This window comes from Ochrobactrum sp. A-1, assembly GCF_022488005.1.
GTDB lineage: Bacteria > Pseudomonadota > Alphaproteobacteria > Rhizobiales > Rhizobiaceae > Brucella.
On sequence record NZ_JAKVQC010000003.1, the window covers coordinates 850,709 to 907,512 of the forward strand.

Below are 56,804 nucleotides of genomic sequence, written 5' to 3' on the forward strand. Positions count from 1 at the left end.
CAAGGCCAAAACCGGCGACGATCATCAAAATGAATAGCGGACGCATTAGGGCCTGTTGAGAGTTAGGTTTCGGGCGTGGCGTGAGCTGGATTTTGTTCCTGAACAGGAGAACAGACCGCCGTGGAGTAATTCTCCACAAGGGCTGTGCGCCGCATTCAGGGGGAAAATCCGCCACGTCGCTTCGCGATATGATGAAAATAGCCCAGCTTTGCGTCGCAAAACCTCGATGGAGAACCACTCCACCTTCGGTTTTGCTCCTAAACCTGTACAATTTTCATCCATACCACGCTCCAAAACTAATTCTCAACAAGCCCTAAGCCTTGCGCTCCCAGCGGCGATCTGGCGTTTGCTGCCAATAGGTCAAGTCGTGGTTTCCTGCCTTGAAATTCTTCCACTGCCCCCGGGCAATATCGAGCTGCTCCTGATCATGCCCGTCGAACATGACGACAAGCCGCTCATAGGCATCCGCCTGCTCAATCCCCGCACCCTCTACGAGAAAGCGTACCGTCGCACCGTTCGGATTGGCTTCACTTGTGGTCAGCAAGACCGGCTGGTGTTCGGGGTGAGGCTCCTTATCGGTGCCATGGGCTACGAAAGAGGTGTCGGAGAAGGTCCAGAGCAAACCATCCAGCGCATCGCGTCTTTCTTCGCTGACGGTCTGGATCGTGACGCGCCAGCCGCGCCCGAGCGAGCGCTCGACCAGACCGGGCAAGGCCTCATCGAGTGTCGATTCCGTCAGATGGTAGAAGAGAATTTCCGCCATGCATTATCCGTTTCGGAAATGGGTGAAGAAACTGATTCCGCTTCTCCACCCATCCTGTTGTTTGGAAAAGATTTTAGCTTTCGAAATGATCCCGGACAAGACGGTCCAGCAGACGCACGCCATAGCCGGAAGCCCATGTCTGGCTATACTCGTTTGCTGGCGACCCCATGGCCGTTCCGGCAACATCGAGATGCGCCCAAGGCGTCTCACCGACAAAGCGCTTCAGGAACTGTGCTGCCGTGATCGATCCACCGTAACGGCCTGCACTGTTCTTCATGTCAGCAAACTTCGAATCGATCATCTTGTCGTATTCAGTGCCAAGTGGCAGGCGCCACAGCTTTTCGCCGGTCGACTGGCCCGCATCATAAAGCTGGTCAGCAAGCTCATCGTCATTGGAGAAGAGACCGGCATGATACTGGCCGAGTGCGACCATGACCGCGCCCGTAAGGGTGGCCAGATTGATGATGAAGCGCGGCTTGAAACGATCATTCGTATAGTGCAGCGCATCGGCGAGAACGAGACGGCCTTCAGCATCAGTATTGATGACTTCAATCGTCTGCCCCGACATGGATGTCACGATGTCGCCCGGACGCTGTGCATTGCCGTCCGGCATGTTCTCGACAAGGCCGATAATGCCGATGGCGTTGACCTTTGCCTTGCGACCGGCCAGAGCGCGCATCAGCCCCGTTACGGCTGCAGCACCGCCCATGTCACCCTTCATGTCTTCCATGCCACCAGCAGGCTTGATGGAAATACCGCCCGTATCGAACACGACGCCCTTGCCGACGAAAGCAACCGGCTTTTCCTTGCTCTTCGCGCCCTGCCATTCCATGACAACCAGTCGCGGCGGGCGAACGGAACCCTGTGCTACGCCCAGAAGCGCCCCCATGCCGAGCTTCTTCATTTCCTTCTCGCCGAGGATCTCGACCTTCACGCCAAGCTTTCCGAGCTCTTCAGCTTCTTGTGCGAACTCGACCGGACCGAGAATATTCGCAGGCTCGTTGACGAGATTACGCGCCTGGAGAACACCGTCCGCGACCGCTTCTGCAACTTCAAAAGCACGCTTTGCCGTATGCGGGTCCGCGACGCAGATGCTGATCTTGGCGGCGTGTTTCGGATCGCCATTTTCCTCATTGTTCTTGCGCGTCTTGTAGCGCTCGAACTTGTAGGAGCGCAGAATCATGCCGAGCGCCAGGTCTGCCGCTTCGTCACCGGCGATGGTGGTTTCAGGCAAGGCCAGTGTCACGGTTGCCCGCTCGGCCTTGCCGATTCGTGAAAACGCTGCGCCACCAATCTTGAGCCAGTCGTCATTGCCAAGCCTGCCGGTTTCGCCGACGCCGACCAGAACGATCTTATCGATGCCGCTGGAAGTTGTCTCAATCGCTTCCGCCGTCTTGCCCAATGCGCCGGTGAATCCGGAAATTTCGGCAATACGCTTGATCTTTTCCGCACCGCCGACGGCTTCAGCCGCTTCATCCGCAAAACCGCCGCCCTTCGCGACGAGGACGATAGACACGCCTTTTTCCGGTACTGCAAAATCGCTGAAAGAGATCGAAGGACGTTTAGACATGACAACTCCAAACTTGGTGTCGATTTGAGAATGACACGATTGTGTCGCGACTTTTTCCCACTCATGTGAGACGAATATGGCAAAACAGCAAGAGTAGATCCCAGATTGTTTCAGTTTTAGCCCGAGGAAAACCGTGCAGGACACAATTGCAAACTCGTCTTATCTGTTCTCTGCAAAAACTGGTTGCCTTGAGCCGACTCATCACCCATTAAGGGAAACAGCAGAGCTGGCATCTTCACGACGCTTTTAGTAATCTGTTAACCGCGTTTATTGGGCCAATCTTAGCCAAGCGTCATTAAGTTTAGTGATTATCGCGAGTACCGCAGCCAATTTCGGATGCGCGCTCCTTCAACGGAACCGGGATGTAGACTCCACCTATGCGATTGATTGAGTTGTACATCTTGCGCCGGGTGGCGATCATGTTCCTCGCAGTGCTGGGGGCGGCAGTCGGCATTACCTGGACCGTGCAGGTGCTTCAGCGCATCGACTTTCTGACCACAAGCGGACAGACATTCCAGACAATCGTTCAATTCAGCTCGCTGTTGATTCCGTCAGCCATCCCGCTCGTGATGCCGTTTGCGCTGATCATTGCGATCACGCAGACGCTGTCCACCATGAACCAGGATTCCGAACTGGTGGTCATCAATGCATCGGGTGCTCCGCGCAGCGCGGTGATGCGCCCTATTCTGATTCTTGCGGCCGTGATTTCCGTCGTCTCGTTTCTCGTCGCCAATTATGTCGATCCCTATGCGCGCATGAACATGCGCGCGATGATCGCCAATGCCAGCGCCGATCTGATGAATGTCATCGTTCAGGAAGGCAACTTCCGGAAGCTCGCCGACAATCTCTATATTCAGGTCGCGGAACGACGCGCCGACGGCAGCATTGGCGGGCTTTTCATCGCCGATTCCCGCGATCCCGCGCTCGACCTCATCTATTATGCTGCCGATGGCGCGATTGCTTCGACGCCAAGCGGCGACATGCTGTTGATGCAGAATGGCGAAGTACAGCGGCGTGATGTGTCCGATGGCACTGTTTCGATCATCAAGTTCAATTCCTACGCATTCGATCTCAGCCAGTTTGCCTCAGCCGGTGACGATTTCGTCATCTATGCGAAGGATCGTCCGCTATCCTATCTTTTGAACCCGGACCCGAACGATCCGATCCTTCAGACCCGCCCATTGCGCTACAAGGCTGAATTGCACCGGCGCCTGACGCAATGGCTCTATCCGGTAGTCTTTGCGATGATTGCACTGGCTTTTGCGGGCGATTCCCGTTCGCATCGCGAAGCTCGTGTCTCAGCATCCTTCTCGGCGATCAGCACCGCTCTTCTCGTTTATTGGGCTGGTTATTTTGCATCAGATCGCGCAGACAAGGACGCTGGCTATATCGTCGTCATGTACCTCGTCCCGCTCGCCGTCATGCTCGTGACGGGCTTTGCGCTCGCCACCGGGCGAAGGATCGGCCTGCCAGACAAATGGAACGACCGTATTCTCGACAATTTCGACAGTCTGAGAAACCGTGCCTCGGAACTTTATGCCCGTTTCACCGGACGCTCGCGCAATAATGCCGGAGGACAGGTATGATCGGCTGGACGCTCGGGCGCTATTTCTTCATCCGCTACGTGCAGATTACACTCTATTTTCTGCTCGGGATTTTCGCATTGTCGCTGCTTCTCGACTTCACCGAGAATGCGAGCAAGCTTTCAAACCTGCCGGACTATTCGGTGTGGGCAGCGCTTGGTCTTTCTGCCATGCGCGTACCCTTCATCATGCAGCAGATGATCCCGTTCGTTGCCCTGTTCTCCGCAATGGCGACGCTCATTTCGCTCAACAGAAAATACGAACTTGTTGTCGCCCGTTCCGTTGGCGTGTCGGCCTGGCAGTTCCTTCTGCCTGCCTGCTTCGGCGCCTTCCTGTTTGGCCTGGCGACGATTTTCATCCTCAATCCGTTCGCTGCTTACGGGTTTGCGAAGGCTGATGAAATCGCATCGACGTGGAAGACCGGCAAAGTTACCGACGTTTCCGCCCTGCGCGATCCGTGGCTGCGCCAGAAGACCGATGAGGGTGAAACCATCATCGGCGCAAAAAGCATTCTGGATCAGGGTGCGACCCTTGCCGATGCGACATTCATTCAGTTCGATGAAAAGAAGAATATCAAGGTACGCTACGACGCACGGACCGCACAGCTGATGGACGGTCATTGGGAGCTAACCGACGTGACGCGATTCGCGCGCGGCGAAGAACCCCAGAAAATGGCGAGCCTCCAGATCGAGACGCAGCTTCGTCCGGAATATGTGGAAGAGAAGCTCGCGACACCGGACACAATTCCCTTCACGCAGTTGCGTCACAAGATCGAAGTCGCACGTTCCTTTGGTTATTCGGCAAACGCTTTTGACATGCAATACCAGTCACTTCTGGCCTTGCCGGCCTTGCTGATGGCGATGACTCTCATTGCTGCAACAGTGTCGTTGAAATTTGTGCGGTTTGGTCAGTCGGGAGCGATGATTCTGGGTGGCGTTATCGCAGGCTTCATGCTTTATGTCGTTTCGGTGCTAGTGAAGGCATTCGGGAATGCGGGATTCGTTCCGCCGTTCGTGGCTGCCTGGGTTCCGGTTGTTATCGCGACATTTTTTGGTGTCTCCTTTTTGTTGCATAAGGAGGATGGTTAGTGGGTTCGAGTAACGCCCGCATGGTATTGCCCCATTCGTTCTCGCGCCTGACGCGCGGGACGGCCTTGGCGTGCGTCCTTGCTTTGCCTTTCATTTCTGTCGCGGCCCTGCCCTCACCCGCATCGGCACAGGACACTCTTGCTGCCAATTACAAGAGCGATCCGAACGCACGCATGCTTCTGCAGGCTGACGAGCTTGTCTATGATCGCGACGTCAACACCGTCACGGCTCAGGGCAAGGTACGCATCGAGTATGACGGTAATCATCTCGTCGCCGACAAGGTAACTTATAACCAGCAGACGCGGCGCATGACTGCGACGGGTAATGTTGAGATCGTCGAACGCGACGGCAACAAGATCTATTCCGACCATATGGATGTCACCGACAGTTTCCGCGACGGCTTCGTAAACGGCCTTCGCGTCGAGACGACGGATAACACCCGCTTTGCAGCCGAAAGCGCTGAACGCAGCAACGGCGAGATCACGACATTCAACAACGGCGTCTATACGGCCTGCGAACCCTGCGCCAAGAATCCGGACAAGCCTGTTCTCTGGCAAATCAAGGCACGCAAGATCATCTGGAACAGCACGACAAAGACGGTCCGTTTCGAACATGGCCGCTTTGAGTTTCTCGGCATGCCGCTTGCCTGGTTCCCGGCATTCGAGATGGCCGACCCGACGGTGAAGCGCAAAAGCGGCTTCCTGTTTCCGGGCTTTTCCTACAAGGACGATCTCGGCTTCGGCATCAAGAATTCGTATTTCTGGGCACTCGCTCCGAATTACGATCTGACGCTTTCCACGACAGCCTATACCAAGCAGGGCTTCCTGACCGAGGCCGAATGGCGTCATCGTCTTGAAAATGGCACCTATAACCTTCGTATCGCTGGCATCCACCAGAACAAGCCCGAAGAATTCGATTTGAACACCGTTGACCGCGAAGAAGACAATCGCGGCATGGTCTCCTCAAAAGGCGATTTCGAGCTCAATTCGCGTTGGCGTTTTGGCTGGGATGTGATGGCACAGACCGACCGGAATTTCAGCCGAACGTATGATATTGAAGGGTATAATGCCGGAACTCAGGTTTCTAAAATATATCTCACGGGTATCAACAACCGTAACTATTTCGACCTGAATTTCTACCGCTTCAATGTGCAGGAATCCCTTCTCGCGGATAATCCGAGCGAAATGCATTCGAAGCAGCCTTGGGTTTTCCCAAGCCTCGACTATTCTTATACGATGCCAGAGCCGGTTTATGGCGGTGAACTGAATTTCACCACCAATCTGCAGGCGCTGTACCGCCAGAATGCAAACCATACGGTGAATCCAAACAATGGTTTGCCTTACTATGCTCGTATTCCGGGCTTTAGCGGCACGAATGTTCGTCTGACCACTGAAGCAGAATGGAAGCGCACCTTCATCACGCCGGCCGGTCTCGTCATCACCCCATTGCTGGCATTGCGCGGTGATGCAATCGGCACCAATACAAATTTCGATCCAGCCGCCGCTGGCTATACGGATGCACTTGTCCGTTCAGAAGCGCTTCGCGCCATGGCAACCGCCGGGCTTGAACTGCGCTGGCCGATCCTGTTCTCGACCACGAGCTCGACCCATATCATCGAGCCGATCGCACAGCTTTATGTTCGCAACAACGAACGCTATGCGGGCGAATTGCCAAATGAAGACGCCCAGAGCTTTGTCTTCGATGCGACGAACCTGTTCTCGCGCGACAAGTTCTCCGGTTATGACCGTGTCGAAGGCGGCACTCGCGCCAATCTTGGTCTGCGCTATTCAGGCAATTTCAACAACAGCGACTGGGCTCTTTATGCCCTCGGCGGTCAGTCGTTCCAGTTGGGTGGGGTAAATTCTTACGGTACCAGCGATTTCGTGAATGTCGGCGCAGATTCCGGCCTGCAGGATGCGCGCTCCGACTATGTGGCCATGATCGGTACGTCCAATTCGACAGGTCTTGCCCTGGCTGCTCGCGGACGCTTCGACAAGGAGAGTTTCTCGGTCCAACGTGGCGAACTTGAAGCCCAGCAGAGCTGGCAGAAGCTGACAGTTTCCGCGCAGTACGCCTATATCGCGCCACAACCTGCTTACGGATATAACGACCTCCGCCAGGAAGTTACAGGTTCGGCAACGGCTCGTATCAATACAAACTGGCGCGTTTTCGGTTCAGGTACCTATGATCTTGTCTCCGAAACATTGGTACGCGCATCGTCTGGCCTCGCCTATGACGATGAGTGTTTCACTTACTCTATGGCATATACCCAGACCCGCAATCCGGGTGAGGATAAAACCTCATATGGCATAGGCTTCAACATTTCGCTGCGCACGTTGGGTGACATAGGCAGCGGCACTCAGACTTTCTAAACTTGACGGACCGGAAGCACCAGAAATGCTTCCGGTCTTTTCATTTCATTCGACAAAGAAATTTGCACATCAAAGCCTGATTTGGCTTTCTTTCTGTAGTATTCACACGATACAACCTTCGCAAAATAGCTTTTGGGTCATTGTTTCGCCGCACTGGGTCATCTATACAGGCAGCTTATGATCAGCAGCTGATATGATTGATTGTTGGCTGACCGACGATAATGACCATAAAGGGATACGTCCGGTAAGGATTGTCGTTCATCGACCGGAAGGAATCGGGAAAGAAAGATGATGATTGCAAGACCTCTCTTCGCCTCCATGCTAAGCGCCGCTGTCTGCATGACGACGCTTGGAACGGTTGCGGTTCCAGCATTTGCTGCAGGTGCAGGTTCCGAGGTCAAAGTCATCGTTTCCGGCAACGCCATCACGAACAGCGACATTCAGCACCGCGTGGCCTTTTTGAAGCTGCAGCGCAAAGGCGGCAATCTCAGCCAGATTGCCAAGCAAGAACTGACTGATGAAATGCTGAAGCGCGTCGAGATGAAATCGCGCGGCATCAATATTTCCGAACAGCAGGTCGATGAGGCTTATGCCGGTTTTGCCAGCCGTAACAAGATGAGCCTGGCACAGCTCAATCAGTTGATGAACCAGTCTGGTGTTACGCCGGATCATTTCAAGAAATACATCATGGTCCAGATGGGCTGGGGCCGTCTCGTCAGTGCCCGCTTCCGTGCGACCGGCATGGTCAGCGAACAGGAAGCCGTTCAGCGCATGTTGAAGGATGGCGGCAAGAAGCCTGTGGCGACCGAATATCGCCTCCAGCAGGTGATTTTCGTGGTACCCGCCTCCAAGCGTTCTCCTGCCCTGCTCTCCAAGCGCAAGCAGGAAGCCAATGCACTTCGCTCGCGCTTCCAGAACTGCGATGCAACCCGTCAGCAAGCCAAGGGCATTCTTGACGTAACCGTTCGCGATCTTGGCCGTATCATCGAGCAGCAATTGCCGAACGAATGGTCGAAAGCGGTCAAGGCAACGTCAGTCGGCGGCACCACCCCGCCGCAGGAAACCGAAAAGGGCGTTGAATTCCTGGCCGTCTGCTCGACCAAGCAGGTATCAGATGACCGTGTTGCCCAGCTCGTCTTCTCCATGGAAGGCGCGGATTCCGCTGCCGGTCAGGAAAAGAAAGCCGAACAGCTCAGCGAGAAATATCTCAAGGAACTGCGCGAAAAGGCGACAATCGTCAATCGCTAAACTGACCTGACGGATTCATCCGTATTCATTGGACTATTGACGCGATGTCCGCAGCACCTGTTCCTCCCCTCGCCATCAGCATTGGCGATCCGTCCGGCATCGGCCCCGACGTTGCACTTGTCGCCTGGCTCCGGCGCGACGAGCTTGCGCTGCCGCCTTTCGCCTTGCTGGCAGATCCGCTTCAACTTGCAGAACGTACGCGACATCTCGGACTTGAAATCGAGATTGCGGTTGTTCCCGCCATTGCTGAGGCAAGCCGCGTGTTTTCTCATGCATTGCCGGTACTTCCGCTCGACAACAAGCTGACGGATAGCGTCGGCAAACCCTTGCCGGAGAACGCTGCTGGCATCATCGAAGCCATCGAGCGCGCCGTCGAACTCACGCTGAAAGGTGAAGCTTCGGCAGTTGTCACCTGTCCGATTTCAAAGAAGCCGCTTTATGAAGCCGGGTTTCATCATCCGGGCCACACGGAGTTTCTGGCAGAACTGGCCAGCAAATATCTGGGCAAGCCTGTCACGCCAGTCATGATGCTGGCCGGTCCGCAGCTTCGCGCCGTTCCAGTCACCATACACATTCCGCTTTCCGAAGTGCCGGTCCGTTTGAATACTGTCGATATCATCGAAGTTTCGCGGATCACTGCCACTGAGCTGCGGGAACGGTTCGGCATTCTGTCGCCGCGTCTCGCCATATCCGGGCTTAACCCGCATGCGGGAGAAGGTGGGGCCATGGGGAAAGAGGATGACGCCATCATCCTTCCCGCAATCGAGGCATTGCGCCGTGAAGGAATAAACGCTCGCGGGCCCCTGCCCGCCGATACGATGTTTCACGCGCCCGCCCGCGCGACCTATGATGCTGCGGTCTGCATGTATCACGATCAGGCCCTTATCCCGGCCAAGGCACTTGCATTCGATGAGACAGTGAATGTGACCTTGGGTCTTCCCTTCATTCGCACCTCGCCGGATCATGGCACGGCTTTCGATATTGCTGGCAAAGGCATTGCCCGCCCGGACAGCCTTGTCGCGGCCATTCGTCTTGCACAGGAACTGGCTGAAAACGCAGCCAACGCACATTAACGAGTACAATGGCATGAGTATTGATGGCCTTCCCCCGCTTCGCGAGGTAATTGAACGGCACGATCTGATGCCGAAGAAATCGCTCGGCCAGAACTTCCTTTTCGACCTCAATCTAACATCGAAAATCGCCCGTCAGGCGGGTAATTTGCAGGATCAGCCTGTTATTGAGGTTGGCCCAGGCCCCGGCGGTCTGACCCGAGCACTTCTTGCGCAAGGCGCTTATGTCACTGCAATCGAACGCGATGAACGTTGCCTGGATGCGCTTGCGGAGATCGAAGCGCATTATCCGGGTCGTCTGCGCATCATTTCCGGTGACGCCCTTGAGCAGGATTTTGCAGCACTGTTTCCAAACGGGCCGAAGCCGCGCATCGTTGCCAATCTGCCTTACAATGTCGGCACGCAGTTGCTGCTTAACTGGCTGCTGGTCGAGCCGTGGCCGCCCTTCTATTCATCCATGACTTTGATGTTCCAACGGGAGGTCGCCGAGCGTATCGTCGCGACACCGGACAGCGATCACTATGGACGTCTGGGTGTGCTTGCCGGATGGCGAACAGTTTCCAAGATCAGTTTCGATGTGCCGCCGCAGGCATTTACGCCGCCGCCGAAAGTCATGTCGTCGGTCGTTCATATTATTCCGCGTGAAAATCCGCTGCCTTGCAACACCAATGCGCTTGGGCAAATTACGCAAGCAGCCTTTGGACAACGCCGCAAGATGCTGCGCCAGAGCCTGAAACCTGTTGGCGGCGCCGAGCTTCTCGAAAAGACCGGCATCGACGGAACGCGCCGTGCAGAAACGCTCAGCGTCGAAGAGTTTGTCGCGCTGGCAAACGCCTTTCGCCCACTCAAATAGTTAGTGATGACGGCTGCTTTTCCCCGAAGCTGACTTCGTGGCTTCGGGTGCAGCGGGCATGACTGGCAGCTTCATTTCGTTGACGATCTGGCCCACATGGTCGATTTCTTCACGGAAGCTGTTCAGGGATGAGCCGGTCAGTTTTTCGCCAGCATTGAGACGCGCCGTCAACGGATCGACATATTGGTCGCCAACCTTGAGCTCGTAATAGAGGTGCGGGCCGGTCGAATAGCCCGTCGAACCGACATAGGCGATCACTTCTCCCTGCTTCACGCGATCACCGACCTTCAAGCCCTTCTTGGCCGATGAAAGATGCGCATATGTCGTGCTGTAGCCGCCCTGATGGCGTATGCGGACATACTTGCCATATCCCTTCTGATACGAGATCAGTTCCACCACACCGTCACCCGCCGCAACGATAGGCGAGCCGATCGGCGCATCATAATCGACACCATTGTGATGTTTGCGAACATGCAGAACGGGATGGATGCGCCAGCCGAAACCATCATTGAGACGGCCATTCGACAGCGGCTTCTGCATGAGATATTTCGTCATGGACGAACCGTCTTCATTGAAATAGTCGGCACCGTTATTGCCTTCATGACGGTACAGGCGGCGGCTCTTACCGTCTGTCGTGAACTCGACGAAAACCAGTTCCGGTTCGGTCTCTGCGCTTTTGCGGAATAGAAGGTCGATCAAATCGGGCTTTTTGCCGTCATTCAGCGAAATACCATTCTGCGAAGCCAGCTTCTCGACTTCACCAACGATTGTTTTCGGTGCACCTGCCTGCTCCAGCCGCGATGAAATGGAGCCGCTATTGCTGACCGCATTTTGCGGATGATAGGCTGTCAGCATCGCGTCGCGCGACAGGCGTGCAAAAAGGCGCTCATTGCCGGTGGCTCGGAAAACGCCATCGTCGGCGCGTCCATAGATCGCCTTGTCGATATCGCCATGCTCGAAGCGTGCAAGCGCGATATGCTGCTCTCCATCGGCGTGTTGCCTCGATTTGTCGACCAGTAGTTCAAGATTGTCTCCGGGCACCAGTTCTGTGCGTGCCAGGGCCTCCTCAAGCCGGTTGCTGTCTTCGACCGCAATCCCCGCCGCCTGCAACAATGCGCCCAGTCGCTCACGCGACTGCGGTGCGACAATAATCTCGTGAACCTTTGCGCCCGAAGCGACAGCCGGTTTGGCGAGGCTGACATTCACAGGAACACCCCGTTCCAGCTCTTCCTCTGGCCGTTTCGGCAAGGATTTCGGTACGGAAATCCCTCCGCGCAGCGTGTCGTCCAAGGCAGCACGGCTGGAACCTTTGAGATCGAGCACCACATGCTGATAGGTGTATAGACGCGCATCACCGTCCTCGACGCCTTCAGCGATGTCAATACGCCGCGATATGCGGCTGGTCGGATCGCCATTCACCGCTGGCGTCAGACGCGCCTCTTTCGTCGCGGCATGATGCTGAGCCAAGGTCGCCGGATTGACCATGACAGGTTGCGCAGCGTGACCATGGCCTACAAGTCGCCCGGTCGTAAACAGAAACCCACCTCCGGCTATGGCCGTTGCTGTGATCAGCGCCAGACAGAACCGTAGATGCGTATGCAGGGAAAACCGGACCTGCCGGAATGGTTTCAAACTGTGGGAAGAAAGCGGTTCGCCCTTCAGGGCCGACTTGAAGGCCGCAAAATCTGGCTCTGCCGTCGCAGCAACTTTTCTTTCGTTTGCTGGCGCTGACCAGAAGACCATTTTGAACAATTCTCCACCACTGGATTATCGGCGGATCAGTGGTAAAGACAGCGGCCAAAATAAGGCTTACGGCGGGATATCCACCGTAAGAGAATCACATTCTGTGAATTCTGAAGATCGGGTCTTCAGAGCGCCGTGCGTCCACTTGGACGCACAAAGGACGCTCTAACTTATTAATCTACGCATCGTTCTTTCCGAAAATCGATTACGATTTTCGAGCCGATGCCGTAGCCCGCCCCCGGCGATGTTCGACCAGCATCGACCACGTATAGAGCGCAAGCCCAGCCCAGATCAGCGCGAAAGCACCCAGCTGCGCATTTGAGAACGGCTCGTGGAAGATGAAGATCGCAAAGAAAAACAGCATCGTCGGCGTCATGTACTGCATGAGACCGAGTGTGGTATAACGCAGCAGCTTCGCACCACCCGCATAAAGGATCAGCGGAATAGCCGTGAAAGGTCCGGCCAACAACAACATCGTCACATTGAATGCCGGGCCCGTAGAGAAATGGTCCTGACCGTTTGCGGCGAGCCATAGCACATAGCCGAGCGCCGGAATACACAGGATGAGCACTTCGAGCGTGAAGCCCTGCAGAGGTGGCATGGGCAATGATTTGCGGAAGAAACCATAGAGGCCAAAAGTCAGCGGCAGCGCCAGCGATACCCATGGCAGACCGCCTGCATTGATGGTCAGCAAAAGCACAGCCGCAAAAGCGAACCCGACAGCGACATACTGAACCTTGGTCAGCCTCTCGCCGAGAAACAGACCGCCGAGAACGACATTGAACAGGGGATTGATGTAATAGCCAAGTGCTGCACCCATCACCTGATCGTGGGCAACAGCCCAGACATAGATCGACCAGTTAATGGTAATCAGTCCGGCGGTCAGGGCAGCCATGGCCAGCATGCGCGGCCGGCGCACGGCATTGAGAATATCCTTGAACTGCCCCAACACAAGAAGGAGCGCCAGCGCGACCGGAACCGACCAGATCACACGGTGCGACACAACTTCCATCGCCGGGATGTGACCGAGTGCCTTGAGATAGAACGGGAGAGCGCCCCAGAGCCCATAGGCTCCGATAGCCATCAAAAACCCGCGCGACCCGTCAGACAGGCGCGTATCGGTGATGGTTTGATCGGACATGCCTCTCTCCTCGGCGAACTAGAGCATTTCCAGCACAAGTGTGAAGCGGCTTTGCGTAGGATAATGCGACAAAACAAGTAGTTAGAGTGGTTCCGACGGTTCTGTTAAAAAACGGGGACAACTCTAAAGTTGCTCGCAAGCTGATTACGGCAGGCGAAGCATCGAACTTCACCTGCTATGCGCTCAACAATCCATAAAATCCATTCAATTAAACTGATCGAAGCATCAATCGTCGTGAACAGATGGATTTACTCGGCAGCAGCCAATCCGGCCATCGAACGGTTCTTCATCAGCTTGTAATTGACCGAATCCATCAGGGCCTGGAAGGACGCATCGATGATATTGTCCGACACGCCGACCGTGCGCCAGCGGGCGCCGGTCGCATCCCCGGATTCTATCAGAACGCGGGTGATGGCGGCTGTGCCGCCATTGAGGATACGCACCTTGAAGTCCACCAGTTCAAGATCCTCGATCTCGGCCTGAAAACGCCCAAGATCCTTACGCAACGCAATATCGAGCGCGTTGACCGGACCATGCCCTTCGGCGACCGACATGCGAACCTCGCCATCGACCTCCACCTTGACCACGGCTTCGGAAACGGTCTTCAACATGCCGTTGGCATCGAAACGACGCTCGACAAGGCAGCGGAAGGATTCGACCTTGAAGAATTCCGGCTGCGGCGTCAGCATGTTGCGCGCTAGAAGTTCGAAACTCGCATCCGCGCCTTCATAGGCATAGCCTTCCGCCTCACGCTCCTTGACCAGCGCGATCAACGTGTCGAGACGGACATCGTCCTTCGCAACGCGGATACCCCTGCGTTCCAGTTCGGCGATGAAGTTGGATTTTCCGCCCTGATCCGACACCATAACTCGCCGGCTGTTGCCGACTGTTTCCGGCGGTATATGCTCGTAGGTCTGTGGTTCCTTAAGCAGCGCCGAGGCATGAATTCCGGCTTTGGTCGCAAAAGCGGAAGTACCGGTATAGGGTGCCTGCTCCGTCGGCGGACGGTTCAAAATGTCATCGAAGGCACGCGAGATCCGCGTGATCCCCTTCAGCGCGGCAGGCTTGATACCCAATTCAAAACGCTCGGCCCAATATGGCTTCAACGCAAGTGTCGGGATCAGCGAAACGAGATTGGCGTTGCCGCAGCGTTCGCCGATACCGTTGAGCGTACCCTGCACGTGGCGAACACCCGCATCGATAGCCGCGAGCGAGACGGCAACCGCCTGCTCGGTATCGTTGTGCGCATGGATGCCAAGGCTCTCGCCAGGGACCACTGCCGTCACGGCAGTGACGATTTCGGCCACTTCAGATGGTTGTGTACCGCCATTCGTATCGCACAGCACAACCCAGCGCGCACCGGCTGAATAGGCCGCCTTGGCACAGGCCAGCGCATATTCAGGATTGGCTTTATATCCATCGAAGAAATGCTCACAGTCGACCAGCGCTTCCCGCCCTGCCATGCGTGCTGCGGTGACCGAAGCCGTAATTGACTCCAGATTTTCCTCATTGGTGCAGCCGAGTGCGAGACGGACATGATAGTCCCAGCTTTTGGCGACGAAGCAGACTGCATCGGCTGAAGCCTGCAGCAGACTGGAAAGACCAGGATCGTTGGATGCAGAGACGCCCGCGCGCTTCGTCATGCCGAAGGCCACGAACTTGGCGCGTGCAGTCTGGCGACGCTTGAAGAAGGCCGTGTCAGTCGGGTTGGCACCCGGATAACCACCCTCCACATAATCGACGCCCAGCTCTTCCAGCAACGCGACAATCGACTTCTTGTCTTCCACAGAGAAGTCAATGCCGGGCGTTTGCTGCCCGTCCCGCAGCGTGGTGTCGTAGATATAGATGCGTTCGCGTGCCATTGTGCCTGCCTGTCGGTGGGTCTGCGGTCCGGTCAACCTTGCTGTTGCGGCCAGCTTTCAGTGTCGTAGTCGGGATGCTGATAGGAAATCATGGTTCTTACAAATTCGATGCTCTCCGGATCACGCTCCGTTGCATAGCCGGGAAGGCTTGCAAGTTCCGGCACATAGGGAAGCTGCTTCTCGATGCCCCACTGGACTGTCGGCTCGATTTCCTCCGGCGCATCGAATGCGCCGATGGCGAGCGCGATCCCGTCGGGTGCCTCGTAAGTAAGCGGCGTGCCACACTCAGGACAAAAGCCCCGCTGCACATGATTGGACGAACGGAAGCGCTTAGGCTCGTTGCGCGTCCATTCCAGCTTCGCATCACTTACCGACACCAGAGGCGCATAGAAATTGCCGAACGCTTTCTGACACATGCGACAATGACAGATCGATGCGGAGCCCATCGCACCGTCAACGCGAAAGCGAACCGCACCGCACTGGCAACCGCCGGTATAGATCGGTTTGTTATCAAGCGTCATGTCATCCTCCCTATTCAACAGCCTGTTAGCCTACCACATCCCAACTGGTTGTGCGTTCGCCCGTTGCCGGGTCCTTGCCATCCTTGAGCTGAACACCTTCCTGAAGCAGTTCATCGCGAATGCGGTCAGCCTCGGCCCAGTTTCTCTCATTGATGAAGCGCAGGCGCTCCGCAATACGTGCTTCAATGGCCTCACTATCCACTTCGGCCTTTGCAAAGACCGGAATGTCTTCAGCCGAAACGAAATGCGGATCGAACAGGCCCAACAGAGCCATGCCCTCGCCCAATCCGGCAACATCGCGTGCCTTGAAAGCCTTGCGCAACGCCGTGATTGCCGTCCAGCTGTTCAGATCGTCAGACAGGGCCTCGACGACCTCACCAACTGCAGTCAGCGTTTGCGGCAATTCGAAACCCCTGTCGCGCAGCAAGCCATACCAGCGATGCAGTTCATCGGCAGATTCTGCCAGACGCTGCGCCGTCCAGTTGATCGGCTCGCGATAATGCGTCTGCAACATCGACAGGCGAGCCGCCAGACCGACCCAGCGATCGCGCGCATCGACGTCGTCCCAGACACCCAGTTGCGGCAGACCTTCGTTCAGCACATCGCGAATGGTGATGAAATTGCCGAGCGATTTCGACATCTTCTGCCCTTCGACCTGCAGGAAACCGTTATGCATCCAGATGCTTGCCATCCGCTCGGTGCCAAATGCGCAGCATGATTGCGCGATTTCGTTCTCGTGATGCGGGAAGACGAGATCAATGCCGCCGCCATGAATGTCGAACTGGTTCTTCAGCGGATCATCGCATTTCAGGCCACCGCCAAACGGCTCAAGCAGCTTGGCCATCGACATGGCCGAGCACTCGATATGCCAGCCCGGACGACCCAATACCGAGATCCCCGCTGGAGAGGACCAGCCCGGCTCGCCCTCCTTCGACGGTTTCCACAAGACAAAATCCATTTCGTCCCGCTTGTAGGATGCTACGTCGACGCGGGCGCCTGCCAGCATCTCATCCAGTGAGCGGCGAGCAAGCGCGCCGTAGCGCGGTCCCTTCCGTTCGTTCATTGCGGACGGCGAGAAGAGAACATGATCCTCGGCCACATAGGCCACACCGAGTTTCACCAAACGATCGATCATGGCGCGCATCTCGTCCATGTGCTCGGTTGCACGCGGCTGAACGCTCGGCTGTAGATTGCCGAGCGCGGTTACGTCAGCCTGAAACTGTGCGTTCGTGCTTTCCGTCACCCGACGAATGGCTTCATTGAAGGATAGATCAGGGTAATCGCGCGCGGCGCGTGCATTAATCTTGTCATCGACATCGGTAATGTTGCGCGCATAGGTGACGTGTTCCGCGCCATAGACATAACGCAGCAAACGGAACAACACGTCGAAAACGATCACCGGACGAGCGTTGCCTATATGCGCGAAGTCATAAACCGTCGGTCCGCAGACATACATGCGCACATTGTCGGCATCGATGGGAGAAAACTCCTCTTTCGTGCGGGTCAGCGTGTTGTACAGACGCAGTTGCGGCGCATAAGCCATTGTAAATATTCCCCAAAAAGACCTACTGGAACCGTTCCGCTCAAACAATATGCGGCACTGCTCCAGCTACTGTTTTCACGCATTATCCCACGCAAAACCGCTTCGCACTTTTGCTGGAAATGCTAAGCGCAACTGACCGCAGCCGACTGACCGGGGCGTTATCATCCAATTTTTATGAAAGGGAGACGAAAACGGCCGGGCCAGCAGGCTGCTAGCCAATAATAATCGCACAAATACAAATGATCGTGGTCGGCGTTTTCATGATTGCACTTATCCTCAGAGGGAGTGCCTCCGTCAAGAGCTTTCGCTAAGTGCCTGTTCCAAAAGTCACCCTGCCCTACCGCAAACACCCGGATCGCCGTGTTTGTTGTATTTTTGCAACCCGCGAGCGCCCTCTCCAGCGTTAACCGGAAAACCGCAAAACCGGCTCCAAACAGCCTTCATTCGGTCTCAATCAATCACAAAATGGTGAGCAGGCATTATCGAAAGGAAGGACCAATGTCTAAGAGTGAACTGCAACCTCGCCAAGACCGACTGGTTGATAAATACCGCGAAATCGGACCTGCCGTGCTTGTTGCAGCATTGCTGAACGCAACGCAGCGCAGCAGCGACGGTCGTAACGATAATCGCCGGCGTTCCATTCTCGCCGTCAAGAAGACAGGCTGAAGAAGCTGATATCGTTCAGCGCCTGGAGCATTTCCAGCAAAAGTGCGAAGCGGTTTTGCGTAGGATAATGCGACGAAAAAACCCTTGGAGCGCCGCAGGCTCGGCGATCAAAGTCGGTGGATGCGTAACACATAGCGCCAGTCCAGCAAGACTGGCGGTCACTGTCAGAACATCGAAAGCTGGCCGCCATTTCCGTCATCGGATTCGGGCTTGTTCTTTCGTTTCGGCACTGCACGCTCCGAAGAAGCCTGCTCCTCTACACGTTCCTGCAAATCGGGCGTCGTGTTGGCGACCTTGTTGACCTTGTCCGACACCGGTATCGCTTCAAACAAATCATCCTGCGCCGGACGCATGATATCCGCCACGTCTCGCGGCAGAAACCGCTTGCAATCAAGCCAGCGGGCAAAATCTTCCGGCTGCACGACGACCGGCATCCTTTCATGGATCGGCCGCAACAAGCCGTTTGCGCTTGTCGTCAATATGCCTCCGGTATCGATCTGCGATCCATCCACACTGCTCCATGTCTCGATCAAGCCGCCAAAAGCGACAATGCCGCCCTTGCGCGGCCGCACCCAATAGGCTTGAGCCTTATTCTTCCCTTCACGGCGCCACTCATAGAAGCCCGATGCCGGAATCAAGGCGCGCCGGTGGTTCAGCGCCGCGCGAAACGAATTCTTCTCCGCAGCCGTCTCGGAGCGGATATTGAACATGAGCGGCCAGTCGTTCGGGTCTTTGACCCAGGACGGAACAAACCCCCAGCGCACGAGCATACCGACGCGATCCGGCCTGTTGCTGCCCGGCGGCGGCGTTTCCCCGCCCAGAATGGTCAATATGGGCTGCGTTGGTGCGATATTATATCGTGGAGGAAAATCCTCTGCGATCAATGCGGCCACGAAGGCTTCCAGCTCTTCCCGGCTTGCAGTCAATGAAAAACGTCCACACATAGTGAGCATGTTCAAGCTTTTTGGTGAGCGGTCAAGGGGTGCTTTTCCATAGCCAACTGGTGTAGCTTGAGCATCATGAAAACAGTTCCCGTATTTCCGATTCCAGCCAAGGTTCATGGTGTTTCGCTGATCTGCAGACGCGAAGGGCGGTTTCTTCTGGTCGAGCGCGGGAAAGAGCCGTGGAAAGGCTGGCTTGCTTTTCCGGGTGGAAGTATCGAACTGGGCGAAACGTCCGAACAAGCCGCGATCCGTGAACTCAAGGAAGAAACAGCGCTTGATGCAAAGGCCCTGTCGCACGTCATAACCGTAGATCTGGCGCTTGAGGGGAAAGCGTATGACAAGAGCTATTACCTGTCCGTCTTCCGGGCCTGGCAGGTTTCTGGTCAGGAAGTCGCCGGAGACGATGCTGCATCGATTCACTGGCTGACGATAGAAGAAATGGCGTCTGCAAGGGTGACGGACAGTACCCTCGATGTCGCCCGCGCGGTGGCGGAAAATGAAGACAAGCGCTTGGATATTAATCCTGTTTAGCGATCTGCCTTGAAGAGGCCCCTATTTATAGCAATAGCTCATTTTCAGGTGAGAGGTTTTTGATTGAAAAGCATTCCGTTTTTTCGACCGGCTATCTGCTTCTCGATCGCTTTGTGGGTCGGGGCGGCATCTCCGGCTTTGGCTCAGGACGCGCCCTATGAAGGGAAGATGTCGCGGCTCGCAGAAATTCTCGGCTCGCTTCACTATCTGCGCAATCTTTGCGGCGAAGCTGGCAGCGAATGGCGCGATCGGATGGACGCGATTGTGTCGGCGGAAAAGCCTTCCGAAGCCGAACGGGTACGGCTCATTTCGAGCTTCAACCATGGGTATCGCGTGTTCAGCGACAATTACACCCGCTGCACCCCTTCGGCGCTTGCGGCGATAGATCGCTACATGAAGGAAGGCGAGGACTTGTCGAACGAGATCATCTCGCGCTATGGAAATTAACCAATCATTCACTCTTGTGCGGATTGACAGCATTAGTTCGTTCAAATCCGTGATAATCTGTTAACACTGTCTTAAGAAGGCAGTCACGTTGCAAGGTGGTAGAGCTCCCGCGAAACGGTGAGACACCGGCATTGCAACAGAAAGGCGAAAGCCAGGATGAAGTCTATGGAACATGCACCGGCCGATCTGGACGAAATGATTGCGCGCGAGAAGAAACTCGTCGCAATCGAATATCATAACGAGGCCTGGGCTGACGGTATCTCCGAAGGTATCGAACCGGAAATCCTTGCTGAAGCAGCCTTCACGACGGCGCTTACCGAACTGATCCGCGAAGCAGGCGACGACTGTGCGCTGGAGCTGATCGAGAAAATGCGTGAACAGATCGTAGCGGGAACCTTCCTGCCGCAGCGCATTCTTCAATAGCACTGGTAGAACGCCGGTCGCGGGACCAGACCGGCGCAGCAGTTCCCTCCCGGCGTCCCTCTTCTAGCGCCAAATGTCATTCCCGATCCGGAACTCCGCCTCTCCCCGAACTTTATTGGCCGGGATAATCCTTGCCTGCGGCATCGCCTTGCCTGCCGCTGCCGCCAGTTCATTTGACATTGCACTGGCCGATCAGTCAGATTTCCTGCCACGGCCAGGTGCCCGCGCGGTTGCGGATGAAGGCAACAACCCTTCCCCCATTCCAGCGCCCGGAGCACTTCCTCGCGCGGTGCCACGAGTATCGCCGGACAATGCGCCTGCCCCGGCTGCATCCTCCAAGCCCATGCCGGAAATCCACCGGGATTTCGACAAGCTGCCCGAACCCGTGCGGTTGACGCGTGAACGCATGCTGGAAGCAGCACGTTCCGGTGACATCGAGAAACTGCGACCGCTCCTTGGCGCCGAGGACAAGGCCACCCAACTCTCGCTCGAGGACCACGAGGAAGACGTTATCGATTTTCTCAAATCGCTCTCGGGTGACGAAGCGGGCCGTGAAGTTCTGGCTATCATCGTCGATCTGTTGGATACGGGCTATGTGCATCTGAATGCAGGCAAGGACGACGAGGTTTATGTCTGGCCCTATTTCTACGCCATGCCTCTCGACAAGCTGACGCCACCGCAGATCGTGGAGCTTTTCGAAATTGTCACAGCCGGTGATTTTGAGGATATGAAAAAGGCAGGCGGCTATATCTTCTACAGTATCGGCATCGGGCCGGACGGCAGCTGGCGCTTCTTCACGGCGGGCGAATAATCAGACGCCAAAACGTACGCGACTCGGCGGCTCCTTGTAGATGCGCTGCCAAACCCGGCGAAACTGCCGGGCAGAAGCAAAACCGGCCTGTGTCGCGACATTTTCGATATCAAGTCCGGAATGCAAAAGCATCTCGCGTGCGAGACTGATCTTGAGCCGATTGACATAGTCGGTCACTGTCATTCCGGCATATTCATTGAACAGGCGCGAGAAGTTGCGCGGGCTTGCCCCGCCTATATCCGCCAGTTTTTCCACCGACCATTCCGCCGCCGGATCGTGTGCGATGGCATCCTGTGCGCGATGCACGACCGGGTTCATATGGTTCCGTCCCTCGAGCCAAGGCGATAGCTGTGGGTCATTGCCGCTGCGCCGCAAATAAACGACCAGATAACGCGCAACCGCCAGCGCCGTGGCGTGATCGGTCAGTCCGGCAACAATGTGCAGCATCAGATCGATGCCTGCGGTGATGCCCGCGCTCGTCAGCCTTTCACCATCTTCAACGAAGAGCCTGTTTTCATGAACACGCGCGGCTGGGGCCAGCCGTTCAAGTTCGCCAAGCGTCAAATGGTGCGTGGTGCAGGAATAGCCGTCGAGTAATCCCGCGCGCGCTGCGAGCAGCGCACCGGAACAGATCGTCACCAGCCGCACACCGGGACGCACCGCCTGGCGAAGCCATAGAACGATTTCTTTTTCCAGAACGGCATCAGCAGATCGGTCGATCTCCGCATTTCCGAGCGGAATGTCAGCCGCACCCGAAACAATGACCAGTGCGTCATGTGGCAGGGCCTCCGGCAAAGGTTCCACCCCCGCCACCGGCAAGCCAATGGAGCTGAGCGCGGTTGGGGCAGGCCCAATATAATGAACCTCGAACCGCACCTTATGCTGTTCAAGATTTGCCTTGCGCAAAACCTCCAGCGGTCCCGCCACGTCGAGCAGAAGCACACGTGGCGGGATGACGACATAAACCGGAACTATCCGGGTAATGTCCGCATGGTCACTCATGCTGCCTTCCGCTCTCCCGGCGCAGCCAGCGCCTGTTCCACGGTTACAATACGGGCAAAACGATTGGCCAGAACAAGCTCGGTGCGAGCCTTGATATCGGCAGCGCTCCACTCGCGACCGCTTGCGTCCATCATGGGAAAGGTCAAGGTCGCTTCACTGACGAAATCGACATGATATCCAAAATCTGATGCCTGCCGCGTTGTCGTCTCGCAGCATTGCTCGGTGCGAATGCCGGAAACCAGCACGCGGCGGATACCGTTGGCAACTAGCCACACGTCAAGCCCGCTTCCAACCAGTGCGCTGTGACGACGTTTGCGGAAAACTGCATCGGGTTCAATCGACAGGGGCGAAATCGCCTTCACCAGACCCGACGCTTCCGAGAACGGGCCTTCACTCTCGACATGAAAAATCTGCACCACCGGAATACCGGCACGCTTGGCGCCATCGATCAGCGCCTGCTGGCGTTCAATATAGGCACCAACCTCTTCGTCCCGGTAGTAAGGCCGGTGGCGGAATGACTCCTGAGCGTCGATAACCAGCAAAGCTGTATCTTGAGCGGACATTTTTGTTCTCCCGATAAAAGACTATAGGGAGAGAGTACGCCTTGCAACCGGGATCAAAAGCCACCTGACGGACAATCAGGGGACAGATCACGCCAATATGTTACAAGCTCCGTATCTTAAAGAAGATCACCAAGCGGAGACGCATATTTCGCTGGCGTAAACTCGACGACATCATAGGTTGCCAGTCCGTGACGCCTGAAAGGGTCAAGCCTCAATATCGCGTCCAGTTCGCTCTTGCTGACCTTACCGCTTGCGAGGATCACGCCGCCGTCTCGTGGATTTTTCGGCCCGGAAGCCAGAAAAACGCCATCCGCATATTGCCGGTCCAGAAACTCCCGATGCGCTTCGAGGTGCCTCCCGATCTCCTCAAGAGGCTTGATGTAGGTCAGGTTGACAACGAACACGAGACGACCTTCAGCGATGCGGCAATGCTTCGAGGAATTCTACCGGCTCGCCCTTGTTGGCGTTCACGATTTCCGCTTCCCACATTACCTTGATGCCACGCACGAAAGTGCCAATCGGCCATCCTGTGACAGTCTTGCCGTGATAGGGCGTCCAGCCAGCCTTCGAACCCGCCTGCTCATGCGTGATCGTTTCGCGGCGCTTCATGTCCACGATGGTCAGATCGGCATCGTAGCCGACCGCGATACGACCCTTGCGGGCCATGCCGAAAATGCGGTTCGGGCCGTGGCTGGAAAGATCGACGAAGCGCTCCAGCGAAAGCCTTCCAGCATTAATATGGTCGAGCATGATCGGCACCAGCGTCTGCACGCCTGTCATGCCCGACGGGGAAGCCGGATAAGGCTTCTGCTTTTCCTCCAGCGTGTGCGGAGCGTGGTCGGAACCGAGCACATCGACGATACCCTGATCGATGCCCTTCCACACGCCGTCGCGGTGACGCTTGTCACGGACAGGCGGGTTCATCTGGATGAGGTTGCCGAGTGTCTTGTAATCGTCTGCCGACAAGGTGAGATGGTGCGGCGTTGCTTCGCAGGTCGCGACATCCTTATGATCTTTGAGGAAGTCGATTTCTTCGGCGGTGGAGATATGCAGCACGTGAATGCGTGCGCCGGTATCGCGGGCGATGCGCACAAGCCGTTCCGTGCACTGAAGTGCTGCAACTTCGTCGCGCCAGACCGGGTGGCTCGACGGATCGCCCTGCACGCGCAGGCCTTCGCGCTCCTTCAACCGGAACTCATCTTCTGAGTGAAAGGCCGCGCGACGGCGCGTATTCTTCAGGATCGAACGAACGCCATCATCGTCTTCAACAAGCAGATCACCGGTGGACGACCCCATGAAAACCTTGATCCCGGCAGCGCCCGGCAAGCGCTCCAGTTCGGCAACGTCGTTTGCATTGTCGCGCGTACCGCCAACCCAGAAAGCGAAATCGCAGTGCATGCGATGGCGGCCACGACGAATCTTGTCTTCCAGCGTCTCGGCGGAAGTGGTGAGCGGCTTGGTGTTCGGCATTTCGAAAACGGAGGTCACCCCACCCAGAACAGCGGCGAGTGAACCGGTCTCGAGATCTTCCTTGTGTTCAAGGCCGGGCTCGCGGAAATGGACCTGGCTATCCACCACGCCGGGCAGAATATGCAGGCCCGTGCAGTCGATCACCTCACCTGCCGTATGTGTGGAAAGAGAGCCTATGGCAGCGATGCGACCATTGCGAATACCGATGTCGCGTTGGCCTATACCGTCGTGATTGACGATGGTTGCACCCTTCAAAATCGTATCGAATGTTTCGGCCATAGTTGTCTCCTGCCAGATTGATAGGACTTGCGAGCCTTTCCATTGGGGCTTACGTAACGAGGGCGCGAAAGGCAAGGACGAAGCGATGACGACGGCAGTTGAAACGGTAAATCTTTCAAACAGGGCTTTGGTTCACATCACGGGCGACGACGCGGAAAAATTCCTGCAGGCCGTGATTACAACCGATCTCGACAAGCTTGGACCGGACGATTTGAAACCGGGAGCATTGCTCGCTCCGCAAGGAAAGATCTTGTTCGACTTTCTCATCTCACGCATTGATGGCGGCTTGCGTTTCGATCTCCCCGCAAGCATTGCCGCTGATTTTATCAAGCGTATCACCCTCTACAGGCTGCGCGCAAAAGCCGAAATAACGCAACTGCCAGAATCGCTTGTCAGTGTTTCCTGGCAAACTGAATCACATCCTTCACAGAGTGATTCAATCAAGCGCGACAGCCGCTTTCCAGACGAACTGAATGTTCACCGGATTTACGGTCCGGCCGATGGCACGACCGATAAAAGCGCGTGGACGAAGCTGCGGGCGGAACATGGCATAGCCGAAGGCGAAGCGGATTTCGCTTATAATGACGTCTTCCCGCATGACGTCAATTTCGACCAGACCGGCGGCGTTTCCTTCCCGAAAGGCTGTTTCATCGGGCAGGAAGTCGTGTCGCGCATGCAGCATCGCGGTACGGCTCGGCGGCGCGTTCTGGTGGCACACTCCGATGGAAATCTGCCTCCGATGGGTACGCCTATTACCGTTGATGGGCGCGAGATCGGCACGACAGGAAGCTCCGCTGACACTATCGGCATCGCGCTTGTGCGCATCGATCGCGCCAAGGATGCGATAGATGCGGGTAGTCCGATTCTGGCTGGCGAAACGCCCATAACACTCACCTTGCCGCCTCACGTGCGGTTCGGGTTTCCGGAAGCTGAAGCGGGTAACGCCTGATGGCAAGCGCCGACCGATCTTCCGGCAAGACACGTGCCTGGCAACGCATGTTGTCGGGACGCCGTCTCGACCTGCTTGACCCCTCGCCGCTCGATATTGAAATCGAAGATATTGCTCACGGCCTTGCCCGTGTTGCACGCTGGAACGGTCAGACTGTTGGTGAACATGCTTTTTCGGTCGCACAGCATTCGCTGCTCGTGGATCAGATATTCAACCGGCTGGTGCCCGATGCCAGCATCGAGTGGCAGCTGCTCTCGCTTCTGCACGACGCCCCGGAATATGTGATCGGCGACATGATCTCGCCCTTCAAGGCGGTAATGGGCGGCAATTACAAGATGATCGAAACGCGGTTGGAAAACGCCATTCACCTGCGCTTTTCGCTGCCGATAACTGTGCCTGCCCAACTCAAGACGCTGATCAAGCGTGCCGATCAGGTTGCAGCTTTTTTTGAGGCCACGCGACTTGCCGGGTTCACCGAGACCGAGGCAGTCAAATATTTCGGGCGTCCGCGCGGTTTCGATCCGGCAGGACTGGATATCGCACCGCGCCCCACACAAGACGTGCAGACGGATTTCCTCGCACGGTTTGCAGCATTGGAAAAAGCACGGCAGAACCGATGAGCCGGATCGTCGTGACACCCTTGTCGCAACTGGCAACACAACTCGCATTGCACCAGCCAAGCCATGTCGTGACGCTTGGAAGCGAAGTCCCGGCGGCTCTGCCCAATGGTTATGATGCCGTCCGTCTGTCGCTGACATTCAACGATATTATCGAATTGCGCGAAGGGTTGGTCGCCCCCGATGAAACCCATGTGCTGCGGCTTCTGGACTTCGCGAAGAGCTGGCCCATGGATGCGCCTTTGCTCATTCACTGTTATGCTGGTATTTCCCGTTCCACAGCTGCGGCTTATATCATCGCTTCGGCTTTAAACCTAGCGCTGGATGAAAGCGAGCTTGCCGGGATTGTTCGCAACCTGTCTCCATCGGCAACGCCGAATATCCGGCTTGTTGCGCTCGCAGACGAAATTTTGGGGCGACAGGGGCGAATGGTAGCAGCCATACGCGCAATCGGACGCGGAGCGGAGGCTTTCGAAGGCGAGGTTTTCAGCTTGCCTGTGAAAGCATGATCCCGAAAAGTGGGAACCGGTTTTCGGAAAAGATCATGCTTAAATGAATCTATGGGCTGATCGCTCGCCCGAGGGCGTTCAAAAACCCGCCACGCGCATCGGGCGGCGTGACGGCACGTGGCTCCCATACATGCCGCATCAGAAAATAGCCGGTCATCGTGAAGGCATGATCGATATCGTCATAGGACGTTGCGCGAACGGCAGTATTATTGACGAAGCCCGGCAGCAGCAGAAGCTTGTCAGCCCATGGTGCGCCCGCATCACGGCAGACCGCACGCCCCGATTTCGGCGACACATAGATCAGGTCTTCCTTGACGCCTGTTGCGGCACATTCCTTGAGATCAAGACCGAAGCCAAGTTCCTCAAGCATCATCACTTCAAAGCGCAATACCAGTTCGCCTGAGGCCAGCGGATCGTCAAAATGTTCGATGATAAGCCGCAATGTCTCGTAGAGGCCGCGATGCGGGTCGCGTTCGGGCAACAGGCGCAAATGGGAAGCCGCAAGCTGGATACCATATAACGCCACAGGTGTTTCGATGAGACGGGCGGCAGCAAATTCCAGCGGTTCGATGGTAAAGCTGCCCATATGCTCATCCAGCCGCGCCCACCATGTCACGTCCACATGGTTGCCCGGCTGCAGCAAAGGCTGCATGCGGCGGGAACGCCCGCCGCGCACCATACCCATATGGCGGCCATGCTCACGGGTCATCACTTCCACGATGGCGCTTGTCTCGCCATGGCGTCGTGTCCCGAGAATTATGCCTTCATCGCGCCATTCCATGGCCGCCAGCTTTATGAATTAGGTTGGAAAATCAAGGCCCATTTCGCGATAGCGTTCGGGGTCATTGCCCCAGTTCTCGCGCACTTTCACGAAAAGGAAGAGATGAACCGTCTGTTCCAGTATATCGGAGATTTCCTTGCGTGCTGATTGCCCGATTGCCTTGATCGTCTCACCCTTGTGGCCAAGCACGATCTTCTTCTGGCTTTCACGCTCCACATAGATCACCTGCTCAATGCGGACGGATCCATCCTTGCGCTCTTCCCAGCGTTCGGTTTCCACCGTGGACGAGTAAGGCAGCTCCTCATGCAGGCGCAGATAGAGCTTTTCGCGGGTGATTTCCGCTGCAAGCTGCCGCATCGGCATATCGGAAATCTGGTCTTCTGGATAATACCAAGGGCCGTTCGGCACATTCTCGGCGAGATATTTCGCGAGATCCTTGCAGCCCGATCCGTTCAGCGCCGAGATCATGAAAGTCTGGTCGAATGTGACCAGCTCATTGGCCTTGCGGGCAAGATCCAGCAAAACCGGCGGATCGACGCGGTCGACCTTGTTGAGCACCAGAACCTTCTTCTGTCGCACATCCTTCATGCTCGCAAGCAGCGCTTCGGCGTTCTCGTTCAGACCGCCTTGCGAATCGAGAAGAACGAGAATGATGTCGGCATCCTTCGCACCACCCCAGGCCGTCGTGACCATGGCGCGGTCGAGTCTGCGCTTCGGCCGGAAAATGCCGGGCGTGTCGACCAGAACGATCTGCGCCTGACCTTCGATGAATATGCCGCGCACAAGAGCGCGTGTCGTCTGCACCTTGTGCGTGACGATAGAAACCTTCGTTCCCACCAGCTGGTTGACCAGCGTCGATTTCCCCGCATTCGGCGCCCCGATCAGCGCCACGAAGCCGGACCGGGTCTGGCCTGCCTCGTTTTCGCCGTCAGCCGGCGTCGTCCGATTGTTCATTGTTTATCCTTCCAGACGATATTTCCTTGCAGAACGCCGCCGTCCCCTGCGCACGACATTCCCGGTACGACAAAACCGCCGATGAAAGCGACATATCGTATAAGACTAATTATAACCGATCTCGATTTAAAAAACGCCAATTCTTGCATCAAGCGGAATTGTCACGCTTCCAGACGCCTTCACGATAAAGCATCACTTCAGCGGCGTTTTGTTCGGCTATTCTTTTCGAACGCCCCTCGCCCGTTTCAGTGGCAAAACCCTTGACCGTAACCTCCACCGTAAACAGCGGATCATGGTCCGGGCCGGTACGGCTGATGATAGAGTATGAAGGATGGACATTGCCCTGCTGGTGCGCCCATTCCTGCAACTCGGTCTTGGCATCGCGGCGGGCGGCACCCGTTTGCAGTGACCGCTTTTCCCAGTAGCGCTTGACGAAAGGCCGTACAGCCTCCAGTCCGCCATCGAGATAGATCGTGGCGATCAGTGCCTCGACGACATCAGCGCGCACGTTCAAAAGGCGCTTGTCATTCAATGACTTGATATCTGAACCGGTATGAATGAGATCGGCGAGCCCGATCTCATCGGCAATCGCCGCACAGGTTTCCGCATTCACCAGCGCATTGAGCCGAACCGACAGTTCACCTTCGGAGGCATCGGGAAACTCGTCGAACAACATTTCCGCGACCGTCAGTCCCAGAACGCGGTCGCCGAGAAATTCGAGACGTTCATAATTTGCGCGCGATGGCGCCTGCACACTTGAGTGGGTGAGCGCACGATCCAGCCGTTTCAAATTGAGAAAACGGTGTCCGGTGCGCTCCTCCAGAATTGCTGCTGCCTGATTTGCCGAAGCCATTTCAGTTTCCGGTTACGGCTGTATGCGGCGCGGCATTGACTGAGCTGAACAGTCGGCCAAAGCGTACTTCGGTCGGCCATTTCCAGATTTCAAGCGGGCTTGCCTTGTCGGCAATGGAGAAGAAGATGATGTTTGCGCGACCGACCAGGTTCTCAAACGGCACATAGCCGACGCCGAAACGGCTATCGAGCGAGTTGTCGCGGTTGTCGCCCATCATGAAGTAATGACCGGCAGGAACCTCGAAGACGCGCGTATCGTCACCGATGGAATTCGGCGCGAGATCAAGTGTGTCATAGGTCACACCGTCTGGCAGGGTTTCGCGATAGACTTCGACGGGCCGGTTCACTTCCGTCACATCGGGATTGTCGATTGTGCCGACCCGGTCACGCTTGACCGCCTGATCGTTGATATAGAGCACGCCGCCGCGCATCTGCACGCGATCGCCCGGCAGGCCGATCACGCGCTTGATGTAATCGACGGAAGGATCACTCGGCAGTTTGAACACCACCACGTCACCGCGCTTCGGCTCCGCACTCCAGATGCGGCCTGAGAACAGATCCAGTCCAAACGGCAGCGAATAGCGCGAATAGCCATAGGCATATTTCGAAACAAACAGATAATCGCCCTCCAGAAGCGTGGGGCGCATGGAGCCCGACGGTATGCTGAAAGGCTGGAAAAGCAGGGTGCGGATGACCAGTGCCAGCAGCAGCGCCTGCACGATAACGCTGATGGTTTCGCCAAGGCCGCCGGATTTTTTTGTCTCACTCTTGCTGGACACGCTCATTGTATCTCCGCTTCCGATAACGCGATCTAATAACGACTATGAAAGCATGACGCAATCAGGCCGCCGGCAGAACGCCGGTTTATCGCACGATTATGAGCAGGAGTTTACCTGTCACAATCACAATTATTTCGTCTCAGGCAGGGCTTCGATGATAACGAACGCCTGTGCGAGAGGAAAATCATCGGTAATTGTCAGATGTATGGCGGCGCGCGTTCCTGCGGGCAGGAGTTTCTGCAACTGTTTCGCCGCACCGCCGGTCAAATGCATGGTGGGCTTTCCGGAAGGGGCATTGACCACGCCCATATCCCGCCAGAAAACGCCTTGGGCGATACCGGTTCCAAGCGCCTTCGCACAGGCTTCCTTCGCCGCGAAGCGCTTTGCATAAGATGCAGCACGCTGCTTGCGCCCGTCCGATTTTTTCTGCTCGATTTCGGTGAAGACCCGGTTGCGGAAACGGTCGCCATGCCGCTCAAGAGTACTTTCGACGCGGCGAATATCGATGAGGTCGCTACCTATACCGACAATCATACTTTCTGAAGCTCCTGCTCGCGGTGCAGGCGATGCTTTTCCGCAAGGCGTTCGATACGGCGACGACGGAAAGCCGAAACGGCAAACCGGGTAACGAAATAGACCACAACTGCGAATGCAGCGCCTAGAATCGTCGAGCCGAACAGCATCGGCTTCAAAAGCGGCGTCCAGATTTCATCGAAATGCATGGTTTCGAGCGCCCGGCCGAAATGGACCGGCGGAGCATTATCGATACTGCCATTCATGATGAAACGACCAAGCTCGAACGTGCTGCCCCAGATGAATGGCAAAGTCAGCGGATTGGCAAGGGTTGTGCCAAGCGCTGCGGCCGCAATATTTCCGGCAAGGAAATAAGCAAGCACGATTGCGATGATGAGATGGAAACCGAAGAAAGGCGTAAACGCCGAAAACACGCCGACGGCGAGACCCGCTGCGACGGCATGAGGCGAGGCAGTGATGCGCAGAATCCGCTTTCCACCGTACCGGAAGGAACGGGAGAAGGAGCGGCGCGGCCAGACCAGAAGCCTTAAACGCTCTTTTCTGGTCGGAGGATTACGGCGTTGAAACAGCATGCGCTTCTATTAATGCTCTCCCATCGCGGAGACAATTGTTATTATTCGGCCAAAACTGCGGCACTGTCGCTGCGTTCAAAAGGAACGGTGTCCAGCCTCGGCAAATAAAACCGCGGCGAAACACCAAGCATCCTGCGGAACATCGTCGTGAAAGCAGAAACGCTGTCATAACCCAGATCGAGTGCCACGCTCGTCACAGCCTCCCCTTCCGTAAGCCGGGGAACCGCAGCGAACAGACATGCCTGCTGGCGCCAGACTGAAAGGCTGACGCCGGTTTCCCGCTGGAAATGCCGGGTAAATGAACGCCGGCTCATTGCCATCCTGTCAGCCCAGTCATCAATTGTGGCGCGCGAAGAAGGCTTTTTCACGAATTCACGGCATAGTTTCTGCAAACGCGGATCGGACGGGAAAGGCAGGCCCAGAGAACGCTGCGGCAACGTATGAAGGTCACGCAGTATGAGCTCGATCACCAGCGCATCGCGACTATCCGGCTCCGGCGTGCTGTCCTGCGTAGTTGCGTCGATGATAAGGCATCGCATGAGATCGGTAAGCCCGACCACGTGGAGATAATCCGGCACGCCCGAAACGGCATCGACGCAGATATAGATCGACCGCATGTAGACTTCGCCGAGGATTTCGACCGAATGCTCCACACCTGCCGGTATCCACATGGCGTGGTCGCTCGGAATCATCCAGCGTCCGGCATCCGTCGTCACCAGAACCACGCCTTGCGAGGCACAGAGAAGCTGTGCCCGGCTGTGACAATGGCGCGGCACGAAATAGCCGTCTGGATAGCGTGTCGGCAGGGCAATCACCGGTCCACTCATGCCTTCCAGCATAGCGATACGTTGTTCGTGGAACTTCTGCAGTTCCTCGCTTCCCGGCAATAAAAGCCCCGGTGGAGACTTCGGTTTCATTGCAGTCCTGACCTCTGTTTTGGCCCACTCTCGAAACTATTGGACCAAAACACGAAAGCGGGCGAGAGGCAATAGTCCTATTAATGACTTGCTGAGAATGGGTCGCGACATTCGCTGGCGGAATGAATTTGACGTTTGAAGAGTGCAACTGCCTGTCCAGACGCCAAATTCGCAAATTTTCGCCAGTTTCTCATCAACAGCCCGCAATTTCCCTGAGTGTCCTATTTCCTGTAGTCAGATAATATCTGCAGGAAATGCGCCTGAAGACCGGCTTTCATCTTCGGAGTAGTAGTATGAGCATGAGTGCTGCACAGCAGCCATCAAACAGCGGCGCGGACAATACTGTCCTCGCCATCATTCTGGCCACAAGCATGGGCCATTTCCTGAACGACATGATGCAGTCGCTCCTTCCGGCCATCTATCCGATGCTGAAGGACAACTACAGCCTGTCATTCTGGCAGATCGGCCTTCTGACATTCACCTTCCAGATGACGGCATCGATCCTGCAGCCGCTCGTGGGTATCTATACCGACCGCAAGCCAATGCCTTATTCCCTGCCTTTTGGCATGGGGTGCACGCTCGTCGGACTCGTCTTTCTGGCGACAGCGCATCACTATTCGATCCTGCTTCTGGGTGCAGCCTTTGTTGGCTTCGGCTCGTCCGTCTTCCATCCGGAAGCCGCCCGTGTGGCACGCCTTGCCTCCGGCGGACGTCATGGTTTTGCGCAATCCCTGTTTCAGGTAGGCGGCAATTTCGGCTCGTCGATCGGCCCGCTTCTGGCAGCCTTCATCGTTCTGCCTTTCGGCCAGATCAGCGTGTCGTGGTTCTCTGTCGCCGCGCTCATCGGCATGATGCTGCTCTGGTATGTCAGCAACTGGTATAATCGCTACCGGATTGCCAATGCCAGCAAGGCGAAGCCCGACAAGACCCTTCCGCTTCCGCGCAACAAGGTTCTGGTGTCCGTTGGCGTTCTGGCGATGCTGGTTTTCACCAAGTACATCTACATGGCCAGCCTGACGAGCTACTACACCTTCTACACCATCAGCCATTTCGGCGTGACAGTGCAGGCATCGCAGCTTCTTCTATTCCTGTTCCTCGGTGCAGTAGCTGCGGGAACGATCATCGGTGGTCCGATCGGTGACAGGATCGGCGCGCGCAAGGTGATCTGGGCATCGATCCTCGGCGTCCTACCATTCACACTTGCCCTACCCTATGCAAACCTGGAAATGACGGCGATCCTGACGGTGATCATCGGCCTGATCCTCGCCTCGGCCTTCCCGGCAATCGTGGTGTTCGCTCAGGAGCTGCTGCCGGGACGTGTCGGCATGGTGTCGGGCCTGTTCTTCGGCTTCGCTTTCGGTATGGCCGGTATCGCTGCTGCTGTCCTCGGTATTGTGGCCGATAACAAGGGCATCGAGTATGTTTACAACATCTGCTCGTATCTGCCCCTGCTCGGCCTGCTGACGATTTTCCTGCCTAAGCTGGAAAAGAACCGTCAAGCCTAATCCATATGAAAAGCGCACAGCCCGAAAGCCATTTAAGCTTTCGGGCTGTGCTCAAAATAGTGGAGCACCGCACGTCCCCCAACGGCGGTGCTCCCATGCTACTGACCTTTTGACGGCCCGGTGCAGCAGCATTCTCTTGATAGAGCATCTTGGGCTCTATCTCTTTGTTCCAACGCAAGTTCAGACGGCGAAGCTGAAGCCGTGCATAGTCTCCCTGCGAAATTCATCGAAAGCAGCCGCGACCAGACGGATCAGCGGTTTGCCATCGCTTGTTGCGCTGATGACCCCATTGCGGACTTCCACCAGCCCGTCAGCCACCAGAGGGCGCAGCAAGGCCAGTTCGTCGGAGAACTCCACGCCCGGCGCCGTAGTATTCAGATCAACCCGAAAGTTGCACATCAGGGCCGTGATAATTCCGGCGCGGATACGGTCGCTTTCGCGCATCGCATAGCCGCGAACAGTTGCAAGGTCACCCGCTTCAACACGCTTGGAATATTGCTTCACGTCCGAGATATTCTGGGCATAGCCGCCGGGGAACTGCGAAATCGATGATGGTCCGAGACCGATCAATGTCTGGCAGCGATCATCCGTATAACCCTGGAAATTACGGTGCAGCGTTCCGTGGCGTGCAGCAATGGCCAGACTGTCATCCGGCAATGCATAGTGGTCGATCCCTACCGGCTCATAGCCGAAACCGATGAAACTATCCGCAACCACACGTGCCTGAGCGAAGCGTTCGTCAGCATCGGGCAGAAGGCTTGCGTCGATCAGCCGTTGATTGGCGCGCCGCTGGGGAAGATGCGCATAACCATAGCAGGCGACGCGGTCAGGCTTGAGGGCAGCGACCTTTTCGCAAGTCTCACGCAGTGTCTCAACGGTCTGCAACGGCAGGCCGTAGATGAGATCGAAGTTGAGACGGTCAATGCCGACTTCCCGCAGAAGGCTGGCAGCCTTGGCAACTGTCTCTATCGGTTGAATGCGACCGATGGCTTTTTGCACTTCACCGTCAACATCCTGTACGCCGAGGCTGGCACGATTGACACCCATGAGCGCAAGCGTGCGCGCCAATTGCGGCGTGACGGTGCGGGGATCAAGCTCAATGGCATGTTCCATCTCGGGCGCAAAATCGAACGCAACGCGTAAAGCAGCCAGAATGCTCGTAAACTGACGCGAGTTCAAAATGGAAGGCGTCCCCCCGCCCCAATGAAGATGGACCACGCTGGGCCGTGCAGTCAGGCTCTTGCTGACAGTTTCGATTTCGCTGAGCAAAGAAGTGCAGAAATTCTCGACCACATCGTTGCGAACTGCCATTTTTGCATGGCAACCGCAGTAGTGGCAAAGCTGCCGACAATAAGGCACGTGGATATAAAGTGAGACGCTTTCTTCCGGCTCTATCTGTCGCAGCCAACGATGCGTCGTCTCAGCGCCGACAGGAATAAAGTCTGCAGCCGTCGGGAAAGACGTATATCTAGGCACCGCCAATGCGGCGTAGCGTCTTATCGCTTCTTCATGCATAGCGCGTCCACCTTAAGCGTCGGGCGCTCCGGCGAGGCCCTGCCGGATATGCGCGCACCAGAACCGGGGCGACATTCCGCGGGGCAAGACGGCATGATGCGGCAAGGAAGCCCGCATGCATGACAGCCGATATTGCAATTCCCAGCCACAACAGCACCTGTTTTCCCCATTTTGAACGTACAATCCTAAAACGGATCGCATCAATCTCTATGGTCAGGAATAGGCTGTTCTGCCGGATGCCGCATTGATTTGAATCAACGGAAATACATCCGGATTTTAGGGATTGCGGCTTGAATTCAGAGGTTTTCCGGGTCCATCCCGGCAACGGCTGCCAGTGAACGGCGCGACAGGATTTCGACCGTATTGGCATCGGGCAATTGGATCAACCCTTGGGTTTTCAGCTTTGTAAAGCTGCGACTGACGGTTTCAATCGTCAGGCCGAGATAGTCGGCAATATCGGTGCGGTTCATCGACAGATGAACCGGGTTTGGCTTCTCCCCGCGCTTCTCGGCCCGTGCCGACAAAACCAGCAGAAAGCTCGCAAGCTTTTCCACCGGCGCAAGGCGCCCGAGAACAAGCTGATTATCACGTGCGGTTCTAAGCGCCGCCCGCGTCATTTGATGCAGACGTTCCTTCAACTTCGGAAAGCGCTCCATCAGATCGTCCATCTCTCTGGTGGAGAAGGCGCACAAAACCGATGGCACAACAGCTTCTGCCGACTGGGAATATGTCTCGTCATCGGCAAGACCGAGATAATCGCCGGGAAACAGGAAGCCAGCAATCTGCCGACGCCCATCTGGAAGCGATGTGTAAATACGAAGCATACCGGATGTCAGGCTAAAGACGCGGCGCTTCGGCTCTCCTTCTTCCACCAGCTGCTCATTGGCATCGAGACGCTTGGAGGTCATGATTGCTTCAAGAGCGCCGAGATCGCCAACATCGAGTGCCGCACAAACCGCAGTCCGTCGAACATCGCAATCCACGCATACCCCACATGGTGCACGGTAAGGCGATCTGGGATCGAATATAATGGGGGCTACACTCACGATGGAATCCTGTTTGTGGAAGCCGGAACAAGGTCTTTGCAGTTACCCTTTAAATAGGTAACTAGAACGCGTCCCGCAAAGCGGAATTTCGCCGCAGGGGTGTATCATCCCCCGCAGCGTATCAAAAGCCATCGGCTTGCTTCTTTAAATGTTGCGGCTACCAGGCTTCACAGCCGGAATTGCGGCAAGTTCGGGCGGCAATTTATCCGCTGGATAAGCTGGAACTTCATATTCAGCGAGAGAAATCAGCTTCGTGCCGACATCTGCCTTCCCGGCAGAGCGGTCCACGATGCAGGCTGCAGCCATGACTTCGATACCGAGATCCTTCATGCAATCGATCGTTTCACGAATGGAAAGCCCGGTCGTGACGATATCTTCCACGATAACGACACGTGCGCCTTTCGGCACATCGAAACGGCGTAGACGGAAAACGCCGTTCTCGCGCTCCACCCAGACCGACGGAACACCCAGATGGCGCGAAGTTTCATAGGAAGGAATCAGACCTCCAATCGCAGGCCCGACCACGTAATCGATAGGTCCAAGATTTGCCGCCTTGATCTTCTCTGCCAGAGCCTTGCAGAGCTTTTCCGTCTTGTCGGCATGCATGAAAACACGCGCCTTCTGAAGGAAAACCGGGCTGCGCAGGCCTGACGTGAGAATAAAGTGGCCTTCAAGGATCGCTCCCGCTTCGCGGAAGACGGCAAGCACATCTTCGGTATTCATCTTAGTCCTATCCGTTCACGCGTTTCGCGCCGCTGACGCTCGCGCTTTCTTTCAATTGGGAAATGATACGGTTGAGATGCTTGAGGTCCCAAACCTCAACATCGATAATCATCTCGGTGAAATCCGGTGCTGTGCGCACCATGGAAAGATTGTGAATATTGGCGTCGTTAGCCGCCACGATCTGCGTGATCTCCGCCAGAGAGCCAGGCGAATTGATAGCCGATACGCTGATGCGTGCCGGAAAACGCTCGCTCATTTGCTCGTCGATATCCCAACGCACATCAATCCAGCGTTCCGGCTGATCGTCATAGGCCGTCAGCGCAGGCGACTGGATCGGGTAGATTGTGATACCGGCGCCCGGCTGGAGAATGCCGACGATACGATCTCCGGGCACAGCACCTTCAGGAGCAAACCGAACCGGCAGGTCCGAATTGGTGCCGCGAATCGGCAGCGCCTTCTTTCCAGGCTTCGGCACTGCGTCAGCATCGGTCTTCGTCGCATCTTCGCTGCCCTCAGGCACCTTGAAGATCATGCCGGCTGCATTCTGGATATTAAACCAGCCCTTTTCGCCCGTCTTTACGGGGCTGTTCTGCGAGGTAACGCGTGTATCCTGATAATCAGGATACACCGCCTTGACCACGTCAGTTGACGGCAACTCACCACGCCCGACGGCGGCCAACACGTCCTCTACGTCCTTGCGCGCCAGACGCGGCAGGCCCGGCTTTAGAATATCCTTGCTGAAGGGCTTTCCGGCACGATCGAATGCGCGCTCCAGAATACGCATCCCAAGTCCGGAATATTGCTTGCGGACAGCAGAGCGGGTTGCGCGCCGAATGGCGGCACGCGCCTTGCCGGTCGCGACAAGCGACTCCCAGGCCGCGGGCGGCACCTGCGCCTTGGAGCGGATGATATCCACCTCATCGCCGTTCTTCAGTTCTGTCATCAGCGGCATGATGCGCCCGTTGACCTTCGCACCCACGCAACTATCGCCGATATCGGTGTGAACGGCATAGGCGAAATCGATCGGCGTTGCGCCACGAGGCAGAGCGATGAGACGCCCTTTCGGCGTGAAGCAGAAGACCTGATCCTGAAACAGCTCAAGCTTGGTGTGTTCGAGAAACTCTTCGGGATTATCGCCTTCGGAAAGTTGCTCGATCGTCTGGCGCAGCCATGCATAAGCATTGGTTTCGGTGGACATTTTGTGCGGGTTGTTGGCACTACCGCGATCCTTGTAGATCGAATGCGCGGCGACGCCGAATTCCGCAATCTCGTCCATCTCGCGCGTACGAATCTGCAGCTCGATACGTTGCCGCGATGGACCGATGATGGTGGTATGGATCGACCGGTAATCGTTCTGTTTGGGTGTGGAGATATAATCCTTGAACCGGCCTGGAACCATAGACCACGTCGTATGAATGAGACCAAGCGCCCGATAGCAATCCTGCGTCGTGTCGACCATGACACGAAAACCGAAAATGTCGGAAAGCTGCTCGAATGACAGTCCCTTGGTTTCCATCTTGCGGAAAACCGACCACGCCTTTTTCTGGCGGCTCTTCACACTGGCTTTGATGCCGTGCTTCTCGAAAATCTCGGAAAGATCCTTTTCGATCTTCTGCAGCAGCCCACGGTTTTTCTCAAGAAGCTCGGCCAGACGATCCGTTACTGCGCGCCATGCATCCGGATTGATATAACGGAAGGCCAGCTCCTCCAGCTCTTCGCGCATATCCTGCATACCCATGCGGCCAGCGAGCGGCGCATAGATATCCATCGTTTCCTCGGCAATACGCAGGCGCTTGTCTTCCCGCATTACGCCAAGCGTACGCATATTATGCAGGCGATCAGCCAGCTTCACCAGAAGCACGCGGACATCTTCAGAAATGGCAAGCAGAAGTTTGCGCAGGTTTTCCGCCTGCACTGCCTTCTTGGAAACGAGATCGAGCTTTTTGAGCTTGGTCAGCCCTTCAACGAGTTTGCCGATTTCAGGACCGAAGAGCTGATCGATTTCCTGTCGGGTGGCTGTCGTGTCTTCAATCGTATCATGCAGCAGCGCGATGGCAATCGTCGCTTCGTCGAGATGCATATCAGTGAGAATTGCAGCAACTTCGAGCGGATGGGAAAAGTATGGGTCGCCAGAAGCGCGCTTCTGACTGCCATGCTTTTGCATGGCATAGACATATGCCTTGTTAAGAAGCGCCTCGTTCACGTCAGGCTTGTATCGCTGTACACGCTCCACAAGCTCATATTGGCGCATCATTTACGAGAACTCCCTTTCGAAACCGATACTTGGAACCATATCGGGCCCAGCACACCGGATATTGTGACCCAAAATCGCCGAAAATCGAATAGTTCTCGACGTTTAGGCTTAATTTTCTGCCGACAATATTAATTTCTGGCAGAAATCGCTCGTCATCGATGCTTTTCGCACGCCATCCACGAGCATCAGAACCTTTGCGACAAGTCAGCCTGCACGACTATCAGCGCATAAAAACATGCGCCACGACCGGGAAGTCGCAGCGCATGCAAAAGAGAGTTGATTCAAACGATGATCAGAAGTCGTCGTTCTTCTCTGGTGCAACGAGGCCTTCGATACCGGCAAGCAGCTCTTCTTCCGACATACGGTCGAAAGCAACCACATCTTCTTCGGCGGCATCTGCAATGCCTTCCGCGACTTCTTCCGAAGAAGAGGTAATCTGTGCGGGCGCAGCAGCTTCCGGCTCGTCGACTTCCACATGCTTCTGCAGCGAATGGATGAGATCTTCCTTCAGGTCGTCCGGCGAGAGGGTTTCGTCGGCGATTTCGCGCAGGGCAACGACAGGGTTTTTGTCGTTGTCGCGGTCGATGGTGATCTGTGCACCCTGGGAAATTTGGCGAGCACGGTGACCAGCCAGCAGAACCAGTTCAAAACGGTTCTCGACCTTATCTACGCAGTCCTCAACAGTGACGCGGGCCATGCGCGGTCCCTTTCATTTCTCGAACTTTAATGGATTTTTCTCCACATAACGCTTGTGGAGCCAAATTACAAGCAAAAGCGGAATTGCTCATGCCTCGCCTCATGAAATCTGCCAAAAGAACGTCAAATTCATGGATTTGCCTCAAAAAACACGGTGGCGCGTCAAAACGGCACAATATTCTATAGCCTTACAAGGGAATAGTGGGACCGGACTCCCCTCTAGGTAATTTAGTGGGAGTAAATAACAACCAATGGTTGCTTGTTTTTCTGTGATATGTCCTTAGAAGGCAATAAACGCACTGGTAAAATTTGATACCACCCGCCGTTTAGAAAACAAACTGAATAAGCGGTCGTCGGTCCACTCCCGTCCGGCCGTAGAGTGGATATATTGCACGATGTTCGATTCTCGTGAAAAGATTGCGCTTTTTATTGACGGCGCCAATTTATACGCTGCCTCCAAGACCTTGGGGTTCGATATTGATTATCGGAAGCTTTTGAAGGCATTTCAGAAGCGCGGCTATCTGCTCCGCGCCTATTATTACACTGCTCTGGTTGAAGATCAGGAATATTCCTCGATCCGCCCCTTGATCGATTGGCTGGATTATAACGGCTACAAGGTCGTCACCAAGGCTGCCAAGGAATTCACGGATTCCACCGGACGCCGCAAGGTGAAGGGCAATATGGACATCGAACTGACGGTTGATGCCATGCAGCTCACCGATACAGTCGACCATTTTGTCATTTTCTCCGGCGATGGCGATTTCCGTTCGCTTGCTGAAGCTCTTCAACGCAAGGGTCGCAAGGTTTCGGTCGTTTCGACCCTCACCACGCAGCCAGCCATGATTTCCGATGAGTTGCGCCGTCAGGCCGATCATTTCATCGATCTGGTTTCGCTCAAGGCGGAGATTGGTCGCGACCCATCCGAACGTGCACCCCGCCGTCAGGACGATGAACTCGACGACAGCTATTGACGCCGTCGTCGAGCCGGTTCATGCAGAGGCATGATTTCCGAACCATCTCCCAATTGCGATATCTGTCCGAGGCTGCACGCATTCCTTCAGGAATGGCGGCGCAAAGAGCCTTCGTGGCATAATTCACCAGTTCCACCGTTTTTACCGGCACATGATACCGATGTCCGGCTCCTGATTGTGGGGCTGGCGCCGGGAGTACGTGGTGCCAACCGAACCGGGCGCCCCTTCACCGGCGATTATGCCGGCGATCTTCTCTACAGCACGCTGTGTGAATTTGGATTTGCAGCTGGCAAGTTCGAAGCGCGCCCCGATGACAGCCTGCACCTACTGGATGCCAGCATCGTCAATGCTGTGCGCTGCGTGCCGCCGGAAAACAAGCCCATCGGCTCCGAGATCAACAATTGCCGCCAGTTCCTGTCACCGATGTTCAGCCGGTTTCCGAACCTGCAGGCTGTCGTCACACTCGGGACGATTGCACATCAGTCGACGGTTCGAGCGCTTGGCGCGCCAGTTGCTCGACACCCCTTCGGTCACGACCGGGCGAGTGACATCGGCAGCTTGCGCATTTTTTCCAGCTATCATTGCTCGCGCTATAATACGAATACTGGGCGGTTGACGGATGCCATGTTCAGAACCGTATTCCGCAATGTACGCGATTACCTGAATCAAAAGAGCGCCTGAGGCGCTCTTTTACTTTGCCGGTCTTAACCGCGATCCCGCAACAAACGAGCCTTTTCACGATTCCAGTCGCGTTTCTTTTCGGTCTCGCGCTTGTCATGATTCTTTTTGCCTCGCGCCAGCGCCAGTTCCAGCTTCGCCCTGCCCCGATCGTTGAAGTAGAGCTTCAACGGCACCACAGTCATCCCATCGCGCGATACAGAGTTGAACAAGCGGGACATTTCGCGCTTGCTGATAAGCAGCTTGCGCAGACGCCGCGGCTCGTGATTGAAGCGATTGCCCTGCGTATATTCCGGAATATAGGAATTGATGAGCCAGAACTCGCCGTTCTCAAAACTCGCATAGCTTTCGGCTATATTGGATTGATTGGCGCGCAGCGATTTGACCTCGGTGCCTGTCAAGACGAGACCGGCTTCGAGCGTATCGAGAATTTCAAAATTGAAGCGCGCCTTGCGGTTTTCCGCGATGATCTTGCGCACGGGAGAATTCTTGGGCTTGTTCATGATGGCACCATATAATGTGCAATGCCTGAAATGAAAACGCTCCCGAAGCTACGGGAGCGTAAAAATCAGCGAAAGCGGTGAACTTGGCAGGTCAGTTGACCAGACCCGCATGCTTCATGGCCTGATCGATCTTCTCTGCTGTCGCGGCTTCCACTGCCACCATCGGCGAACGCAGTGCATTTTCTACGCGGCCAAGGCGCGACAGTGCATATTTCGGGCCTGACGGGTTCGGCTCGATGAAGAGTGCCTTGTGCAGCGGCATAAGGCGGTCCTGCAATTCGAGTGCCCTGCTGAAATCACCTGCCTGGCATGCATCCTGGAATTCGGCGCAAAGACGCGGCGCGATATTGGAGGTCACCGAGATGCACCCTACCCCGCCATGAGCGTTGAAACCGAGGGCGGTGGCGTCTTCGCCGGAAAGCTGGATGAAATCCTTGCCGCAGCTTGCACGCTGTTCCGATACGCGCTCGATCTTGCCGGTGGCATCCTTGACGCCAACGATGTTCTTGTGGTCGCGAACGAGAGCACCCATCGTTTCCGGCGTCATGTCTATGACCGAACGACCGGGAATATTGTAGATGATGAGCGGAATCGAGATGGAACGAGCCACACGGGAGAAATGTTCGTAAAGGCCACGCTGGTTCGGCTTGTTATAATAGGGCGTGACGACGAGAACTGCATCAGCACCAGCCTTTTCGGCATGCTGCGCCAGTTCGATCGCTTCCACCGTATTGTTGGAGCCCGCACCGGCAATGACGGGAACGCGACCAGCCGCGACCTCGATGCAAACTTCAATGACGCGCTTGTGCTCGTCATGCGACAAGGTCGGCGTTTCGCCGGTCGTTCCAACCGGAACCAGTCCTTTGGTGCCTTCTTCGATCTGCCAGTTTACAAATGCGCGAAAGGCTTTCTCGTCGAACGCTCCTTCGGAATCGAATGGCGTGACAAGCGCGGTAATTGAGCCCTTCAGCATTAGTGAACTCCTGAAAAAGAAAGACTGAACCTCTGTCCGCCAGTCATTTCGAAGGTGACCGAATGCGGCTGAGGCGTTGCACAATAGTCTTGCCACACGAGTGGGGCAAGCGGGGTATACAGGCAAAACAAGGGCAATACGGCAGTTTTGCGACAAAAAATAACGGGATTAAGCTGCACCGCCCGCTATTCATCCAACGGCCTTGCGAAATGTCACCTGCCGGAGACAATCAAATCACAGCCGGGCCTTGGTGATAACACTTTATTAAGGATGGATTCATTTCTTGAGCCTATCCTGCCAATTGAAATCGATGGTCAAGAACCGGGCTAAGAAAAGCCGGATTTCAACAACATATTGCCCATCAACCAAGTCTCTGTTCTAGTTAGCCAATGTCGAAAAAAGTCGCAGCGATATCCTTGAAAAGAAAAGCACTCCTCGCGAGCGGCTTTGTTGCGGTTGCCCTGCAGCCGGTGATTTCGCTCGCGCAATCTTCGCTGCCGACTGATGTGCCAACCCCGCTCGCGCGCCCCTTTGCGCCGACGACGACACAGCAGTCGCCGATGAATCTTGTGACACCGAAACCGCGTCCCTCTACGCCCGACCCGGTCGTGACGTCTGCGGTCAGCCGCATGGAAAACCCGGCAGCAATTGGTGGAACGCTGAAAAGCGGGCTTGATGCCCTTTCCTCTCGCGACGTTGCGAGTGCTATTGCATTCCGCAATGGGATGCCGCGCGACTCGCTCGACCGCCAGATTTTAACCTGGGCTATTGCGACATCCGGTCTCGACGGTGTGCCAAGTACCGAGATCGCAGCAGCGGCAACGGATTTGCGCGGCTGGCCAGGAACGTCGGTTCTGCGCCGTAATTCTGAGCGAGCTCTGTTCAAGGAAAACCCAACGCCTGCGGCCGTAATCGCGACATTCGGCAATACACGCCCGCAGACCACAGAAGGTATGATCCTGCTCGCCCGCGCCTATGTCAGCACCGGCAACACAGGCAAAGCACACGGACTGCTTTCGCCGTGGTGGGCCACACAGCGCCTTTCTGCTGATGATGAGCAAAAGATACTGAAAGAGTTTTCGGGCGTTCTGACGGGCGAAGATCATCAGCGCCGTATTCTAAGCTCTCTTTACAATGACCGCATGCAGTCCGCAAAACTGCTTGCGGGACCAGCACAGGCCCAATCGCTCTACAATGCCTTTGCAGCAGTCTCACAAAAATCTCCGAACGCAGCCAAGGCGATAGCAGATGTCGACCGGACATGGCAGGGCAATGCGGCCTATCAGTTCCTGAAGATTCGCTATCTGCGTCGCGCCGAGCGCTATAATGAGGCGACGGACCTTATGCTGAAGGCACCACGTCAGGCTTCGGCGCTTGTCGATCCGGATGCCTGGTGGGTTGAACGCCGCATCCTCTCGCGGGAACTGCTCGACCTTGGCAAGCCCCAGCTCGCCTACAAATTGGTTTCGGCCCATGCGGCTGAATCGCCTACAATGGCTGCAGAAGCAGAATTTCATGCCGGATGGTATGCGCTCCGCGCCCTGAACCAGCCGAAGACGGCTGCTCCGCATTTTGCCAAGATCGCAGAAATCTCGTCGCGTCCAATTTCTGCTTCTCGCGCATTCTACTGGCTTGGACGATCGGCAGAAGCGGGCGCCGGTGGCGATGCGCGCGATTACTATCGTCGCTCCGCCCATTTCGGCACGACATTCTACGGACAACTCTCAGCTGCCAAACTGAGTGAGAAAGCACCGGAGCTTATCTATCCACGGCCGACCGAAGCGGATCGCACACGCTTTGCGGGCCGTCCAGCCGTGCAGGCAATCAAGCGACTGGAACAGGTCGGCTACAGTAGTCGCGCAACGACGCTCTACAATCAGTTATCGCAGGAGCTCGACAGTGTCGGTGAACTGGCTCTGCTCGCAGTTATGGCCGAGCGTAACGAGAATCACTATCTTGCGCTGCGCGTCGGCAAAAATGCTGCGTTGCGGGGCCTTGATGTGGGTGCTCTATCGCACCCGCTTGGTGCGATTCCTGCAAATGCAAATATAAGCGGCTCGGGCAAAGCCCTTGCTTATGCTATTGCGCGACAGGAGAGTGAATTCAACGTCGGCGCGGTTTCGAAAGCCGGCGCGCGCGGTCTTCTTCAGCTTATGCCCGCGACGGCAAAAAGCGTCGCTACCCGCAACGGCATGAGCTTCTCCGCACCGCGCCTTACGAGCGACGCGGGATATAATGCGACGCTTGGCGCTCATTTCCTCGGTGAACAGCTTGACCGTTTCAACGGGTCTTATGTTCTTACCTTCGCCGGTTACAATGCAGGCCCACGCCGGGCATCGGAATGGGTGGAGAAATATGGCGATCCACGTGGCAAGTCTATCGATCAGGTCGTGGACTGGATCGAACGTATTCCTTATTCCGAAACGCGGAACTACGTTCAGCGCGTGATGGAAAACTATGAGGTCTACAAAGCCCGCTTGACTGGCAGCGCCGATATCCAGACCGATCTGATTTACGGTCGGCGTTAGAGCATTTCGCGCTCATATTGAGTTGGCGGAAATGCTCAGAAATGAAAAAGCAGGCTATTCGCCTGCTTTTTTTGTCCGTCGTGACTTTGGCTTGGCGGCTGTTTTTCCGGGCTTCACCGCTTTCTTGGCACTGGCTTTACTCACGGCATTCGCCAGCTTGGTGGCCTGCCCGATCCAGTCCTCGCGCTCCACACGGCGCGGAAAGCCCATGCGGCGCTCAATCCAGCGCGATTCGTCATCGCTCCAGCTGGCAATCTGGTCGTAGTGAAATACGCCGATGCCGTTGAGCAGTCCCTGAACTGCCCCGCCAATACCTTTAATAACGGTCAGATCATCTGGCGCTCCGAGGCGCGCAGCTTCCAGAAGCTCTGGGCGTCCCGGATCGCGTGCAGGTTCGGCATCTGCTTCCGCAGGTTCGGCCAGTGCAGGCCAATCCCCAACCACCTCCGCATCAGGTATGGCCTTCATCTGAGGCTTCTCTGATTCGCTCGGTCGCGGGGAATCTTGGGAGCCCTTAGTGTTAGCTGGCGCTTCGGCTTCTTTGACCACCTCCGGCTTTTTATCGACGGGCAACGTGGCATGTGCCGCAGCAATGATTGTGCGCTCATGGTCCGGCATCGACGCACTTTTGCGCCGCGCGAAACGGCCCAGAAAACAGCCGATAACAAAAGCGATGGCAACAAGAACAGCCAGTTGAACAATCAGCAACGGCATATGGTTTCCTCGTACTCCAAATTACTCAAGCCCGACGAACATATTCGCCGTCAATTTTCCCTGCCCAAACTTGCCGCAACTACCTCGAACCGGTCAGCCAGCCCACACCCGCGCCGATCAGAACCGCTAAAGCGAGAACCGGCCAAAACGATACGGCTAAATAAAGCATTGTCAGGTTCGCTTTCTATTCCGGAACGGAACATGTGGTCCGCTATGCCTATTCATAAAGAGAAAGGAAAGGCCCGAACAGCCGGGCTGTCAATTCCGAACAGAAAACTCTCACTGCGTTGAAATTTAAGGCTCGCCAATCTCGGCTCGCTCCAATTTCCAACCGAAGGGGAGCGGTGGGTTCAACTGGGATTGTATCTTTCGATAGCTGGCATCGTCAGTCGCCTTGCCTTCAATCGCGATACTGGAATCCGATAAAACGATTTCCCCTTCGCTCAGACCCGACACGAGCCGCAAGGCAAACTCCACCGAATCGGCAAAATTTGCAGGACTGCCACGACCTACCGCCATTTCATCATCAAGCGGAATGCCTGGAACCACAGCTTCAGCCATTGTCATAATGCGGTCTCTAACATCATTATCCGGGACCGAACCGGAGAAGATAATTCCGTCCGCACTTTTCTTTATCTGAAGCAGATAAGGCGATACGAGCGGGAGAACGCTCGTCAGATCAGTAATCTCGCGAATGCCTCTCACCTGCTCCAATGCCGCTTTCGCAGCAGATTGAGTCTCTGGATCGGGTGCTATGCCTTTCAAGGTTACATCGCGACCGTCTACTTCAAAGCCGGTCCATATGTATGGAGCAAGTGCTTCGCCGGTACGCGCTGCGATATCCGTCTCGACCCGGTCGGCACCGAACCAGAGGGCAAGCGCCGTCAGCGCTGCAGTCCACGTTACCCCGGGCCAAAACCATTTAAACATGTCGTGGCGTCTCCACGCTGAAAATCATCGAATGCGAAGCAGCTGAACACATACCGCTTTCTATTCGTACAAAGACCGAGTTTTCGGTGAAAGCAAGATCGTAACGGTGAAAATTCGCAAACAAAAAACCCGGCAGCGATGCTGCCGGGTTCTTTTTGAACAATCCCAGAGGGATTAGAACGAGCGCTGGAAACGAACCATGCCCTGGAATGCATCTTCGCCGTTGAGGCTGATGTTGTCGTCATCCCACTTGGTGTAGGAAACTTCCGGGGTGATCGTGAAGCCAGGAACCAGTTCGTAAGCAACGTTTGCAGTTGCTGCGAAGGTCTTGCTGTCGTCGTAAGCGAGCTGCAGGTTGAAGGTAGCCTTTTCGGTTGCCTTGAATGCAGCGCCACCCCAGACAGCCCAATCGCCGCCCCACGTGCCGTAGAAGCTGGTGATCGCACGGTAGGTGTAGCCATTGTCGTTGACGAAGTATTCGTCGTCGTTAGACTTGTAGCCACCCTGTACCCAGAGCGAGAAACGGTCGGTAAGGTTCACGTCACCGCGGATCTTACCAGCCCATTCTTCGTTACGAGCGTCGTAAGCTGCAACAGCAGCGATCGAGCCCCAGCCGCCAGCGTACTTCAGGCCACCAACGATATGCGGCGTGTAGTCGTTCAGCGTTACGTCGACGTCGGCATCGCCGTTGCCGCCTTCTTCGAGCGACAGGATGGCCGAGAAGCCGTTGCCGCCGGTGAAGGTGTAGCTGATGAGGTTGGTGCGGTAGCCGCCAGCGAGGATCACGTCGTCGTTGATGACGTTGCCGAGGTAACCAGGGAAGGTTACGAAGGCCGATTCATCGAGACCAACGCGCAGGCCGCCGAGCTGGATGTAAGCATAACGCAGCGAGCTGTTTTCGTTGGACGAGCCGTAATGCTCTTCTTCACCGTCGCCACCGCCGGTCCAGTTGTAACGCAGTTCGGTGAAGGTCTTCAGGGTGCCGAGTTCGGTTTCCGAAGCGGTCGAGAAGCGGAGCGTTGCACGAGCAAGCTTGCCCCAGGTGTCGCGATCCAGTTCATCAGGCGTACGAGCGTAAACGCGGTCACCGCCCGAAGCGTCGTAACGAACATAACCATGGATACGCAGGCAGGTTTCGGTGCCTGGGATGTAGAAGTAGCCAGCGCCGTAAGCATCGCAGACGCGGACATATTCAACGGCTTCTGGCTCTGGCGCGACGATTGCGTCGGCAGCCTGAGCGCCGGAAGCTGCAACCAGAGCTGCAGCGGAGCCAAGGAGAAGGCTCTTGATGTTCATTTCTGACCTCCAGTCAAAGTTAAAAATGGGTCTGGGCATTCTGATTTGGCTGAAGGACAACCTGTCCCCATCCCCTTTTGAAAAAGTCGCCCCGAAGCGCTCCTTCTTCTGGATGTGAAGATACTCGCCCGCTTTTTCGTTTCAACATCGAATGCACTCTCCCAACCTTTCTCGTGCTTCTATGAGGGAGGGTTGTTGCAGAAAAGACACGAAATTGCCTGTTTCCGGGTGGTCCGTTTAGAGTTTATTAACATGAGTAAACGCGAATTAACGGGTCTTAACGCTTGAAAACACGCGATATTTGGCATCTACACGGCTTCTGGCAAGCGAATCCGTGATTTCTCGTGCTCCAGGCGCAGAATATGTCAGAGTACCGCCGTGAGCCGCCACATTGATCGAATTCAGTGCGAATCTTCCTTCCTTATATACGTGCGAAATGACGTCTATGCCCCTCTGTAAAACCCACTGATTCCGGGTACATTCCTGATAGCGCATATATAAAGTGCGATAATTCGCAGGAAATTTTACCAGTTCGCGCGCAATTCGCTTGAAATGACAAAGCGTACCGGCTATCTCGCCCTTACCGGAGAGGTGGCCGAGTGGTCGAAGGCGCTCCCCTGCTAAGGGAGTAGACCTCATAAGGGTCTCGTGGGTTCGAATCCCATCCTCTCCGCCAGCTGCTTCAAGCAAATCCAGCCATAAAGTTCAGATTCAATTTGTCTCGCGATCTGCGATTCTGCGCCTTTTCGCGTCGTGTTCGGCGTGTATCGGACCGGCCTCCAGTTTTCTGACTTTTTCAGTTTTGAATCTGAAGAACATATAACTGATTGAAATTATTGCTCTATTGCTGATTCCTCCGATTCTTGACTGGAGGTCAGAAATGAACATCAAGAGCCTTCTCCTTGGCTCCGCTGCAGCTCTGGTTGCAGCTTCCGGCGCTCAGGCTGCCGACGCAATCGTCGCGCCAGAGCCAGAAGCCGTTGAATATGTCCGCGTCTGCGATGCTTACGGCGCTGGCTACTTCTACATCCCAGGCACCGAAACCTGCCTGCGTATCCATGGTTATGTTCGTTACGACGCAACCGGCGGTGATGACGTATACGCTCGGGCCGGTGGATATTCGTACGATCCTGAAGACGGATACTCTTTGAAGGCCGGCGGTAAGGATCGTGACACTTGGTCGAAACTTGCCCGTTTCGCCCTCAAGGTCTCGACGGCTTCGGAAACCGAACTTGGAACCCTCAAGACTTATTCGGAAATGCGTTTCCAGTGGGCTGACGGCGCGGACTCTGGCTCGACCGGCACCCTACGCTTTGGCTACATCCAGCTCGGCGGTCTGCGCGTTGGTCTTGATGAATCGGCCTTCGTAACCTTCCCTGGTTACCTTGGCAATGTCATCAACGATGATGTGATCCTCGCTGGCGGCTATCGCACTGGTCTCATCAGCTACACCTTCACCGGCGGCAACGGCTTCTCGGCCATTCTGTCGCTCGAGCAGGGCAACGACGTTGATGTTGATTACAACGGCACCATCGATGATTACATGCCGCACGTTGTTGGCGGCCTGAAGTATGCTGGTGGTTGGGGTTCGATTGCTGGTGTTGCTGCTTACGATGCAACCAATGAAGAGTGGGCCGGTAAGGTCCGCGCAGACGTAAACATCACCGACCGCTTCTCGGTCTGGGTACAGGGTGGTTACAAGTCTAGCAATGACGAGTATCTGCGCCCGACTGCTGGTGGCGGTTACGTCATTGACGGTGGCGACAGCGCTTACAAGGGTCTGCGTACCATCAACAGCTTCTACGGAACCTGGGGTGGTGACTGGGCTGTCTGGGGTGGCGCTGCATTCAAGGCGACCGAAAAGGCTACCTTCAACGTTCAGCTCGCTTATGAAGATGCAGGCACTTTCGCAGCAACCGCAAACGTTGCTTACGAACTGGTCCCTGGCTTCACGATCACGCCGGAAGTTTCGTACACCAAGTGGGATGACTCCAAGTCCCTTCTTGATGGCGAAGATGCTTTCCAGGGCATGGTTCGCTTCCAGCGCTCGTTCTAATCAGATCGACGCTTGAACATAATGCGCCAACGGGAAACCGTTGGCGCACATCCAATTGAAACATAGCTCACAAATGCGTGCACTTCGATCTTTCCAGAATGGGGAATTCGAAAAGGATCGAGATCCGAGGGGAATTACAGGGGACGACAAAAGCTTGGGGGCAATCTGGTCTTTGAAAGGATCGAAAAATGTCTCCACATAAAGTTAGCTCACATATCTTGTGCTCCGAGAATTATTTCATTAGTTGTGCGTCTCATATATCTATGAGGGGCATGCAATGATCGTCGTTGGGGAAACGAAGATCGACATGGGCGAAAAGTTTGCGCCGATAGTCGACTACAACTTACAGTACACATCCAACAAAAGTCCGAACCACCGGCTTGTCGAACAATTTTCGGTGGCGGAACTGACGGGGAAGTATATCAACATCCTGTGGGATGACGGGTCACACAAGTATAATGTTAGGTCGTTTCTTGGCGAGATTGACGAAATTCTGAAAGGTGAACGCTTTTCAGGATTCGATCAGGAAATGCTCGACTCCGTTATCGGCTCGCTTCGTGAGCGCGGCAACAGCAATGCAACCATCAATAGAAAGATGGCTGCGCTGAGCAAGCTGCTGCGAAAGGCGCACAAGATGGGGGATATCTTCAATCTACCGGAATTCATCCGGCAGAAGGAGCGTGTAGGACGTATTCGATTCCTTGAATATGAGGAAGAAAAACGCCTGTTCGCCGCGATTAAATCGCGCTGTGAAGATAGCTACCGGTTATCACTCTTTCTGGTCGACACGGGCTGTCGCCTTGGGGAAGCAATCGGCGTTACCTGGAACGATATTCAGGATCACCGGGTTACATTCTGGCTTACCAAATCAAATCGAAGCCGTACTGTCCCCCTCACCCGTCGTGCCAATAAAGCAGCACACATTCCACATGAGAAGCTCAAGGGCCCCTTTTCTATGCTCAATCAGGTCCGGTTCCGCCAGATCTGGAATGAAGCAAAAATGGAAGTTGGGCTTGGCACGGACGATCAGGTCGTTCCGCACATTCTTCGTCATACTTGTGCATCTCGTCTGGTTCGCGGCGGGATCGATATTCGTCGTGTTCAGATGTGGCTTGGACACCAGACCCTGCAAATGACGATGCGTTATGCCCATCTGGCGACCCATGACCTCGATTCATGCGTAAAAGTGCTCGAAGTCCACTAAGCGACTTCGACACCTAGGTTGTTGAGATTCGATAGCCAGCCACTGGTAACATGGCTGTAGCATTGGCTATTCATTTATGTCCGGTTCTTGCCGGATTGCTCGGTCGAAGGTGACGCAGGCTTTAAAACCGGGCTGACAGACCCCCAATTCTGAAGAAGCACGTCGCTCATTCAGCCAATATAGAATCATTGTGATGGAACCTGCCAATACAAGTTGCTATGCCTTTTATAGTAGGACAGACGCAGGTAACTAACGGCATTATCCAGCCCTTCGGCTCGTCCTCTTCATACTGTGCTGGACTGAGAATCGACTGGAAATCACTATGGGATCGCCCCGCCTCACATCACTCGTCACAAGCTTGCCTTCTACCGTTCCTTTTACCGGCCCGGAAACATTGGAACTGCAGCGCGGAAAACCCTTCCGAGCACGAATCGGCGCAAATGAGAGCAGTTTCGGACCAGCGCCATCTGTCCTCGAAGCCATTCGGATGGAAGCGAGCGAAATCTGGAAATATGGCGACCCTGAAAATTATGAATTGCGCCATGCCATTGCTGCGCATCACGGGTTGAAACCTGAAAACATCATGCCGGGAGCAGGCGTCGATGCCTTGCTCGGGCTGGTAGTCAGGCAGTATGTTGAGGAAGGTGACCGAGTCATCAACTCGCTAGGCGGGTACCCAACCTTCAATTATCACGTTGCCGGCTATGGGGGAAATCTGATCACGGTTCCCTATATCAATGACAGATCGGACCTCGACGGACTGCTTGACGCGGCGCGCAAGCAAAATGCCGCAATCCTATATCTCGCCAATCCGGATAATCCGATGGGAACCTGGCACGAGGGTTCGGATATTCAGTCTTTCATCGAGCGCGTTCCTGAAACCACGATGCTTGTTCTGGATGAGGCCTATTGCGAAACCGGCCCTGCCTCCGCCTTCCCGCCCTTTGAAACCGATCGCCCAAATATTCTGCGAATGCGCACCTTCTCCAAAGCCTACGGCCTGGCAGGAATTCGTTGCGGTTATGTGGCTGGCAGCGCCGACGCCATCAAGTCTTTCGACAAGATTCGCGACCATTTCGCAGTGAACCGTCTTGCGCAGGCTGCGGCTATCGCGGCCCTCAAAGATCAGGCTTACCTGCGCAACGTTGTTACCCAGATAATAGCTGGGCGAGATCGCATTGCCGCAATTGCCGGCGCAAACGGTCTTGCGACCATTCCGTCCGCCACCAACTTTGTCGCCATCGACTGCGGCAGGGACGGAGCATTTGCCACGGCAGTTCTCAATGGCCTGATCGCGCGTGACATCTTCGTCCGCAAACCCGGCGCCCCAATTCTCGAGCGTTGCATCCGGGTAAGTGTCGGTGTTGACGAACAGCTCGATCTTTTTGAAGCTGCCCTACCTACCTCTCTGGAGGACGCCCGGAAACACGCAGATACTCGCGAAACTGCCTGAACGGTGGAGCAATAGATGCAGATTCAATCCAATATTCGGTCGCAGAACATTCTTTTTAGCACGCTTGCCGGGCTGTGCGGTGCGCTTGCAATCGCTGCTTACGCGGGGGCGGCCCATGGTGGGGAGAATCATCTGGGCAATATTGCTCCGCTTCTTCTCGGCCATGCGCCCGCGTTTCTGGTGCTATCGCTGATTGTGCCTGCCAGCCGCACCGCTTATCTGGGCGGGGTATTGCTTGTCATCGGCCTCACTTTGTTCTGCGGCGATCTCTTCATGCGTGACATGACGAGTGATCGGCTCTTTCCGATGGCTGCTCCAACTGGCGGATCATTGATGATTCTCGGTTGGCTTGCTGTGGCGGTCACCGGCTGGTTCTCTAGAACCAAATAAAAAGGGGCCGAAAGGCCCTTCTCTTTAGGATTGTCCTGACAGGATCAGGAATTACCCTTCAGGCGCGCATTGCAGAGGCTGTAATAACCGCCGCCCTTCTGTACCCACTTCAGGCCACCAAGTGCATTGGCATCCTTCAGGGCATGGTACTGTTCGAGGCAAGTGTGCATACGAGCCTTGCCAGCTGACTCGCTGGAGAATTTTGCTGAAACCGCAGTCGGAAACTTCACGCCTTTCGGTGCAGCAACCGTCGGTGCTGCCGGTTCGTTGTTGCCGTCCGTGCTGAGCGCTACCGGATCTGCACCCGCGCCACACTCGGCCTTGCGGAAATCGTTCCACTTAACACCATTGTCCGTACCGGCATCCTTGGCCGCCTGATACTTGGCGCTGCACTGCTTCATTGTCAGGCCTTTGGCGCTGGCATCTGCTGCCGGAACAACTGCACTCTTGGCTGCCTTTTTGGCTGGAGCAGCAGGTGCAGGAGCTGCGGCGGCATCTGCGCCGCCTCCGCATTGCGCCTTGCGGAAGTCGTTCCACTTCATGTTGCCGAGCGTGCCAGCATCCTTGGCCGACTGATACTTTGCGCTACATTCCTTCATCGTCAGTGCATTGGCAGGCGATGAAAATGCAAACGCAGCGGCACTCATGATAATGGCCGTGCCAGCCATAGCCGTGATGGATCGAATAGACATCTTGTCACTCCCTGTCGAATGCAGCCTTTCGATCGCGTGGCGTACTTTGTGCCTTGCGATCTTGCTAATATAGAGGAACGGTAGATGTCATCGTTGCTCTGAACCGTTCCGCTTATACGTCAACCTTGCGCTTCGCAAAGTTGACTGTCAATCATTTGGTCAATATTACCCTCAGCTCCAATACAAATTTTCTAACGGGCTTTCTTTGCTCGTTATGGTCATGCAGGTGCCATGAAGTAAAATTATAGTACTTCCGGCCTCATGTCCGATTTTTATTCGAACAGAGTTAAAATCCTGGTGCGGTGCAGATGACAATGCGGATCATGATCATTGGCGGCGCCGGTTCGGGAAAATCAAGCCTCGCGCGTGCGCTCGGCGAAGTTACCGGCTTACCGGTCGTTCATATCGATACCCTCTACTGGCTGCCCGGTTGGACGATGCGATCACGTGACGAGATCGGTCGCCTCACCAAGGAAGCGGCAAATCAGGACAGGTGGATATTCGAGGGCAATCATAGCGAAACTATGAATTACCGGGCCTTACGGGCGGATATGCTTATTCTTCTCGATATATCGACCGTGCGTCGCCTGTGGCGTGTACTGAAAAGAACGGTAATCCACTACGGACGCTCGCGCCGGGATATGGCGGAAGGTTGTGTGGAGCGTTTCGATTGGGATTTTCTGAAATGGGTGGCAGGTTATCGCAAGAACGGTCGTATTCGTGCGCTGGCCTTTCTGGAAAAGGCACCTCAACATCTTTCCAAGCATCATCTGCGCAGTCCGTATGATGTGAAACGCTTTCTCGCGCAGATGGCGCACGAAATAAAATAAAACAATCGGCCTTTCCGATTGCGATAAATCCACAAAGAAGACCGTGAAATAACAATATTTCAAGCCGTGCGCTGCATCGCAACCGCTGTTATATTTAATCGTCTCCCAAGACTTTACGCTGCGTGCTATGGCCCAACCATCTGCACAGCGCGAATGCATGACATGTCGGAACTCGTTCCGGCACCGTAATCTTTTTGCCGGTTTGCCGGCTTCTCGCTGTTCTGGAGTTTCCACGTGGCCGATATCACTGATAACGCCGCCGCCCTCATCGATGCGCCGAAAGCTGCCGCATTCGACCGTCACCGCCTCTATGAAGATGCGATGGCAATGCTGATCGGCACCTCCTTCATTGCACTCGGCATTACGCTTTACAGCCAGGCGATGCTGATGACCGGCAGTACTGCCGGTATCGCCCTTCTCATCCAGTATGCAACAGACACGGAATTCGGATTGCTCTACTTCCTGATCAATCTGCCATTCTACTATTTTGCCGTGCGTCGAATGGGTTGGGCTTTTACGATCAGAACCTTCGTCGCCGTCGCTATGATGTCGGGCTTTGCGCGACTGATGCCCTTGAGTGTCGACTTCTCAAGCGTCAATCCGCTTTTCGCCGCACTGATGGGCGGTACCTTGATGGGTATGGGCGTACTCGCGCTTTTCCGGCATCGTTCCGGTGTTGGCGGCGTCAACATATTGGCGCTCTATCTGCAAGATGCCTATGGGATAAGGGCAGGCTGGTTTCAGCTCGGCCTCGATATCCTGATTATGCTGGCCTCGCTGTTCTTTATCCCTTGGGAAAATATGGCACTTTCCCTCATCGGCGCGATTGCCATGAATCTTATCATTGCAATCAATCACAAACCGGGCCGGTATCTCGGTATAAGCTGAGAAAACAAAAAGCCGCCTTCGAGGCGGCTTTTCTCACAAACAATTGTTTATCACTCAGTGGGCGGTCATCCACTCGCGTGCGTCGCGCAGCGCTGCTGCCAGTTCGCCCTTGCTCATCGTGGCAGCCACCTGATTGCGCATACGGGCGGCCTTCTCGCTGCCGCGGATGGCGGCAATGTTCAGCCATTTGTGGGCCTGCACCACGTCGATCTCGCAATCACGACCGATGGCAAATTTCATGCCCATTTCCAGAAGAATGCGATCCTGTGCTACTGCGCTGTGCGTATTCGTAAAGCTCTGAAACTGTGCCATTTTCTTCGTCCCTGTTAAATCCCGAGAACCGTCCGGTCTTTGTTTTCAAAGCTTGGTTTTCTTGCTTCGAAACTGCCGTCTCTGTCGTTCCGTTCATGTTCTCAAATCTACGGGAAATGGTTGAAATGCGCGTTAAACCAGATGCTTAACGAGCAACCAACAAAATCCGAACAAGGGGTAAACTTGGGATTATGTTAAACATGCAAGTGCTGCTGATTGCTGGATTTTCGTAAAAATTCGATTCAAATCCGCATGATTGAACGAAACCAGTTGCTAACTATAGACAACATTCGAACGCGGGCGTGTGTGTACAAAGGGCAATGTTTCATGTGCCGAGCGCGACACAAATATCTCTCTTCCGCTTCGCCGGAAACTGGTTTACGTTTACGTTTGCGTAAGTTTGATGGATAGTCGAGGAGGCTTCCGTCTTAAACTTCAGAACGCATTACAGCGGTTTCATCGTTGCGACCGGCAAAGCCGGGACTGGCGGCGATTTGGGAGGAAAGAATGATCCGCACACTTATTCTTGGAATGACGCTTGCCGCCACCTTTGCCGCACCCGCCCTCGCCGAGGAAGGGATCGTCGGCACGTGGAAGCGCCCGAACGGCACGATCATCAGCTATGCATACTGCGGTGCCAACAAGTTCTGCGGTACGGTGCAGACCGGCGAATACAAGGGCAAGTCCATC

57 protein-coding genes and 1 tRNA gene (2 of these 58 running past the window's edge) are annotated in these 56,804 nt (G+C 55.5%); 26 read left to right on the top strand and 32 right to left on the bottom strand.

What is annotated here, in order from left to right:
* From bspB to MKS82_RS05930, 3 genes are all read right to left on the bottom strand, one after another.
* Window positions 1–46: the 5' end (the start) of a type IV secretion system effector BspB gene (bspB, locus tag MKS82_RS05920; RefSeq protein ID WP_109987995.1), read on the bottom strand. Its footprint begins 515 nt before the window's first position; only the first 46 of its 561 coding nucleotides appear in the window; the start codon lies at window positions 44–46; its stop codon lies beyond the left edge, outside the window.
* 267 nt (window positions 47–313) lie between these two features.
* A complete protein-coding gene (locus tag MKS82_RS05925) occupies window positions 314–763 on the bottom strand; it encodes a DNA polymerase III subunit chi (protein ID WP_240578488.1) in 450 nt (149 codons plus the stop codon).
* A 73-nt stretch (window positions 764–836) separates the two neighbouring features.
* Window positions 837–2,333: a leucyl aminopeptidase gene (locus MKS82_RS05930; RefSeq protein ID WP_240578489.1), complete on the bottom strand. Its 1,497-nt coding sequence runs from the start codon at window positions 2,331–2,333 to the stop codon at window positions 837–839.
* 377 nt (window positions 2,334–2,710) lie between these two features.
* Between MKS82_RS05930 and lptF the strand changes: the two genes are divergently transcribed.
* The 6 genes from lptF (at window position 2,711) to rsmA (ending at window position 10,547) form a co-directional block, all read left to right on the top strand.
* Window positions 2,711–3,919: an LPS export ABC transporter permease LptF gene (lptF, locus tag MKS82_RS05935; RefSeq protein WP_109987991.1), complete on the top strand. Its 1,209-nt coding sequence runs from the start codon at window positions 2,711–2,713 to the stop codon at window positions 3,917–3,919.
* Entirely contained in the window at window positions 3,916–5,004 is a 1,089-nt protein-coding gene (lptG, locus tag MKS82_RS05940) for an LPS export ABC transporter permease LptG (RefSeq protein ID WP_109987990.1), read from the top strand. Before lptF ends, lptG begins: the two co-directional genes overlap by 4 nt.
* 20 nt (window positions 5,005–5,024) lie before the next feature.
* Window positions 5,025–7,376 (top strand): LPS-assembly protein LptD, encoded by a 2,352-nt coding sequence (locus MKS82_RS05945; RefSeq protein WP_240578659.1) that lies wholly within the window; start codon window positions 5,025–5,027, stop codon window positions 7,374–7,376.
* Between the two features lie 288 nt (window positions 7,377–7,664).
* Window positions 7,665–8,624 carry a peptidylprolyl isomerase gene (locus MKS82_RS05950; protein ID WP_109987988.1) on the top strand — a complete coding sequence of 320 codons (960 nt, stop codon included), beginning with the start codon at window positions 7,665–7,667 and terminating at the stop codon, window positions 8,622–8,624.
* Window positions 8,625–8,668: 44 nt separating this feature from the next.
* Entirely contained in the window at window positions 8,669–9,697 is a 1,029-nt protein-coding gene (gene pdxA / locus MKS82_RS05955) for a 4-hydroxythreonine-4-phosphate dehydrogenase PdxA (protein ID WP_109987987.1), read from the top strand.
* A gap of 13 nt (window positions 9,698–9,710) precedes the next feature.
* Window positions 9,711–10,547 (top strand): 16S rRNA (adenine(1518)-N(6)/adenine(1519)-N(6))-dimethyltransferase RsmA, encoded by an 837-nt coding sequence (rsmA, locus tag MKS82_RS05960; RefSeq protein WP_176037498.1) that lies wholly within the window; start codon window positions 9,711–9,713, stop codon window positions 10,545–10,547.
* Here the strand turns inward: rsmA and MKS82_RS05965 are convergent, their stop codons facing one another.
* The 5 genes from MKS82_RS05965 to cysS all read right to left on the bottom strand — a co-directional run bounded on the left by MKS82_RS05965 (window position 10,548) and on the right by cysS (window position 17,357).
* Window positions 10,548–12,290 (bottom strand): M23 family metallopeptidase, encoded by a 1,743-nt coding sequence (locus tag MKS82_RS05965; RefSeq protein ID WP_240578490.1) that lies wholly within the window; start codon window positions 12,288–12,290, stop codon window positions 10,548–10,550.
* Window positions 12,291–12,495: 205 nt separating this feature from the next.
* Complete coding sequence (gene rarD / locus MKS82_RS05970) at window positions 12,496–13,431, bottom strand: EamA family transporter RarD (RefSeq protein ID WP_109987984.1); 936 nt, start codon at window positions 13,429–13,431, stop codon at window positions 12,496–12,498.
* Between the two features lie 248 nt (window positions 13,432–13,679).
* Window positions 13,680–15,293: a citramalate synthase gene (gene cimA, locus MKS82_RS05975; RefSeq protein WP_109987983.1), complete on the bottom strand. Its 1,614-nt coding sequence runs from the start codon at window positions 15,291–15,293 to the stop codon at window positions 13,680–13,682.
* A gap of 32 nt (window positions 15,294–15,325) precedes the next feature.
* Complete coding sequence (locus MKS82_RS05980) at window positions 15,326–15,814, bottom strand: GFA family protein (protein ID WP_109987982.1); 489 nt, start codon at window positions 15,812–15,814, stop codon at window positions 15,326–15,328.
* 25 nt (window positions 15,815–15,839) lie between these two features.
* Complete coding sequence (gene cysS / locus MKS82_RS05985) at window positions 15,840–17,357, bottom strand: cysteine--tRNA ligase (RefSeq protein WP_109987981.1); 1,518 nt, start codon at window positions 17,355–17,357, stop codon at window positions 15,840–15,842.
* 498 nt (window positions 17,358–17,855) lie between these two features.
* Between cysS and MKS82_RS05990 the strand changes: the two genes are divergently transcribed.
* Entirely contained in the window at window positions 17,856–18,023 is a 168-nt protein-coding gene (locus MKS82_RS05990; protein ID WP_061347302.1) for a hypothetical protein, read from the top strand.
* 164 nt (window positions 18,024–18,187) lie between these two features.
* Here MKS82_RS05990 and MKS82_RS05995 read toward each other — a convergent pair whose 3' ends face one another.
* Window positions 18,188–18,967: an SOS response-associated peptidase gene (locus MKS82_RS05995; RefSeq protein WP_240578491.1), complete on the bottom strand. Its 780-nt coding sequence runs from the start codon at window positions 18,965–18,967 to the stop codon at window positions 18,188–18,190.
* 75 nt (window positions 18,968–19,042) lie between these two features.
* Between MKS82_RS05995 and MKS82_RS06000 the strand changes: the two genes are divergently transcribed.
* The 4 genes from MKS82_RS06000 to MKS82_RS06015 all read left to right on the top strand — a co-directional run bounded on the left by MKS82_RS06000 (window position 19,043) and on the right by MKS82_RS06015 (window position 21,179).
* A complete protein-coding gene (locus MKS82_RS06000; RefSeq protein WP_168436528.1) occupies window positions 19,043–19,498 on the top strand; it encodes an NUDIX hydrolase in 456 nt (151 codons plus the stop codon).
* 72 nt (window positions 19,499–19,570) lie between these two features.
* Complete coding sequence (locus MKS82_RS06005; RefSeq protein ID WP_445558070.1) at window positions 19,571–19,945, top strand: TIGR02301 family protein; 375 nt, start codon at window positions 19,571–19,573, stop codon at window positions 19,943–19,945.
* Window positions 19,946–20,101: 156 nt separating this feature from the next.
* Window positions 20,102–20,368 (top strand): hypothetical protein, encoded by a 267-nt coding sequence (locus tag MKS82_RS06010; protein WP_010661652.1) that lies wholly within the window; start codon window positions 20,102–20,104, stop codon window positions 20,366–20,368.
* A 73-nt stretch (window positions 20,369–20,441) separates the two neighbouring features.
* The gene (locus tag MKS82_RS06015; RefSeq protein ID WP_109987979.1) at window positions 20,442–21,179 is read left to right on the top strand and encodes a hypothetical protein; all 738 of its coding nucleotides are present in this window, start codon (window positions 20,442–20,444) and stop codon (window positions 21,177–21,179) included.
* Here the strand turns inward: MKS82_RS06015 and MKS82_RS06020 are convergent, their stop codons facing one another.
* The 4 genes from MKS82_RS06020 to MKS82_RS06035 form a co-directional block, all read right to left on the bottom strand.
* Complete coding sequence (locus tag MKS82_RS06020; protein ID WP_109987978.1) at window positions 21,180–22,181, bottom strand: GlxA family transcriptional regulator; 1,002 nt, start codon at window positions 22,179–22,181, stop codon at window positions 21,180–21,182. It abuts the gene before it with no gap.
* Window positions 22,178–22,744, bottom strand: coding sequence for an isochorismatase family protein (locus tag MKS82_RS06025; protein ID WP_109987977.1), 567 nt, complete (start codon window positions 22,742–22,744; stop codon window positions 22,178–22,180). The genes MKS82_RS06020 and MKS82_RS06025 overlap by 4 nt, the downstream gene beginning before the upstream one ends.
* A 116-nt stretch (window positions 22,745–22,860) precedes the next feature.
* Entirely contained in the window at window positions 22,861–23,148 is a 288-nt protein-coding gene (locus MKS82_RS06030; protein ID WP_109987976.1) for a YciI family protein, read from the bottom strand.
* 10 nt (window positions 23,149–23,158) lie between these two features.
* Window positions 23,159–24,493 carry a dihydroorotase gene (locus MKS82_RS06035; RefSeq protein WP_109987975.1) on the bottom strand — a complete coding sequence of 445 codons (1,335 nt, stop codon included), beginning with the start codon at window positions 24,491–24,493 and terminating at the stop codon, window positions 23,159–23,161.
* Between the two features lie 85 nt (window positions 24,494–24,578).
* Between MKS82_RS06035 and ygfZ the strand changes: the two genes are divergently transcribed.
* The 3 genes from ygfZ to MKS82_RS06050 are packed head-to-tail and all read left to right on the top strand — an operon-like array spanning window position 24,579 to window position 26,568.
* A complete protein-coding gene (gene ygfZ / locus MKS82_RS06040) occupies window positions 24,579–25,442 on the top strand; it encodes a CAF17-like 4Fe-4S cluster assembly/insertion protein YgfZ (protein WP_240578492.1) in 864 nt (287 codons plus the stop codon).
* Entirely contained in the window at window positions 25,442–26,062 is a 621-nt protein-coding gene (locus MKS82_RS06045) for a YfbR-like 5'-deoxynucleotidase (RefSeq protein ID WP_109987974.1), read from the top strand. The genes ygfZ and MKS82_RS06045 overlap by 1 nt, the downstream gene beginning before the upstream one ends.
* Window positions 26,059–26,568, top strand: a complete 510-nt coding sequence (locus tag MKS82_RS06050; RefSeq protein ID WP_109987973.1) for a tyrosine phosphatase family protein — start codon at window positions 26,059–26,061, stop codon at window positions 26,566–26,568. Before MKS82_RS06045 ends, MKS82_RS06050 begins: the two co-directional genes overlap by 4 nt.
* Before the next feature lie 49 nt (window positions 26,569–26,617).
* Here the strand turns inward: MKS82_RS06050 and recO are convergent, their stop codons facing one another.
* The 7 genes from recO to MKS82_RS06085 all read right to left on the bottom strand — a co-directional run bounded on the left by recO (window position 26,618) and on the right by MKS82_RS06085 (window position 31,927).
* Window positions 26,618–27,349 carry a DNA repair protein RecO gene (gene recO / locus MKS82_RS06055; protein ID WP_109987972.1) on the bottom strand — a complete coding sequence of 244 codons (732 nt, stop codon included), beginning with the start codon at window positions 27,347–27,349 and terminating at the stop codon, window positions 26,618–26,620.
* An 18-nt stretch (window positions 27,350–27,367) separates the two neighbouring features.
* On the bottom strand, window positions 27,368–28,303 hold the full coding sequence (gene era / locus MKS82_RS06060) for a GTPase Era (protein ID WP_109987971.1): 936 nt from the start codon (window positions 28,301–28,303) through the stop codon (window positions 27,368–27,370).
* 148 nt (window positions 28,304–28,451) lie between these two features.
* Window positions 28,452–29,156, bottom strand: a complete 705-nt coding sequence (gene rnc, locus MKS82_RS06065) for a ribonuclease III (protein WP_109987970.1) — start codon at window positions 29,154–29,156, stop codon at window positions 28,452–28,454.
* Between the two features lies 1 nt (window position 29,157).
* Complete coding sequence (gene lepB, locus MKS82_RS06070) at window positions 29,158–29,940, bottom strand: signal peptidase I (RefSeq protein ID WP_109987969.1); 783 nt, start codon at window positions 29,938–29,940, stop codon at window positions 29,158–29,160.
* Between the two features lie 123 nt (window positions 29,941–30,063).
* Window positions 30,064–30,468, bottom strand: coding sequence for a holo-ACP synthase (gene acpS, locus MKS82_RS06075; RefSeq protein WP_109987968.1), 405 nt, complete (start codon window positions 30,466–30,468; stop codon window positions 30,064–30,066).
* Complete coding sequence (gene bspA, locus MKS82_RS06080; protein WP_109987967.1) at window positions 30,465–31,040, bottom strand: type IV secretion system effector BspA; 576 nt, start codon at window positions 31,038–31,040, stop codon at window positions 30,465–30,467. Before bspA ends, acpS begins: the two co-directional genes overlap by 4 nt.
* Before the next feature lie 41 nt (window positions 31,041–31,081).
* Entirely contained in the window at window positions 31,082–31,927 is an 846-nt protein-coding gene (locus MKS82_RS06085) for an AraC family transcriptional regulator (protein ID WP_176037564.1), read from the bottom strand.
* Between the two features lie 323 nt (window positions 31,928–32,250).
* Here MKS82_RS06085 and MKS82_RS06090 point away from each other — a divergent pair, with 323 nt between their 5' ends.
* Window positions 32,251–33,462 carry an MFS transporter gene (locus MKS82_RS06090; protein WP_109987965.1) on the top strand — a complete coding sequence of 404 codons (1,212 nt, stop codon included), beginning with the start codon at window positions 32,251–32,253 and terminating at the stop codon, window positions 33,460–33,462.
* 180 nt (window positions 33,463–33,642) lie between these two features.
* Here MKS82_RS06090 and hemN read toward each other — a convergent pair whose 3' ends face one another.
* The 5 genes from hemN to rpoZ all read right to left on the bottom strand — a co-directional run bounded on the left by hemN (window position 33,643) and on the right by rpoZ (window position 39,697).
* A complete protein-coding gene (gene hemN, locus MKS82_RS06095; protein WP_109987964.1) occupies window positions 33,643–34,977 on the bottom strand; it encodes an oxygen-independent coproporphyrinogen III oxidase in 1,335 nt (444 codons plus the stop codon).
* Between the two features lie 296 nt (window positions 34,978–35,273).
* Entirely contained in the window at window positions 35,274–36,023 is a 750-nt protein-coding gene (locus MKS82_RS06100; RefSeq protein WP_109987963.1) for a helix-turn-helix domain-containing protein, read from the bottom strand.
* 144 nt (window positions 36,024–36,167) lie between these two features.
* Window positions 36,168–36,746: an orotate phosphoribosyltransferase gene (gene pyrE, locus MKS82_RS06105; protein WP_109987962.1), complete on the bottom strand. Its 579-nt coding sequence runs from the start codon at window positions 36,744–36,746 to the stop codon at window positions 36,168–36,170.
* Between the two features lie 7 nt (window positions 36,747–36,753).
* On the bottom strand, window positions 36,754–39,000 hold the full coding sequence (locus tag MKS82_RS06110; RefSeq protein WP_109987961.1) for a RelA/SpoT family protein: 2,247 nt from the start codon (window positions 38,998–39,000) through the stop codon (window positions 36,754–36,756).
* Between the two features lie 292 nt (window positions 39,001–39,292).
* The gene (rpoZ, locus tag MKS82_RS06115) at window positions 39,293–39,697 is read right to left on the bottom strand and encodes a DNA-directed RNA polymerase subunit omega (protein WP_061347279.1); all 405 of its coding nucleotides are present in this window, start codon (window positions 39,695–39,697) and stop codon (window positions 39,293–39,295) included.
* 394 nt (window positions 39,698–40,091) lie between these two features.
* Here rpoZ and MKS82_RS06120 point away from each other — a divergent pair, with 394 nt between their 5' ends.
* Window positions 40,092–40,667: a LabA-like NYN domain-containing protein gene (locus tag MKS82_RS06120; protein WP_109987960.1), complete on the top strand. Its 576-nt coding sequence runs from the start codon at window positions 40,092–40,094 to the stop codon at window positions 40,665–40,667.
* A gap of 30 nt (window positions 40,668–40,697) precedes the next feature.
* A complete protein-coding gene (locus MKS82_RS06125; protein ID WP_240578493.1) occupies window positions 40,698–41,348 on the top strand; it encodes a uracil-DNA glycosylase in 651 nt (216 codons plus the stop codon).
* 23 nt (window positions 41,349–41,371) lie between these two features.
* Here the strand turns inward: MKS82_RS06125 and smpB are convergent, their stop codons facing one another.
* Together smpB and dapA are read right to left on the bottom strand one after the other, a co-directional pair.
* Window positions 41,372–41,848 (bottom strand): SsrA-binding protein SmpB, encoded by a 477-nt coding sequence (gene smpB, locus MKS82_RS06130; protein WP_240578494.1) that lies wholly within the window; start codon window positions 41,846–41,848, stop codon window positions 41,372–41,374.
* Window positions 41,849–41,939: 91 nt separating this feature from the next.
* Window positions 41,940–42,821: a 4-hydroxy-tetrahydrodipicolinate synthase gene (gene dapA, locus MKS82_RS06135; RefSeq protein WP_240578495.1), complete on the bottom strand. Its 882-nt coding sequence runs from the start codon at window positions 42,819–42,821 to the stop codon at window positions 41,940–41,942.
* 389 nt (window positions 42,822–43,210) lie between these two features.
* Here dapA and MKS82_RS06140 point away from each other — a divergent pair, with 389 nt between their 5' ends.
* Window positions 43,211–45,349, top strand: a complete 2,139-nt coding sequence (locus tag MKS82_RS06140) for a lytic transglycosylase domain-containing protein (protein WP_240578496.1) — start codon at window positions 43,211–43,213, stop codon at window positions 45,347–45,349.
* Window positions 45,350–45,403: 54 nt separating this feature from the next.
* Here the strand turns inward: MKS82_RS06140 and MKS82_RS06145 are convergent, their stop codons facing one another.
* The 3 genes from MKS82_RS06145 to MKS82_RS06155 all read right to left on the bottom strand — a co-directional run bounded on the left by MKS82_RS06145 (window position 45,404) and on the right by MKS82_RS06155 (window position 48,289).
* The gene (locus MKS82_RS06145) at window positions 45,404–46,063 is read right to left on the bottom strand and encodes a 50S ribosomal protein L21 (protein ID WP_240578497.1); all 660 of its coding nucleotides are present in this window, start codon (window positions 46,061–46,063) and stop codon (window positions 45,404–45,406) included.
* Between the two features lie 294 nt (window positions 46,064–46,357).
* On the bottom strand, window positions 46,358–46,993 hold the full coding sequence (locus MKS82_RS06150) for a BON domain-containing protein (RefSeq protein ID WP_240578498.1): 636 nt from the start codon (window positions 46,991–46,993) through the stop codon (window positions 46,358–46,360).
* Between the two features lie 174 nt (window positions 46,994–47,167).
* A complete protein-coding gene (locus MKS82_RS06155) occupies window positions 47,168–48,289 on the bottom strand; it encodes a porin (RefSeq protein WP_240578499.1) in 1,122 nt (373 codons plus the stop codon).
* A 585-nt stretch (window positions 48,290–48,874) separates the two neighbouring features.
* Between MKS82_RS06155 and MKS82_RS06160 the strand changes: the two genes are divergently transcribed.
* The 5 genes from MKS82_RS06160 (at window position 48,875) to MKS82_RS06180 (ending at window position 53,392) form a co-directional block, all read left to right on the top strand.
* Window positions 48,875–48,965: transfer RNA gene (locus tag MKS82_RS06160), tRNA-Ser, on the top strand.
* 204 nt (window positions 48,966–49,169) lie between these two features.
* Window positions 49,170–50,345: a porin gene (locus MKS82_RS06165; RefSeq protein ID WP_240578500.1), complete on the top strand. Its 1,176-nt coding sequence runs from the start codon at window positions 49,170–49,172 to the stop codon at window positions 50,343–50,345.
* Window positions 50,346–50,622: 277 nt separating this feature from the next.
* Window positions 50,623–51,549: a tyrosine-type recombinase/integrase gene (locus MKS82_RS06170; RefSeq protein WP_240578501.1), complete on the top strand. Its 927-nt coding sequence runs from the start codon at window positions 50,623–50,625 to the stop codon at window positions 51,547–51,549.
* 322 nt (window positions 51,550–51,871) lie between these two features.
* Window positions 51,872–53,002: a pyridoxal phosphate-dependent aminotransferase gene (locus tag MKS82_RS06175; RefSeq protein WP_240578502.1), complete on the top strand. Its 1,131-nt coding sequence runs from the start codon at window positions 51,872–51,874 to the stop codon at window positions 53,000–53,002.
* Between the two features lie 15 nt (window positions 53,003–53,017).
* Complete coding sequence (locus tag MKS82_RS06180; RefSeq protein WP_240578503.1) at window positions 53,018–53,392, top strand: DUF423 domain-containing protein; 375 nt, start codon at window positions 53,018–53,020, stop codon at window positions 53,390–53,392.
* 44 nt (window positions 53,393–53,436) lie between these two features.
* Here MKS82_RS06180 and MKS82_RS06185 read toward each other — a convergent pair whose 3' ends face one another.
* Window positions 53,437–54,084, bottom strand: a complete 648-nt coding sequence (locus MKS82_RS06185; RefSeq protein WP_240578504.1) for an antifreeze protein — start codon at window positions 54,082–54,084, stop codon at window positions 53,437–53,439.
* 314 nt (window positions 54,085–54,398) lie between these two features.
* Here MKS82_RS06185 and MKS82_RS06190 point away from each other — a divergent pair, with 314 nt between their 5' ends.
* Together MKS82_RS06190 and MKS82_RS06195 are read left to right on the top strand one after the other, a co-directional pair.
* Window positions 54,399–54,914 carry a DNA topology modulation protein FlaR gene (locus tag MKS82_RS06190; RefSeq protein WP_240578505.1) on the top strand — a complete coding sequence of 172 codons (516 nt, stop codon included), beginning with the start codon at window positions 54,399–54,401 and terminating at the stop codon, window positions 54,912–54,914.
* Between the two features lie 234 nt (window positions 54,915–55,148).
* On the top strand, window positions 55,149–55,802 hold the full coding sequence (locus tag MKS82_RS06195; protein WP_445558058.1) for a YitT family protein: 654 nt from the start codon (window positions 55,149–55,151) through the stop codon (window positions 55,800–55,802).
* A 54-nt stretch (window positions 55,803–55,856) separates the two neighbouring features.
* Here the strand turns inward: MKS82_RS06195 and MKS82_RS06200 are convergent, their stop codons facing one another.
* On the bottom strand, window positions 55,857–56,114 hold the full coding sequence (locus MKS82_RS06200; RefSeq protein WP_240578506.1) for a sel1 repeat family protein: 258 nt from the start codon (window positions 56,112–56,114) through the stop codon (window positions 55,857–55,859).
* 507 nt (window positions 56,115–56,621) lie between these two features.
* Between MKS82_RS06200 and MKS82_RS06205 the strand changes: the two genes are divergently transcribed.
* On the top strand, window positions 56,622–56,804 hold the 5' portion of the coding sequence (locus MKS82_RS06205) for a DUF2147 domain-containing protein (protein ID WP_240578507.1). Its footprint extends 165 nt past the window's final position; only the first 183 of its 348 coding nucleotides appear in the window; its start codon is at window positions 56,622–56,624; its stop codon lies beyond the right edge, outside the window.

Coding starts and splice junctions, on each gene's coding strand:
- dapA (WP_240578495.1), bottom strand. CDS start 42,821: ATGCTGAAGGGCTCAATTACCGCGCTTGTCACGCCATTCGATTCCGAA.
- MKS82_RS05965 (WP_240578490.1), bottom strand. CDS start 12,290: ATGGTCTTCTGGTCAGCGCCAGCAAACGAAAGAAAAGTTGCTGCGACG.
- MKS82_RS06180 (WP_240578503.1), top strand. CDS start 53,018: ATGCAGATTCAATCCAATATTCGGTCGCAGAACATTCTTTTTAGCACG.
- MKS82_RS06110 (WP_109987961.1), bottom strand. CDS start 39,000: ATGATGCGCCAATATGAGCTTGTGGAGCGTGTACAGCGATACAAGCCT.
- MKS82_RS06190 (WP_240578505.1), top strand. CDS start 54,399: ATGCGGATCATGATCATTGGCGGCGCCGGTTCGGGAAAATCAAGCCTC.
- pyrE (WP_109987962.1), bottom strand. CDS start 36,746: ATGAATACCGAAGATGTGCTTGCCGTCTTCCGCGAAGCGGGAGCGATC.
- MKS82_RS06170 (WP_240578501.1), top strand. CDS start 50,623: ATGATCGTCGTTGGGGAAACGAAGATCGACATGGGCGAAAAGTTTGCG.
- lptG (WP_109987990.1), top strand. CDS start 3,916: ATGATCGGCTGGACGCTCGGGCGCTATTTCTTCATCCGCTACGTGCAG.
- MKS82_RS05945 (WP_240578659.1), top strand. CDS start 5,025: ATGGTATTGCCCCATTCGTTCTCGCGCCTGACGCGCGGGACGGCCTTG.
- MKS82_RS06050 (WP_109987973.1), top strand. CDS start 26,059: ATGAGCCGGATCGTCGTGACACCCTTGTCGCAACTGGCAACACAACTC.
- smpB (WP_240578494.1), bottom strand. CDS start 41,848: ATGAACAAGCCCAAGAATTCTCCCGTGCGCAAGATCATCGCGGAAAAC.
- MKS82_RS06155 (WP_240578499.1), bottom strand. CDS start 48,289: ATGAACATCAAGAGCCTTCTCCTTGGCTCCGCTGCAGCTCTGGTTGCA.
- MKS82_RS06165 (WP_240578500.1), top strand. CDS start 49,170: ATGAACATCAAGAGCCTTCTCCTTGGCTCCGCTGCAGCTCTGGTTGCA.
- cimA (WP_109987983.1), bottom strand. CDS start 15,293: ATGGCACGCGAACGCATCTATATCTACGACACCACGCTGCGGGACGGG.
- MKS82_RS06140 (WP_240578496.1), top strand. CDS start 43,211: ATGTCGAAAAAAGTCGCAGCGATATCCTTGAAAAGAAAAGCACTCCTC.
- MKS82_RS06150 (WP_240578498.1), bottom strand. CDS start 46,993: ATGTTTAAATGGTTTTGGCCCGGGGTAACGTGGACTGCAGCGCTGACG.
- pdxA (WP_109987987.1), top strand. CDS start 8,669: ATGTCCGCAGCACCTGTTCCTCCCCTCGCCATCAGCATTGGCGATCCG.
- MKS82_RS06200 (WP_240578506.1), bottom strand. CDS start 56,114: ATGGCACAGTTTCAGAGCTTTACGAATACGCACAGCGCAGTAGCACAG.
- MKS82_RS06145 (WP_240578497.1), bottom strand. CDS start 46,063: ATGCCGTTGCTGATTGTTCAACTGGCTGTTCTTGTTGCCATCGCTTTT.
- acpS (WP_109987968.1), bottom strand. CDS start 30,468: ATGATTGTCGGTATAGGTAGCGACCTCATCGATATTCGCCGCGTCGAA.
- MKS82_RS05995 (WP_240578491.1), bottom strand. CDS start 18,967: ATGTGTGGACGTTTTTCATTGACTGCAAGCCGGGAAGAGCTGGAAGCC.
- MKS82_RS06035 (WP_109987975.1), bottom strand. CDS start 24,493: ATGGCCGAAACATTCGATACGATTTTGAAGGGTGCAACCATCGTCAAT.
- MKS82_RS05950 (WP_109987988.1), top strand. CDS start 7,665: ATGATGATTGCAAGACCTCTCTTCGCCTCCATGCTAAGCGCCGCTGTC.
- rarD (WP_109987984.1), bottom strand. CDS start 13,431: ATGTCCGATCAAACCATCACCGATACGCGCCTGTCTGACGGGTCGCGC.
- recO (WP_109987972.1), bottom strand. CDS start 27,349: ATGGAATGGCGCGATGAAGGCATAATTCTCGGGACACGACGCCATGGC.
- hemN (WP_109987964.1), bottom strand. CDS start 34,977: ATGCATGAAGAAGCGATAAGACGCTACGCCGCATTGGCGGTGCCTAGA.
- MKS82_RS06045 (WP_109987974.1), top strand. CDS start 25,442: ATGGCAAGCGCCGACCGATCTTCCGGCAAGACACGTGCCTGGCAACGC.
- lptF (WP_109987991.1), top strand. CDS start 2,711: ATGCGATTGATTGAGTTGTACATCTTGCGCCGGGTGGCGATCATGTTC.
- era (WP_109987971.1), bottom strand. CDS start 28,303: ATGAACAATCGGACGACGCCGGCTGACGGCGAAAACGAGGCAGGCCAG.
- ygfZ (WP_240578492.1), top strand. CDS start 24,579: ATGACGACGGCAGTTGAAACGGTAAATCTTTCAAACAGGGCTTTGGTT.
- MKS82_RS06185 (WP_240578504.1), bottom strand. CDS start 54,084: ATGTCTATTCGATCCATCACGGCTATGGCTGGCACGGCCATTATCATG.
- cysS (WP_109987981.1), bottom strand. CDS start 17,357: ATGGCTTATGCGCCGCAACTGCGTCTGTACAACACGCTGACCCGCACG.
- bspA (WP_109987967.1), bottom strand. CDS start 31,040: ATGCTGTTTCAACGCCGTAATCCTCCGACCAGAAAAGAGCGTTTAAGG.
- MKS82_RS06125 (WP_240578493.1), top strand. CDS start 40,698: ATGATTTCCGAACCATCTCCCAATTGCGATATCTGTCCGAGGCTGCAC.
- MKS82_RS06010 (WP_010661652.1), top strand. CDS start 20,102: ATGAAGTCTATGGAACATGCACCGGCCGATCTGGACGAAATGATTGCG.
- MKS82_RS05990 (WP_061347302.1), top strand. CDS start 17,856: ATGTCTAAGAGTGAACTGCAACCTCGCCAAGACCGACTGGTTGATAAA.
- MKS82_RS05980 (WP_109987982.1), bottom strand. CDS start 15,814: ATGACGCTTGATAACAAACCGATCTATACCGGCGGTTGCCAGTGCGGT.
- MKS82_RS06000 (WP_168436528.1), top strand. CDS start 19,043: ATGAAAACAGTTCCCGTATTTCCGATTCCAGCCAAGGTTCATGGTGTT.
- lepB (WP_109987969.1), bottom strand. CDS start 29,940: ATGAGCGTGTCCAGCAAGAGTGAGACAAAAAAATCCGGCGGCCTTGGC.
- MKS82_RS06120 (WP_109987960.1), top strand. CDS start 40,092: ATGTTCGATTCTCGTGAAAAGATTGCGCTTTTTATTGACGGCGCCAAT.
- rpoZ (WP_061347279.1), bottom strand. CDS start 39,697: ATGGCCCGCGTCACTGTTGAGGACTGCGTAGATAAGGTCGAGAACCGT.
- MKS82_RS06025 (WP_109987977.1), bottom strand. CDS start 22,744: ATGTCCGCTCAAGATACAGCTTTGCTGGTTATCGACGCTCAGGAGTCA.
- MKS82_RS06015 (WP_109987979.1), top strand. CDS start 20,442: ATGTCATTCCCGATCCGGAACTCCGCCTCTCCCCGAACTTTATTGGCC.
- rnc (WP_109987970.1), bottom strand. CDS start 29,156: ATGGCTTCGGCAAATCAGGCAGCAGCAATTCTGGAGGAGCGCACCGGA.
- MKS82_RS05930 (WP_240578489.1), bottom strand. CDS start 2,333: ATGTCTAAACGTCCTTCGATCTCTTTCAGCGATTTTGCAGTACCGGAA.
- rsmA (WP_176037498.1), top strand. CDS start 9,711: ATGAGTATTGATGGCCTTCCCCCGCTTCGCGAGGTAATTGAACGGCAC.
- MKS82_RS06090 (WP_109987965.1), top strand. CDS start 32,251: ATGAGCATGAGTGCTGCACAGCAGCCATCAAACAGCGGCGCGGACAAT.
- MKS82_RS05925 (WP_240578488.1), bottom strand. CDS start 763: ATGGCGGAAATTCTCTTCTACCATCTGACGGAATCGACACTCGATGAG.
- MKS82_RS06175 (WP_240578502.1), top strand. CDS start 51,872: ATGGGATCGCCCCGCCTCACATCACTCGTCACAAGCTTGCCTTCTACC.
- MKS82_RS06020 (WP_109987978.1), bottom strand. CDS start 22,181: ATGAGTGACCATGCGGACATTACCCGGATAGTTCCGGTTTATGTCGTC.